Here is a 52,746-nt window from a genome sequence, read left to right on the forward strand (position 1 = left end):
CTTCTCTATTCCAAAATTTTCAAAGAGCTTCGCTTTTCCGTTGTAAAGCTTAACAATTTTTTCCTTTTCAGGGGCAATAGATCTGATGTAAGACCTGATTTGATCATAGATCAATTCATCCTCTACGGTGATTGCATCGAATGATTCGTTGAGCAGGTCTCTAATGATAGAGGAAGCCATGCTCATTTCTCCGATTACCTTGTCGCGGCCTTTGGCTTTGGCCAGTTTTTTCATGCCATCTTCCCAGGTAGTATAAAGGTTTCTCAAGTCTTTGTCAAGTTCTGTGACTGACTGACCTTCTGCTACTGTTCTGATGATTACACCAAAATTGGCTGGCTTGATAGAAGTGATTAAGCGGACCAGTCTTTTTCTCTCGTCCGCACTGCGTATCTTTTTGGATACGTTGACAGTGTCAGAAAAAGGTACTAAGACTATGTATCGACCGGCAATGGAGAGCTCACACGATAATCTTGGGCCCTTGGTAGAGATGGGTTCTTTGACCACCTGCACCAACACCTGATTGTTTTTAGAAAGGACATTGGAAATCTTCCCAAGCTTTTCTATATCAGGCTCTTTCTCAAAACCCTTAAGGTTGAGGTTAGGATAGTTATTGTTGCGTACCAGTTTTGTAAACTTATTGAGGCTGTTGATCTGAGGACCCAAACCCTGATAATGCAGGAATGCATCCTTTTCATAACCTACATCAATGAAAGCTGCATTCAGCCCATTGACAATTTTACGAACAGTACCCAAATAAATATCTCCGACCTTAAACTGGTTTTCTCCACCTTCTGAGTGGATTTCGACCAGGTTTTTATCTTTGAGAAGGGCTATACGACTACCGGTTGGAGCAGAATCAATTAATAATTCTGTGCTCAATCGTGTCTGGTTTTATATGTTAATGAACGTTTACTTTAAAAACTCAAAAAGAAGAAGTGTATTACTTCTTCTTATGTCTGTTTTTTCTAAGTCTCTTCTTACGCTTGTGCGTGGAGATCTTATGTCTTTTTCTTTTCTTACCGCAAGGCATAGTTTTAAAGATTTATAGTGGAACAATTATTTATAGCCTTCCCAGGTAGCTTTCCACACTTGCCAAGACCATTTGGTCTGAGGTCATGTTCTGTACCAGCTGAAACTGCTTTTTGGCTTTATTATTTTGTTTTGTCTCGAAATAACTCACTCCAAGATAAAATTGACCTTGGATATTGTCAGGATGGTAACGTATTAGCTCCTCAAAGCGTTCAGCTGCCCTTTTATATTGACCTGACTGCATGGACAAGACTCCCATATTGTATAGACCATCTTCATTGGTTGGGTCTTCTTCCAACACTTCCCTCAGCATAGTGATACCCTGCATTGGGCTGGAAGAGGAAACATAAGTCATCGCTACTTTAGTTTTCAAGTCTAGCCTTTTTGGATCTTTTTCCAAAACTTTATTGAGATAGGTTCTTGACTTTTCTGCCATCAAAGCTACCTTTTGTTCATCTATGGCAAAGCTGTAAGCTTCGTAGTAAGCAGATCCTGCTTTTTCCCAACTTTCAACTGTTCCGGTTTTGACAGCGGCTTTTTCCAAGAAAAAAGCCGCACTGTCAAATTTTCCCGCTTTGGTATACAAAGATGCTATTTCCTCTGCCAAAGATGCGTATTTTTCCTTATTTTCTGTTTTCTCCAAATCAGAAGACAACATATTTATGCTGTTTCTTTCTTCAAATCCCAAAGGAGCGTCATGGATTTCTTCCACATTATCATTTTGCCTGTTTTCACCTTCGCTGATTACAGCATTTCCTTCATCATTGTCTACAATAAATCTTGGCAGGGAAAATAAAACAATGATACACGCTATCCCAAGGACTGAAACTATGATCTGGGATCTTTTCATAAGGATAAACTGGTCTCAGGATTAATCCTGGGGAGCAAGTTCTTTGATTTTTTTACTGTTCTTGATTTTCTCAACAAACACTTTTGAAGGTTTGAATGCTGGAACAGAATGCTCTTCGATTACACTGGCTGTGTTTTTCGAGATGTTACGGGCGATTTTCGTGGCTCTCTTCTTGTTGATGAAACTTCCGAAACCTCTTACGTAAATGTTATCCCCCTCTGCCATGGAATCTTTTACTACTTTGAAGAATGCCTCAATTGTTTGAGTCACATCGTCTTTCTGAATTCCAGTTTTGTCTGAAATTTTGGTGATTACTTCTGCTTTAGTCACTGTTTGATGAATTTAAATTATTACCTAATAAGCTTAACGACCTATTAACCAACTGTTTTTGGGACTGCAAATTTAAAGGAACCATTTCAATATAAAAACAAAATGTTCAAAATTAGATTGAATTGTTTAACATTGCCTTAATACATTAATAGTTATCAATTTGAATTATAAAGCTTTTGTCCATAGATTATTAGAGTGGTACCCTCATAATAAAAGGGATTTACCTTGGCGAAACACCCAAGACCCATATATCATTTGGTTATCTGAAATTATTTTACAGCAAACAAGAGTCGCCCAAGGGCTCCCCTATTTTGAAAATTTTCTGAAAAATTATCCAAATGTTAATGATTTGGCAAAAGCACCTACTGAAGAGGTCATGCGCCTTTGGCAGGGATTGGGATATTATAGTCGGGCAAGAAACCTTCACCAATGTGCCAAAGATATTATGGAGCGTTATCAAGGTGAATTTCCAAATCATTACGAAGGTTTGTTGGAGTTGAAAGGTGTTGGTAGCTATACCGCTGCGGCAATTGCCTCATTTGCCTATGATGAAAAGGTTGCCGTCGTCGACGGAAATGTTTTCCGGGTTTTAAGCAGGTACTTCGGAATAGCCACAGATATTGCAAGTAGCTCCGGAAAAAAAGAATTTGAAACTCTGGCCAATAAACTCATACCAAAAGAAAACCCGGGGGAATATAATCAAGCCATCATGGAGTTTGGCGCTTTACAATGTGGCCCCAAAAATCCAGATTGTGAAAATTGTCCTTTAAAAACAGGTTGTTTCGCACAAAATAATCAAATGGTCGAAAAATTACCAGTAAAAATCAATAAACTTAAAATCAAAGAAAGGCATTTTAGGTACTCCTATATAATATGTGGCAATGAGTTGATCATTAAAAAAAGAGGAGAAGGTGATATCTGGCAAGATCTATATGATTTTCCCTTAGAAGAATCCGATAAAAAATTCTATTCGGATCCCGAGGATATCCATTTTACCAATGAACTGAAAGATTTTGTGACAAATATTGTCTGTAATTCTGAAAATACATATAAACATATCCTTACCCATCAAAGAATTTTTGCAAACTTTGTAAGGTTCAACATAAATGAAAATTTCCGTCAGGAACTGAAAAATTGGGCTGATAAATATGGCTTTCAATTGATCAGTGAAGAAAATTTTGAAAATCTTGCAAAACCTAAATTGATTTCCAGGTTTTTGAACGATGAAAAATAATCATTAAATTTATAAAGTAACTTTTTGTTAAACCTTTAAACAAACACAATTATGGCCGGAGTAAACAAAGTAATTTTATTGGGCAATTTGGGGGCAGACCCCGAAGTTAAGCATTTGGAAGGGGATAAAGTTGTCGCTAATCTAAGATTGGCAACTACCGAAGCCTACAAAGACAAGACAGGTAACCGTGTCGAAAATACAGAATGGCACGACCTTGAGCTTTGGGATGGTCAGGCAAAGATTGCCGAGCAATATCTTAAGAAGGGAATGCAACTCTATGTCGAAGGCAAAATCAAATCTGATTCTTGGCAGGATGAGCAGGGTAATAATAGGAAGAGAATCAAGATCAGGGTACTCAGCTTTACAATGCTGGGAGGAAAACCTGATGGAAGTTCTCCATCTGGAAATGGTGGTAATTATTCCAATAGCACTTCTTCAAGTTCCGCACCTCAGGAAACAGAAGCATCCGTAGAGGATGATGATTTACCCTTCTGATTCAAATAGTTGAAGATTTGAGCCAGAATTTATTAATTTTGCAATAATCTTGTTAATAAATTAATGGACGACCCATACCCGAGTCTTTTATTGCTGGCTGAAACCATTCCTGTTTCAGCCAGCTATCTCTTGATAAATGCAGTTATTTTTATCCTGTTGTTGATTTCTTCAGGTTTGGTTTCTGGTTCGGAAGTAGCATTTTTTTCATTGAATTCAGATGATATCTCCTCCATGGATGAAAAATCCGATAAAAGAGCAACCAAAGCCATTGAACTGGTAGAGTCACCTAAAAATCTATTAAGTACAGTTCTCATCCTCAACAACATGATCAACATTGGGATTGTAACACTAACCACATTCCTAACATGGAATATATTTGGATCTGGCGCCACAGGTATCGTTATTATTTTGGTTCAAACGATAGGTGTAACTTTTGCCATAGTTTTCTTTGGTGAAATAGTACCAAAGGTTTACGCCACCAAAGCAAAAGTTGAATTTTCATTAATGATGGCTCCTTCTATATATTTCTTTTCTTTCATACTCAAACCCATTACTGTTTTCCTGATGTCTATGAGCAATTTCATAGAAAAAAGAATTGAGAAAAAAGGTTATTCCCTTTCTGTAGATGAACTAAATCAAGCTTTGGAAATCACAGGGGAAGATACTTCGGAAGAAGAGAAAGATATACTTAAAGGAATTGTAAATTTTGGGACCCTATCGGTGAAACAGGTGATGCAATCAAGAATGGATATCACTGCTGTGGAGATTGAAACTGATTTCCATGAACTGATGGATAAAATCAATAAAAGCGGCTATTCAAGGATTCCGGTCTTCAGAGAAACTATTGATAGCATCGAAGGCATACTGTACATCAAAGACCTCTTGCCACATGTAGAAAAAGATGAAGATTTTGAATGGTCAAACCTTATCAGAAAAGGTTTTTTTGTACCCGAAAACAAAAAAGTGGACACATTGCTCAAAGATTTTCAAAAAAAACGCGTCCATATGGCCATTGTGGTGGATGAATATGGTGGCACTTCCGGACTTGTCACTTTGGAGGATCTCATAGAGGAAATCATTGGAGAAATCAATGATGAATTTGACGATGAAGAGGATTTTTACTTTAAAGAACTTGACCCGAACACCTATATATTTGAAGGAAAAATCTCCCTTAATGATTTTAGCAAAAAACTGGATCTTGACCCCCAAATTTTTGATGAGGTCAAAGGGGAAAGTGAATCTCTTGGGGGTCTATTGCTTGAACTTAATTCCAATTTGCCCAAGAATGGTACGAAGATATATTTTGAGTTGTTCGAATTCACGATTTTGGCAGTAGATACCAAAAGAATCAAAAAGATAAAGGTTCATCTAAAATCCGATGACAAAGAGATGGAAGGCCATAACCTAGATTAAATATTTTTAAGTATCCTATAATATTATTCAAATTATACAGAATAATACATGTAAGTACACAATGATGCCAGTAAATGATAATTTAATATACCTCTCGGTAGGAAACTGAAATGTCCAGTACTTCGGACTTCGGACTTCCGACCTGTTTGTTATAGAATATTGGGTTACTCGCAAAGAAGCGGATAACCATAGAATAATATATTTTAGTTAACAAAGACAACATTTCAGGTTGATTTTAATCCTCAAAAGCAATATAATAATTTGAATTTTTTTTAAGTTTTTTGTTCAATACCCTATTTTTTAAAATTAATGTAAAAATTCTGATAAAGGGTTTAATTGAGAACCAGTTTTTTTGCAATCAACATATTTTTATGAGAAATAACTTTAAAAATAAACCAAATTTAATTTTTTGATAAACATAAAATAGTGTTCGATTATATATAAACTATTTATTACAAAGCCACTTTCATTGCATCTATTTTAATAAAAAGAAAATTTTTTGTAATTTTTGCAACTCAAATTAATAAACCTATTAAATCAAATGATGATAAATCAAGGACTTTATCGTGATACTTTCGAACACGATTCCTGTGGGATTGGGGCTGTTGTGAATGTGAAAGGCAATAAAAGTCATGAGACCATCAGCGATGCACTCTTTATGTTGGGCAATATGGAGCATCGAGGAGGCCGTGGCAGCGATCCGAAAACAGGAGATGGGGCAGGAATCCTGATACAGATTCCGCATCCCTTTCTAAAAGAGGTAACCTCAAGAGCTGGATTTCAAATTCCAGAGGAAGGTAGTTATGGCGTTGGAATGACTTTCTTTCCTAAGAACAAACAGCTTTATAAAAAATCAAAAGCGCTTCTTAATAAAATCATAGCTGAATCCGGTTTTAATCTATTGGGGTATAGGGATGTTCCTGTAGACGAAACAGTTCCCGGTTCAGGGGCACTCGATGTCATGCCAAATATTGAAATGGTTTTTGTTAGCCATCAAGATGGATTGAAGGAAATCGAGCTTGAACGAAAACTATATGTACTGAGAAATTATGCTTCCAGGACCCTCAATGGAAATGTGTCTGGTGTAAATTCCTCCTTTTACTTTGCCAGTTTTTCAGCTTTTACCTTAATATATAAGGGACAATTAAGAACTGATCAGGTTTTGCCATTTTATAAAGATTTGCAAAACAATAAAATCACCTCTGGACTCGCCATTGTCCATTCCAGATTTTCTACCAATACCTTTCCCAACTGGAGATTGGCACAGCCATTCAGATACCTTTCACACAACGGTGAAATCAATACTATTAGAGGCAACCTCAATAAAATGAAATCAAAAGAGTCTTTGATGAGGTCAGTTCATTTTTCGGATGAAGAATTGGCGAAATTGATGCCGATTACCAATAAGCATAATTCGGATTCAGCCAATCTCGATGCCATGGTAGAACTGCTGACATTAAGCGGAAGAACTTTACCACATGTAATGATGATGATGGTTCCTGAGGCATGGCAGGACAATCAAATGATGGATAAGGACAGGAAAGCATTCTATAAGTTTCATGCATCATTGATGGAAGCTTGGGATGGGCCTGCCGCTCTATTATTTACAGATGGCAAATCCTTAGGAGCAACTTTGGACAGAAACGGTTTAAGACCGCTTCGCTATTTTATTACAAATGACGACAGATTGATCCTTTCGTCTGAAGCCGGAGCTTTACCTATCCGGGAATCAACTATTACAGAAAAAGGTCGAATAAGTCCTGGTAGGATGTTATTGGCCGATCTAGAAAAGGGAAAAATCTTTTTTGATGATGAAATCAAAGCCTCCATCTGTGACAACAAGCCATATGATAAATGGGTAAGAGAGGAAAGATTAAAACTCCGTCTCATGCCTGATCCAGAAAAGCTGGAAAACCCTTATACAACTGAATCAATAAAGCAGAGACAAACAATATTTGGATACACTTCCGAAGAAATTAAGGTGGTGCTATCTCCAATGGGAGAATCCGGGTATGAAGCAATCGGTTCAATGGGAGCGGATACACCTTTGGCCGTACTGTCCAAGCAAAGCCAGCACATTTCAAATTACTTCAAACAGCTTTTTGCCCAGGTAAGTAATCCACCGATAGATCCTATCAGGGAAAGACTTGTGATGTCTTTATTTACAAGAATTGGGGAAAGTCATAACATTTTGGCGGAAAGTCCCAGACATTCCAGACAGATCCATATTTCCCAACCGGTATTGCTGAACCATGATCTGGAAAAAATAAAAAATCTGGAGGATGAAGGGTATAGGTCTGTGACGCTTTATGCTCATTTCGAAGCAAATCATAAACCCGGAAGTTTGCTTGATTCCCTGAATCTATTATGCAGGGAAGCAGAAGGGGCAATTTATGCCGGGAAAAATGTAATCATTATCTCAGACAGAAAAAGCTCTGAATCAAAAGCCCCGATTCCAACACTCTTGGCAATTGGTGCAGTACATCATCATTTGGTCAATAAAAAATTGAGAACCAGGGCAGGTTTGGTTGTTGAAGCAGGTGATATCCGTGAAACACACCATTTTGCCACAGTTATTGGATATGGTGCATCTGCTATAAATCCTTATTTGGCTTTGGAGTCCCTATTGCACCTCAACGAAAAAGGAGCATTCGGTAAAGAATTGAGTCAAAAACAATTATTCCAAAACTATCAGGCAGCCATAGGTAAAGGCTTGTTGAAGGTATTGTCCAAAATGGGAATCAGTACACTACAGTCTTATCAAGGTGCACAAATTTTCGAAGCCATAGGTTTAGGACCTGAAGTAATTGACAGGTGTTTTAGGGGAACAGTTAGCAGAATCAGCGGAATATCGTTCGATGAACTTGCCGAAGAAGTATTGATCAGGCACCACGCAGCCTACAACACCGAAAGCCCACTTTTGGAGACTGGTGGTGTGTATCAATGGAAAAGAAGAGGGGAGAAACATTTATTCAACCCTGAAACCATCCATTTATTACAAAAATCAACCCGTCTCAATGACTATGGGTTATATAAAAAGTTTGCCCAAAAAATCAATGAGCAGACCAAAGATGCCTTGACATTAAGGGGTTTATTTGAATTCAAAAAAAGAATATCAATTCCATTGGAAGAAGTGGAATCGGTGGAGTCTATTTTGAAAAGATTTGCTACCGGGGCAATGTCCTTTGGATCAATATCTCATGAAGCACATAGTACTTTGGCCATAGCCATGAACCGAATCGGAGCTAAAAGCAATAGTGGTGAAGGTGGTGAAGATGAAATCCGCTTTGAAAGAAAAGAAAATGGTGATTGGGAACGATCCGCCATCAAGCAGGTGGCTTCAGGTAGATTCGGTGTTACAAGTAATTATCTCACCAATGCAGCGGAATTGCAGATCAAAATGGCGCAAGGTGCAAAACCTGGAGAAGGTGGACAGCTTCCGGGGCATAAAGTTGATGATTGGATCGGTAGGGTAAGACATTCTACTCCTGGAGTTGGATTGATTTCTCCGCCTCCACACCATGATATTTATTCCATAGAAGATCTTGCACAGCTTATTTACGATTTAAAAAATGCCAACAGAAAAGCGAGGATCAATGTGAAGTTGGTCTCCCAAGCGGGGGTAGGAACAGTTGCAGCAGGCGTAGCAAAAGCACAATCAGATGTCATTCTTATATCAGGTGCCGATGGAGGTACAGGAGCGTCTCCACTGAGTTCCATTAGGCACGCTGGATTACCCTGGGAACTTGGACTCTCAGAAGCACATCAGACATTGGTCAAAAACAACCTGAGAAGTAGAGTAGTTCTTCAAACAGATGGACAGCTGAGAACGGGTAGGGATATTGCGATCGCAACTTTATTAGGAGCTGAGGAATGGGGCATTTCTACAGGAGCATTGGTAGTGGAAGGCTGTATCATGATGAGAAAATGCCACTTGAACACTTGTCCAGTCGGAATAGCTACCCAAAACCCTGAGCTTAGAAAACTGTTTACCGGAAATCCGGATCATGTAGTCAATTACTTTATGTTCCTCGCCCAAGACCTGAGAGAGATCATGGCTTCACTTGGATTTTACAGCATTGATGAGATGGTGGGACAGAGTGATGTACTTAAGGCAACCGGAAATATGAACCACTGGAAATGGGACAAGGTTGATTTGAGCCCAATATTCCATAAAGTAGAGGTTCCAGACCATGTTGGAATTCATAAACAGATCGATCAGGAATTTGAACTGAAAAAAGTCCTAGACAGGACACTGATTAAAGAAGCAATTCCTGCTTTGGAACAGGCCAATCACGTGAGCGGTAGTTTTAAGATCAAAAATACAGACAGAACAGTTGGTGCAATGCTTTCCAATGAAATCTCAAAAATTTATGGTAGCCCCGGACTTCCTGAGGACACCATTCATTTTAAGTTCAGCGGTTCAGCAGGGCAGACCTTTGGAGGATTTCTCGCCAAAGGTGTCACTTTTGAACTGGAAGGGGAATCAAACGACTATTTCGGGAAGGGTCTTTCAGGTGGAAAATTGATTATTTACCCAAGCAGAAATTCAAATTTTGTTCCACATGACAATATCATCATAGGCAATGTTGCATTTTATGGTGCGACTTCAGGCCAAGCCTTCATTAATGGTAAAGGCGGTGAAAGGTTTTGTGTAAGAAACTCAGGTGTGAAAGCCGTGGTGGAAGGTATTGGAGACCATGGCTGTGAATATATGACAGGAGGACTTGTCATCAACTTGGGTGAAATCGGAAGAAACTTTGCGGCGGGAATGAGCGGGGGAATTGCCTATATCCTGAAAGACTACATCTACTTAATCAATCAAGAAATGGTGGATTTAGATCCTTTGAATGAAGACGATTTTGTCACGATCAAAGACCATTTAAAGGACCACAGAGATTTGACTAATAGCCAATTGGCAGGGGAATATTTGGAAAATTGGGATGAATACCGAGATCGATTTATCAAAGTCATTCCAAGAGATTTCAAAGAAGTATTGAGAAAAAAAGCATTGGAAAATTCAACAACTTTAGTGTAAAATGGGAGCGAAGGAAGGATTTATGTTATTTAAAAGGGAGCTACCTGATACAAGGACTCCGGAAGAAAGAATTGACGACTACAAAGAAATATATAAGCCATTTGAGGGAGAAAAACTCAACCAACAAGCGGCAAGATGTATGGATTGCGGAATACCTTTCTGTCACCAAGGTTGCCCACTTGGTAATATCATCCCGGATTTCAACGATGCAGTCTACAGAAATGAATGGGAAGAGGCTTTCAATATTTTAAGGAGTACCAATAATTTTCCTGAATTTACAGGAAGGATTTGTCCGGCCCCCTGTGAAGCCTCCTGCGTTTTGGGGATCAATAAAGACCCTGTCGCCATTGAACTTATCGAGAAAAATATTGCCGAGAAAGCCTACGAAATGGGCTTTGTTGTACCAAAACCTCCAAAAATAAGAACCGGAAAAACAGTTGCTATTATTGGTTCTGGGCCCGCAGGCTTGGCTGCGGCCGATCAGCTCAATCAGGCCGGTCATGAGGTCACCGTATTTGAGAAAGACCACAAAGTAGGTGGATTGTTACGCTATGGAATCCCGGACTTCAAAATGGAAAAATGGGTGATTGACAGAAGAGTAGCCGTGATGGAAAAAGAGGGGGTCATCTTCAGTACCAATACTGACGTTGGTTTCAATATCAAAGCGGATAATATTCTCAGAAACTTTGATGCAGTGATTTTGGCAACAGGTGCGCAACAACCCCGAGAGCTAAAAATTAAAGGTTCAGATCTTAAAGGAGTCCATTTTGCAATGGATTTTTTGGGGAAACAAAATGAAGTTGTCAGTGGTGATTTAGAAAAAAATCCCATTTCAGCAGAAGGTAAGCATGTAATTGTTATAGGTGGTGGGGATACAGGTTCAGATTGTATTGGAACCTCCAATAGACATGGTGCTTCTTCTATTACCCAATTGGAGTTATTGCCAAAGCCTCCAAAACAAAGAACTATTCTCAACCCTTGGCCAGAATGGCCAATGACATTGAAAACCTCAAGCTCTCATGAAGAAGGAGTGGACAGGGTTTTCTCTATATTGACCAAAGAATTTATAGGCAATGAAAAGGGAGAAGTCACAGGATTGGTTTTAGTTGACCTAGAGTGGAAAGAAGAAAATGGCAGAATGCAGTTTGTCGAAATCCTGGGAACACAAAGAACCTTGGCTTGTGATCTGGCATTTCTGGCGATAGGCTATACCGGTCCCGCTAAAAACGGATTATTGGAAGCTTTTGGGGTTCAGATGTTGGAAAATAGTTTGCCCAAATCCAAAGAATACCAAAGTACCAACAAGAAAGTTTTTCTTGCAGGAGACATGCGCAGGGGCCAATCACTTGTGGTTTGGGCTATTTCCGAAGGCAGAGAAGCCGCTGTACGGGTGGATGAATATCTTCAAGGAACTTCCTTTTTACCAAGAAAAGATGAAGGATATTATGAAGTAGAGGAAGAAATGCTCACTGATTAAAAAAGAAAGCAATAGCCTAAGATAAAGAATAAGCGTGAAAGTAAGTTTAGTTTGTGATTGTTATATTTTTTAGCAATCTAAGTAAAAAAGAGCAAGTCATTGACCTGCTCTTTTTCTTTCACAATTAACCAACCTTTGTCTATGAATTTCTATCTATTTCCTGAAGGACCCTATCCTTTCCCACCGCTGTTAACTCCTTTTCTGTAGTTGGGGGCCCTTCTTTCATTTTGACGGCTACGCATTTGTTCACCTCTTCCTTTATTGGATTCTTTAAGTTCAGACCATTTGACCTTTTGTTCAGGTGTCAGGACTGCTTCGATCGCCTCATTCTGAGCTTTCATGGATTCTTTCATTTCAGATCGTTTGGCCTCCCTTTCCACCTTCATGGCTTCCATTTCTGCGTGCCTTTTTTGGGCATTTTCCAAATTGATCTTGTAAACCTTTTCTTTTTGATTTTCAGTCAGTTCCAATTGTTCAGACATTCGTTCTGTTATTCTTTCAGCCCTTTGTTCTGGGGTAGAATCTTCTCTTTGTTGTCCTCTTTGGGCAAATGCAGAGGCAAATGTCAAAGAGAAAATTGTGGCAATCAATATTATCTTTTTCATGGTATTGTTTTTTTTTGTTTTCAATCATTTTAATCATTCAGCAAATGGATTTGAGCATTTTCCCGGGTATCCTTGTTTTCCTTGCTGTGGTAATGTCGGTTAGACCAAAACTTCAACAGATAGTTTAATGCCTCAATACAATTAAAATGTTAATGAATCTTAAAATAATGATGGCGACTTTAACCAATAATGATTAATTATGGAAATGGAAAAATTTTACTACTTCGGTTATGCCAGTAATATGCATAAAACTACTTTGGATAGTCGCCTTAAATTTAAAGCTGAGAAAATCGCAGTTGGAGTTCTACCACATTTTGGGTTTCGATTCAACTATTTGAATCAAGACGGTTCGGCAAGGGCCAACATTATTGCCAGTCAAAATGAATCAGTATATGGTGTGATTTACGAAATCAGCGGAGAAAACTTTGATCATTTCCTAACTTCAGAACCTGGCTATGATTTTGTCAAAAAAGAAATTTTTATTAAAAACGGCAAAATTGAAGCATACACCTTCCTCTCCACTAAAATAGAAAAAGCAATATTTCCCAAAGAAGATTACTGGAAGACGATTATTCTTGGAGGAAAAGAAAATGGTCTGCCAAATGGCTATTTGGCACAGATCATCAATCGGGTAGGAAAAGTTTAATGGTCAAAATCAATCCTCATAATCTGTTTCTTCAAGCATCCACTGTCTTTTGAATTCTTTGACATATCTAGGTCTGATCAAAAGTCTCAGACTGGGATCAAAAGAGAGATACTTCCAAGACCAGGTAAGTAATACCATAAGTTTGTTTTTGACCCCCAGTATAGCCATCAGGTGTACAAATAACCAGACAAACCAAGCAAAAAATCCATGAAAACTTATAAAAGGTAAATCCACAACCGCCATGGACTTGCCAACAGTTGCCATGGAACCAAGGTCTCTATACCGGAATGGTTTCCACTCCTTATTTTTTAATTCTGCTTTGAAATTTTTTGCAAGATTGGCCGCCTGTTGGATCGCTACTTGAGCAACTTGGGGATGGCCATGAAGGTATTTATCTTCTGTCTGTAAACATTGGTCTCCTAAAACAAAAATCTCCTTTTCAGGTACAAGTCGGTTAAATTCATCTACCAAAAGCCTTCCGTTTGGTGCTCTTTGTTTTTCTTCAACACCCATTAATGAATTGGCTCTTACTCCCGCTGCCCATAATAAGGTTAGGGTGTTAATGGGTTCCCTGTCTTTCAACTTAACCGTAAATCCATCATAATCTTCCACCATGGTATTGAGCATGACTTCTACTCCCAGGTTTTGAAGATATTCAAGAGCTTTATCCCTTGATTTTGGCAGCAATCCACTCAAAAGTGAGCCTCCGGCTTCAATGAGAATTACCCTCATATTCTTAAAACTTAGCTGGGGATAATCTCTTGGAAGGACTTTGTTTCTCAATTCCGCAATCGAGCCTGCAAGTTCTACTCCTGTAGCTCCACCTCCGACAATAACCACATTCATGATGGGTTTTCTCTCCTCTTCATTTTCAAGGTTCACAGCTCTTTCATAATTTGAAATGATTTTATTCCTTATGTAAAGGGCTTCTGAGGTGGATTTCATTGGGGCACAGAATTTTTGAATATTGGTATTGCCAAAGTAATTGGTATTTGCCCCCTGAGATAAAACAAGGTAATCATAAGGAATGGACCCCAAGTTGGTAAACACTTGCTTGTTTTCCTTGTCTACTTCCTTTACAACAGCCATTCTGAACACAATATTGTCAGTCTTGTGAAAAAGTCTTCTCAGAGGGAAAGATACAGCACTTGGAGATAATGCTGCCGTTGCCACTTGGTATAGCAAAGGCTGAAACATGTGGTAGTTATTTTTATCCAAAATAACTATTTGAAAATCAGTATGAGCAAGTTTTTGCGCTAATTTTAACCCAGCAAAGCCTGCTCCCACAATCACAATTCTTTTATAGGCAGGATATGGAATATTGGGTATCACTTGGATTTCAGACGCTACCATTCTAAAAATTGATTTAAAATTAAAACTTCCGTAAATCTATTAATTTTTCAAAGATCTAGGTCTTTTGAGATAGAATTGTTTGCTTTGAAAACAGTTCGTTTTAGGCCATATGAAAAGATTTATTAATTTTACCCACCTTTAATAATGAATAGCAATGGGAAGAGCTTTTGAATTCCGAAAAGAAAGAAAATTTAAGCGGTGGAGCCAAATGTCCAAGGTCTTTACAAGATTGGGCAAAGAAATAGTCATGGCTGTCAAAGCAGGTGGACCTGACCCTTCAAACAACTCCAGACTGAGAACCATTATTCAGAATGCCAAGGGTGCCTCTATGCCAAAAGACAGAATAGAAGCAGCTATAAAAAGAGCCTCCAACAAAGACGAAAAAGACTACGAAGAAATAGTCTATGAAGGATATGGTCCTCATGGCGTACCCATCATTATTGAAACTTCAACAGACAATATCAATAGAACTGTAGCCAATATCAGAAGTTATTTCACCAAATCCGGTGGTTCTTTGGGCACATCCGGTTCTGTAAGCTTTATGTTTGACAAAAAGGCCGTTTTCAGATTTTCTCAAGGAGATTTGGATATGGAAGAACTTGAGCTTGAACTCATAGATAACGGACTGGACGAGATAGCAGAAAATGAAGGTGAAATTTTTGTTTATACCGCCTTTGAAGATTTTGGTAAAATGCAGCATGCTCTTGAAGAAAAACACATTGAAATAATCAATGCTGACTTCCAGTGGTTTCCCGCCACTTCCGTAGAACTTTCCGAAGAGCATGAAGAAGAAATCAATAAATTAATCGAAAAACTTGAGGAGGACGATGATGTCAATCAGGTCTTCACAAACGTAGCATAATTATTTCCAATCAAACCTATTTAAAGATATACATTATCTTTACATGTGTTTATCGTTAACCACATATGATGACTTTTCCCAAGCGAAAGAATATTAAAGACCAAGAGCGTCAGAATTTAGTAATTGTAGGCAGCAGAAATCCCGTAAAAATCAGTTGTACAGAATCAGCATTCCATCAGATGTTTGAAGGTGCTTATTTAGTGGAAGGATTGAATGTTTCGTCGGACATCCAAGCTCAGCCTATTGGAAATGAACAGACATTTAAAGGAGCCATGAACAGGGCCAAAAATTCCAAAGCCATATTTCCGGAAGCAGATTTCTGGGTTGGTATAGAGGGTGGCGTCGAGGATTTCAATGGTGAAATGATGGCATTTGCTTGGGCTGTTGTACTAGACAGAGATGGAAAAATAGGCAAGGCCAAGACTTCTGTTTTTTTTCTGCCTCAGGAAGTGGCAAAATTGGTTCGTAAAGGAATGGAACTTGGGGAAGCCGATGATAAATTTTTTCAAACAGAAAACTCAAAAGAAGGAAATGGGGCAGTTGGGATACTTACCAATGGCATTTTGGATAGAAAAAACTATTATCAGCAAGCTGTTGTTTTAGCTTTGGTTCCATTTGTGAATCCGAATATTTATTAAAAATGTCGGAAGTCCGATGTTGGATGACGACAGACGAGAGATGTGCAACTTTTAACAATTATTTTGGATCTTCAGGTTATTGTGAGGATTCCGAATATAAATATGAATAGTGAAATCACAATGGCAGATAGATTTATTCAATTGGTTACTGTATTAATCTAGCATTACCTTTGTGAAAGATTTAACAAAAATAAGATGTTACAAGAATTAGAGTCAGATACATTACAACAAATAATCATTGATAATGAATTGGTTTTGGTGCAGTATGGTGCCACTTGGTGTGGCAACTGTAGAATCATGAAACCAAAAGTGAAGAGACTTTCGGGAGAATTTGAAAATATAAAATTTTTATATGTTGATGCCGAGAAATTCCCTGAATCAAGAAAATTGGCGCAAGTCACAAACTTACCTACTTTCGCGGCATTCAAAGCGGGAATTTTGGTAAATCAAAATCAAACTAATAAAGAAGAAGTATTAAAATCCTTGATCAATGAGATTGCCGATAATTAAACATGTCCTTGGGTTTATAGAGTCCAAAGATGAAGATTGGGTTCATGAAACTATAGAATTATTGGAAAGTATGACAGAGATACCTACTTTGAAGGATGAAGAACTTGAGGTAATGGGAGAGTTGTTGTCTAATTTATATGGCACTCTTGAAGTCAATCAAATGGTCAAAGGTGGCATGGAGAAAAAAGAAGCAATGAATGCATTCATGAAAAGAGTAACAGGTTCCATTGACAAATCATAAAATAATCGGAGAGTGGTTTATCACCCATCATCCAACCTACCTTTTTTTAAGCCCTTTAATGGGCTTTTTTATTTAAGGTTTTTCAGGAAATTCTCCAATGATATTCTCCAATCCGGATGGGCATCCCAAACAGGCCCGATGTACAATTCATTCCTGACCAAAAATCTAATATAATATTTTACAACAATTCTATTCTGAAGTTCAGGATTTTCAATTGAAAGTCCCATATTTTCAAGCAGATCAGATTCTCTGGCCTCTACCCGCATCAAAACAAACTGTACCCGATCTTTGATCAATTCCGCATCAGTTTTTGGGTCAGTAAGAAATTCTATTTGATGTGGGTACAATTCGGCAAACAACCTTTCCAATCCTTCTTTTTCGGCTTTCTGTTCTGCTAAGATCAATTCCTTGGATTTTCCCAAAAGATCATATCTAAAAGTATTCAAAAATCCAATTTCTCCGGAAGAACCTGAAAGTGGAATCCCTAGCTTAAAGACATCCAAATTTAGTGGATTCCTATTGATAAATCTTGGAGCATTTGAAACGGCGCTCGCAGCTGATGGAAATTCAGGCACCTCTACTACTAGCAGATTTTTTGTTCTTTGTTCTTTTCCCAAATTTGTCAAAGATCCACTTAATTCATCCAACGAATTCCCTGTTAGATTCCAAAGTCCTGAATTGGGAAGAATATTTCTGTTTTTGGTGTAGGGTCCGATATTCAACTCAACACTACCATCAGCTTTTCTGGTAAGGATTACAATATTTGCAATCAACCTTTTGTTGAACATTTCTGCAAATCCAGCTTGTACATCTTCAGAAATAGCAATATCCTCAAGTTCATAATAGGCTACAGGATCGCCTCCCGCCTCTACCAATGCCGGATGGATCTGATCTGCCAAAATAGTCCACGAAATCGCCGGCCTTGCTTGGGGAGCATTGGAAATCAACACCACAGACTTGCCGTCAAGAAATTGATCAGGAAGGGCTGATTGGGCATATAGGATGTTAAAAAAAGCAAAAAGGAACAGCAGCGCAGAAAGATATTTCATGATTGTTACGATACGGGCGATTAATCCTTAGTATTTTTACGAATATACACAACGGCCAATGATTATCCATGAACGGATAAGTAAACAACGGTCAAATTTGAAAACTTATATGAAGAAGAATATCAAATTTCTTGCTACTATATTAATAATGATGCCAATTACCTTATTTGGCCAAAAAATAAATAAAGAGCAATTGTTGAATGATATCCAATACCTTTCTTCTGAAGCGCTTGAAGGAAGAAAGCCACTCTCTGAGGGAAGTTTGAAGGCCCGCTCATTTATTAAAGAAAGATTCGCCTCCCTTAAAATGTCCTCACAATATCCCGATTATACCCAATACTTTGATTTCCAAAATCGCCGGGAAGGAAAAGTGTACGAAAATGCCGCCAATATTGTCGGATTTATTCCAGGATCGGAAACAGACAATTTGATCGTGGTCATGGCACACTACGATCATTTGGGGCGTCAGGGCAATAATATATTTTTTGGTGCTGATGACAATGCATCGGGAACTGCGGCAGTCTTGGCAATTGCTGCTTATTTCTCAGAGAATAGACCATCCCACTCCTTGATGTTTGTGGCCTTGGATGCCGAAGAAATGGGACATCAAGGAGCAAAAGCTTTGGTAGAGGATTTTCCTTTTTCCATAAACCAAGTTGTATTAAATATCAATATGGACATGATCAGCAGAAATGCAGACAATGAAATTTATGCTGTTGGAACTTATCATTCTCCGTCTTTAAAACCATTAATAACAGAAGTATCAACTGGAAGAAACCCCACATTGCTATTTGGTCATGATGAACCATCTACTGGAAGAAATGATTGGACCCGGGCCTCGGACCACGCACAGTTTCATGATAGGGGAATACCTTTCATATATTTTGGAGTAGAAGACCATGATGATTATCATAAACCGTCAGATACTTTTGAAAATATTCAACCTGAATTTTATGCAGATGCTGTCGAATTGATTTTGGACATAATTATTGCGTTGGATAAGGGGTTGATAGAATTGTGAGATAAATATATTCTTTAAGGTACAGCATAATACTGTTCTGCAATTTGAAAGCTATTATCAGAAAATAGATCAAATCTAGTCCTATAATTCAATTCTTTCTTATTTTTTAATTTTTCTTGGTAATATTCAAAAGTTATTTTATTTTCTTGAATTCAATCGATAGAAAAGTAATCAAAGAAGATCACTATCAAAATTTATTCCCCCAACATTATTTTTTTACTTTTCACTAGATTATTGGGAATTTTATTAGACAATTCTAAGATGATAATTTTTGACATATTCTTTTTCTTAAAAAACTTATCCAATTTTATTCTTGATGTAAATAATTGTAAAAAACTCATTTACAGTTAGATATCCACAAAAACACCTATTTTTATAATATTATAACTTGTTGAATATCAATTGTATAAGCCATTTTTTAGAAGGTGTGTGGATAATTGTGGAAATATGTGGATAAATAAGGCTTGTTTTTTACCGCTATTGTTTAAAGCCTGTTTTTCAACATTTTGATAAACGGCATAACAATTTCTACCTTGGATCGTAATTTATTTGACACCTTTTAAGCAGTCAAAAAGTGGCAATATTTTGAAGTAACCTTAGCAAAAATCCAAAATAGATGTAATATCTAACTTAACCTTGTTAAAGAGAAAGGTATTATCTATATGTTAATAAGAAAATTGCAATTTTAACCTAAAAAGTGAAATATTAAATGAAGGTATTGGTTTTCAGTTTGTTGTTGGTTTACTTAAACTCATATTACTACGAAAGGTCTGATCAGGAAAAGAGCGAACCTATTTTTCAAATAATCAGCTATCAGGAGTTTGATGAGATGGTTAAGACGCCCTCAAATAAAATTCGTATTTATAATTTTTGGGCAACTTGGTGTGGCCCATGTGTCAAGGAAATGCCTTATTTTGAAAAAATACAGGCAGATGACTCCTCTATAGAATTGATTTTCATTTCTATGGATGATGGCAGAAAGCCTGAACGGGTTACTTCCTTTATGAAAAAGAAGGGAATCAAAGCACCTGTTTACTTGTTGGATGACGTGGATTACAACAAGTGGATAGATAAAGTTAATTCAACTTGGTCAGGAGCGATACCTGCTACACTTTTCGTAAAATCTGATGGTACAAAATCATTTCATGAAGGAGAGGTGACAGAAAAAGAACTAGAAATAATGATTAATAATTTAAAATAATTTGCCATGAAAAAAATACAAATAGGTGTAATGACCTTTGTTTTGGGTATGAGTCTGATATTTGGAGCTATGGCACAGGATCAAGGGTACAAAATCGGAGATACCGCTTCAGATTTTAAACTGAAAAGTGTGGATGGTTCCTGGGTTTCACTCCCAAATAATACCAAGGGTGCTTTGGTAATTTTCTCTTGTAATACTTGTCCCTATGTAGTAGCCTATGAGGATCGCATGATCGACCTGCATAAGAAATATGCGCCTAAAGGATATCCGGTCATAGCCATCAATGCAAACGACGATAAAGTAAGTCCTGGTGATAGCTTTGATAAAATGAAGGAAAGGTCCAAGTCCAAAAAATTCCCGTTTGCCTATGTGCATGACCAAAGTCAAGAAGTAATAAAAGCCTATGGTGGTTCAAGAACACCACACGTTTACTTGCTTCATAAAGAAGGAAATGATTTTATAGTCAGATATATCGGTGCTATTGACAACAATTACCAAGATCCAACGGGAGTAACTGAAAGATATGTGGAAGAAGCTTTAGATGATGTAATGAATGGAAGAAAAGTGGCTATTGAATTCACTAAGGCAATTGGCTGCACCATTAAGTGGACAAAGAAAGCTGAGTAATTTTTAATTCTGATTTTAAAATAAACAAAGCCTGTTTTTGCTAGAAACAGGCTTTGTTTTTTATTTATGAGGAAACCTTTTTTTTTTAGTTTGAATATTTGACAATAGGACCCTCCCTGTGTACCTTTACCCAGAGTAAACTCTTTTATCATGAAAAAGGTATTTCTATTTACATGCATTGCATTATTGACGTTATCATGTGTAGATGATGCGTTTCTTCCGGATGTTGGGGAAAAATTATTGGCGGTTTACATTGATGATATTAAATACTATGAGTTCGAATACAACACTGATGGGTTATTGCAAGCTGAAAAAAGCAAGTTCCAATATTTTGGATATTCCTATGATAAAAGTAAAGGAGTTATCTCAAAAGAAATTTATTATGATTCAAGAGTTTTTAGTAGTAATAGCCATGTCCTCGAAGAGGCATTCAGCCGTTCAGAATGGGTCAACCCACAGAATACTGATCTGACTGGGATTTTGGTTTTTGAATTTGATGCCAGCAAACGTTTGGTAAAAAGCACGGAATTAAACGGATATTCAGAGTATGAATATGATAATAATGACCGGATCATAATCAGGCGGATTTACCATAACGGCAAACTTGCCGGTACCCGGGAATATGAGTATGACATCCAAGGAAATGTAATCAAAGATAATCATTTCATTCTTTTGGAAAATGGCTCTAAAGTTTTGTCCAGTACTTCTGAATATGAATATGACAACATGAAAAATCCCTACTACAATTTAAAGCCTGATCGATTTCCTGTTGAAAATATCAATCCGAATAACATCACCCGTAAAAAATATACTGTTTCCAGTCACCCTGACGCTGATTCAGACATTCAATATACTTACCAATATAACAGTTTGGGATATCCTACGGAAAAGAATGATGGGGTGACATTTAGCTATTCCAAATAATGAATTCCAAAATCCCAAAAATTAAAATATGAAAAAGGCTGCTTCTTTAAGAAACAGCCTTTTTTATTATACAGCCTTAGCTTTATCCATCTGATTGATGATGTCTTCGTAATCAAGCTTATCCCAATTTTGAGTTATTAAAGGATCAGCCATTACCCTATCCATAATCATTTCTTGTAGTTTACCTTGTGTATAAGCTTCGGAATAGGGAATACTGGAAAAGGTTACCATGGTATACAAGGGAATCCAATCTTTAGGGAATAAGGCATGAAGCTTGGCTTCAATTCTTTTTCGGATCAGAAATTTCGGATCTGCTACTTGATCTCTCATTTCTTCAAAATTCTCCATAGCCAATCTGCAAATGGCATCAGTATCCGGCTTCCTGGCTTTTTGGAATTTTGCAAAAACCAGTTCCCAAGCATTGGTACCAAATTTTCCAATCAGTTCATCTAAGATAAAAACATCTTCAAAACCCGAATTCATACCCTGACCATAAAACGGCACCATGGCATGAGACGCATCCCCAATCAATAGTGCTTTTTTCAGCATCCAAGGATAACACTCAAGATTGATTAATGAGGCTGTTGGGTTACTAAAAAATTGCTCCGTAAGATGGGGCATGATGTCAAAGGCATCATCAAAGTATGTTTTAAATATCCCTTCAACATCATTTTTATCATTGATTTTTTCAAAGCATACTCGTTCCCCGTCAAAAGGAAGAAATAAAGTACAAGTGAATGATTTGTCAGGATTGGGTAAGGCAATCAACATAAAACTACCCCTTGGCCAAATATGAAGTGCATTGGGATCCATCGCAAACTCTCCTTCAGCTGTAGCGGGTATTGTCAGTTCCTTATACCCATGAGAAATATATTCCTGCCTGTAATTGAACCTAACCTGCTTCAGCATGGCATTCCTCAGTGAAGAATACGCTCCATCTGAACCAAGAATGACATTTGATTCCAGTTTTTCGATTTTACCATCAGGTGTTGAAAAAGTAAGGTGATTGTGCCGGAGGTCGACCTCTTCACATTTGTGTTCAAAATTCAGTTTGACTCCCAATGACTCTGCCTCATCTACCAATAGCTGATTAAATCTCCCACGGGAAATTGAATAAATGGCCTGCTCTTCATTTCCGTAAGGGATAAATGTTGTTTTGCCATGTTCATCATGGATTTTCCTCCCGTACATCGGTATTGCTAAGGGAAGGACTTTTTCTCTTAGACCTGCTTTTTCCAAAGCCCTCCAACCTCGGTCACTAAGGGCCATATTAATGGAACGCCCCTCTTCCGAATATTCTCCTTTCCTATTGTCAGTTCTTTTTTCATAAAGGTTAACATCAAGGCCTCTTTTTTTCAAATATATGCTCAACAAGGATCCGATAAGACCGGCGCCAAGTATACTGATTTCATTTTTTTTCATGGTTTGAGAGAAAGTACTCCTTACACTTAAGCGAATTTCTGCAAGGATTGTTCCAGAATTCGGGCAAATTGATAAACATCCAAGTAGCTGTTGTACAAGGGTGTTGGAGCTACTCTGATTACGTTTGGATGGCGCCAATCACCTACAATGCTTTCTTCATAAAGGGCGTCGAATACTCTTTTCCCTCCTTTGTGGACCAACAAAGATAACTGACAACCGCGTTCGTGGGCATTTTTGGGTGTAATTATTTCCAAAACACCGCTATGCCCGCTTATTTGTTCGATCAAAAACTCAAGGTATCCGGTTAAAAGTTTACTCTTTGCTCGGAGGTTTTGGATTCCTGCTTCCTCAAAAATATCCAATGAGGCTTGATGAGCTGCCAAGGCCAACACATTGGAGTTTGCCAATTGCCATCCATCTGCCCCAAACATGGGCTTAAAGCCTTTTTCCATTTTGAATCTCTCACCTTCATCATGTCCCCACCACCCAGCAAACCTCGGCAAGTCCGGACTTTCGGCATGCCTTTCATGAACAAAAACCCCAGATATGTTTCCTGGTCCTGAGTTCATATATTTATAACTGCACCAAGTTGCAAAATCCACTCCCCAATCATGAAGCTTCAAGGGAACATTTCCTGCAGCATGCGCCAAATCGAATCCGACATTAGCACCAGCTTCATGTCCTGCTTTCGTAATCGACTCCATATCAAACACTTGCCCTGTATAATATTGAAGACCTGCCATCATCACCAAAGCCAAGTGATCTTTGTTTTCCTGAATGGTTTTTACGATATCTTCTGTCCTGAGAATATGTTCACCCGCTCTTGGATGAATTTCAATAATTGCTTCTTCCGGGTCCAAGTCGTGAAACTTAATTTGGGTTTCCAGCATGTACATGTCAGAAGGAAAAGCGCCCCCCTCTGTGATTATTTTGAACCTTTCCTTGGAAGGTTGGTAAAATGAAACCATTAAAAAATGGAGATTGGAACTTAGGTTATTCATCGCTACCACTTCGTGTTCATGGGCTCCAACAATAGCTGCCAATGCCGGCTTGGATTTTTTACGGATATGGTACCAGGCATCTTCACCAAAAAAATGGCCATCCACAGCTAGATTCGCCCAATTGTCCAGTTCTTTTTGAATATAAGTTTGGACAGACTTAGGCTGGAGACCCAGAGAATTACCACAGAAATAGATGGCCTGCTTTCCATTGACTTGTGGGAATAAAAACTTATCTGGGAAAGATTTCAAGGGATCTTTTCGATCCATTTCTTTGGCAAATTCTTCTGAATATTTATAAACTGGTTTCTCCATTTTTGAATTGTCAATTGTTCATTTCTTCACCTTATCAAACCAACAAATGGTTGGGATGTTCATTATAGTCAAAACAGTAGATCAAACATAATATCTTTACTAGTGTAAAAAAATTCTTTAGATCTGTGTCTTTGCAGCTCAAATAATTAATTTGCATGAAAATCAATATTTATGTCCAAAGAAATCATCTTTTCTAAAGAAGCACCTGCACCCATTGGTCCATATTCTCAAGCCGTAAAAGCAGGCAATACGCTATATGTTTCAGGTCAAATTCCTTTAGATGCAGAAACAGGAGAGTTGATCAATGAAAATATCACAGAAGAAACTCATGCAGTTATGAAAAACCTGGAGGCTATATTACGGGCAGCAGGTTTTGAATTTGCAGATGTGGTGAAGTGCACCATTTTCATCAGGGACATGGGACAGTTTGGGACCATCAATGAGGCCTATGGTCAATATTTCAAAACAAATCCTCCTGCAAGAGAGACTGTCGAAGTAAGCAGACTTCCCAAAGATGTCAATGTGGAGATATCATGTATTGCAGTGAAGTAGGTTGAATATCTACATATTTTATCGATAAAACTCGAACCTATTCTCAAAACGGCTAAAATTTCAATTTGTCCTCACTTCGGACTTCGGACTTCCATGCAGCACCTAATTGGGTAATTTAAATCTTCATAGATGATTATTTCAACTATTTGACCAACCTTCTGCCCATGTTGTAAAAAATCCAGTAATGAAAAGGCCTGACTAAAATCCAATAGGCTTTTCCTTTCCACCCATTTGGGATAAATTCAACGGTTTGGATCAATTCATCCTGATTAATTTTCCAATGTAGAAAAACAATCCCCGGTAAGCTCATTTCTGCTTTTAGCTTGAGATATTTATTTTTCTTATCCGCTGTTTCTACCCTCCAAAAATCAATCTGATCACCTTTGATAAGCTCAGTCGCATTTCTTCTGCCTTTTCTAAATCCGATTCCACCAGTCAGTCTTTCGAGCCATCCCCTAATCTTCCAAAGATTGGTGGCATAATACCAACCGGAATCACCGCCAATACTCCATAACCTTTCCAACACATTTTCAGGATCACCACCGATCTTAAACCTCATCCTTTCGCTAATTATCTTGGAAGTCATTTTTGTTAATTTAATATTTATGTCACTGAAATAACAATAACAAATCAATTGGGTTAGCCAAATATGCCATTTTTCCCGAATCATAGCGAGGTGCTGGTTTCAACACTCAATAAAAAAGAGATTTTGAAACGGTTGGATTTGGTAACTCAAAACGCAAATTTCTTGGATTACATATCAAAACATGAACACCTATTTAATGGAAATCTAGAAAAAGACGGATTCAGAATTTCATTGGAAATCGAGAGGGCTGATAGCTTCATACCATTGATCAAAGGTGAAATTGAAAGCACTCCATCAGGAAGCATTCTTTTTCTTACTTACAGCCTCTTTCCTGGATCAATATTTTTCTTGGGATTTTGGACTTTGCTGTCGGTCATTTTAGCCTTGATTTTCGCCTTATTAGTTGGAAATCTTTATCTGGCTATGATCACATTAACCTTAGGAATCGGAAATTACTGGTTTGCATGGTCACATTTCAAGCGGAAAATAAAAATTTCACAGGGGATTTTTTTAGATCTCCTTAATAATTAATCCTTTGCTTATGTATTATCCACCATAGGTACTAATTTAGCATACCAAACAAAATAATCAACAAATTAAGCCTATGAACTTTAGAATAGAAAAAGATACTATGGGGCCCGTGGAGGTTCCTGCAAATAAATACTGGGGTGCACAGACACAGAGGTCTATCAATAACTTTAAAATCGGTGGCGAGCGTAACGGCATGCCCATAGAAATCATCAGGGCATTCGCTATTCTGAAAAAATCAGCAGCAATTGCAAATGCCGAGTTGGGTGTATTAACACAGGACAAAGCAGACATTATTGCCAAAGTCTGTGATGAAATCCTTACCGGACAACTTGATGACCAATTCCCTTTGGTGATCTGGCAGACCGGTTCGGGAACCCAATCCAATATGAACTCCAATGAGGTAATTGCCTACAGGGCGCATGTATTATTGGGAGGTTTCTTAGAGGATAAAACGAAAAAGATCCACCCAAATGATGACGTCAACAAAAGCCAATCTTCAAATGATACCTTTCCTACTGCAATGCATATTGCAGCCTACAAAATGGTGATGGAAACCACTATTCCTGGAGTGGAGAAATTAAGGGATACTTTGAAAGCAAAATCCAAAACTTTTATGGAGGTAGTCAAAATAGGTAGAACTCACTTTATGGATGCTACACCATTGACTTTGGGACAAGAATTTTCCGGATACGTCGCGCAGCTTGACCATGGATTAAAAGCCTTGAAAAATACTTTACCTCATCTTTCAGAATTGGCTTTGGGAGGTACTGCGGTAGGGACCGGTCTGAATACACCCAAGGGATATTCAGAATTAGTGGCAAAAAAAATAGCCGAATTCTCGGGTCAACCAATGGTAACAGCACCCAATAAATTTGAGGCTCTGGCGGCACATGATGCAATAGTTGAAACCCATGGTGCCTTAAAACAATTAGCCGTAAGCTTGATGAAAATTGCAAACGACATTCGCATGCTGTCATCAGGTCCCAGGTCAGGTATTGGAGAAATCTTGATCCCTGAAAATGAACCCGGTTCCTCTATCATGCCGGGAAAAGTTAACCCCACCCAAGTAGAAGCCATCACCATGGTAGCTGCGCAAGTAATGGGCAACGATGTGGCGATTTCTATTGGTGGATCAAACGGCCATTTCGAGCTGAATGTCTTTAAACCGATGATGGTGGCCAATTTCCTGCAATCAGCAAGGTTAATCGGAGATGCTTGTGTTTCTTTCAATGACAATTGTGCCGTGGGAATCGAACCTAACAGGCCGTTTATCAAGAGACATCTAGAAAACTCGCTTATGCTTGTTACAGCCTTGAATCCTCATATCGGATATGAAAATGCCGCTGCAATAGCCAAAAAAGCACATAAAGAAGGTACAAGCCTGAGGGAAGCTGCATTGGCATTACAATTATTGACAAACGAACAATTTGACACTTGGGTTAAACCAGAGGATATGACAGGTAGTTTAAAATAAAATCAAATTTTACATCCATGAAAAAGCCCCTTTTAACACTTGCTGCAGCAGCGGCCTTATTTGCTTTTACCGGAAGTCCCAGTGAGGCAATACCTTTTAAATCAAAAGAACCGAAAGTTTTGACGGTGGAAGAAAAAGAAAGACTCTTGGAAATAGAATCCAAAGTTCTTGAAATCAAAGAAATGGATTTTTCAACCCTTTCAAAGGAAGAAAGAAAAGAGTTGAAAGATGAACTCAGAACTCTGGAAAAAGAAGCAAAATCCAGAGGAGAAAGTGGGCTTTATATTTCCACAGGTGCATTGATTGTCATCCTTATTTTGTTGATCATTCTCTTGTAGCTTTTCGCTAAAATCTCAGACCTGAGAGGAAATCAAAACTTCCTTTCAAAGCAAATTCAGGAGTTAAGTCTTTTTTTAAAGTAAAAAGGACTTAACTCTTTTTTTTGACTAGAGCAAAGAAATGGAAATTGCCAATTATCAAGTATCCCTTCTCTTTTCAATAGACAATTTCCATCTTTAAATACAAATTACATTTCCCAAAAAACGATCCATGATTGCCTTCCCAAAAAAACTGGCTTTCCCCCTGTTTTCCCCGATAAAATTTTCATTGTTGGTCCTTCTATTTTTAGGATTGGGAATAGGCTGTAAAGAAACTTCAACAAACGAGGATTCAATCCAGCCTGATGACAGTAGGTTTACACAAAAAGTTGTTGTTGAAGGTTTGGAAGAACCCCTCCAAATTGAATTTGATCGGAGTGGATATGTGTATTGGATTGAGCGTATCGGGAACGTCAAACGGTTCAATGAAAAAACCAATGAGGTCGAAATACTGGGTACATTGGACCTGACTAAAGAAACTGCCCCGGGATTGATAGGGATTGTATTGGACAAGGATTTTGAGAGTAGCCGCCAAATATTCCTCTTTTATTCGGCAGCAGCTGACAAAGGTGATGCCTTGCGTCTTTCCAGATTTGAACTGGGAAAAGATGGTCTTCTAGACATCGCCAATGAAAAAATCATTTTATCATTTCCATGGGAGCAGCCCGACGGACAACACTTTGGTGGAGGAATGACCTGGGATAATGAAGGAAACTTATACCTCAGTATTGGAGCGGATTCACATCCCACCCAATATTCTCCACTCCCATTTAAAAACGAAGGAGGAAGAGGAGAAGATGAAGCAAGAACTGCCGGAAATACCAATGATTTAAGGGGCACAATTATTAAAATAAGGCCTCAGGCTGACGGCACATACAGCATCCCTGAAGGAAATTTATTTGAACAGGGTACACCAAACACTTTACCCGAAATCTATATAATGGGCAATAGGAACCCTTGGCGATTGTCCATTGATTCCAAAACTCAATACTTACATTGGGGAGAAGTGGGACCGGACGCAGGAGTGGACTCAGAAGAATTTGGTCCAATGGGTTATGATGAGTTTAACGTCGCCAAAGGTCCTGGAAATTATGGATGGCCGTATTTTATTGGCTATAACTGGGCATACAACAGCTATGACTACAATACAGGAGTTTTTGGAGCACCCTATAAGCCCGATTCCAGCTACAATGATTCCCCCAACAATACAGGGCTCAAAATGCTTCCACCTGCACAAGAAGCGCTCATCGCTTATCCCTATCAAGTTTCGGAAGAGTGGCCTATATTGGGAAGTGCAGCAAGGTCTGCAGTAGGTGGCCCGATTTTTAGAAAGAATGACTATTCAGAAAATGCTGCACGGGTTTTCCCGGATTATTTTGAAGGCAAGTGGTTTATCACTGATTATGTACGCAACTGGATCATGGTCGTGGAAATGGATCAGGAGCGCTCCAAAGTTATCTCTCTGGAAAGATTTCTTCCAGCAGGACAGTTGACCCACAGCCAGCCTTTGGATATGGATTTCAGTCCCAATGGAGATTTGTATTTGGTTGAATACGGGATAGGTGGACAGGGAAAAATCTCTAGAATCGAATACAATGCTGGAAATAGGGCGCCTATTGCAAAAGCAAGTTCTTCTGCATTGGATGGAAAGGTGCCTCTGGAGTTAAAGCTATCTTCTGAAGGGAGTTTGGATAAGGACGGCGATCCTTTGACATATAATTGGACGATCAAAGGTATTGATGGAAAAATCGTCCGAAACAGCACTGACCAAAATCCAACACTGATTCTTGAAGAACCAGGAAATTATATTGTAAATCTCGAAGTAAAAGATCTCGATGGACTTGCTTCTGAAGATTCATTCCAAATCATAGCTGGGAATAGTCGTCCTGAGGTTAAATTCAAAATTTTAGAAGGGAACCAAAGTTTTTACTTTCCTGACGGGATGATTAAATATGTAGTTTCTGTTGAAGATAAGGAAGATGGAAGTTTGATGGATGGAATGATCAGAAAGGAAGAAGTTTTGGTCACAGCACAATATATTCCTTCAGGAATGGCCTATCCTCAATTGGAGTTGTTGGACCGACAAGATAAACTGAATCCTGACACCAGGCTAAAACACCTCAATGCAAAAGCTTTAGTACAAAAAAGCAATTGTCTTTCCTGCCACCTAGAGGACAGAAAATTAGTTGGCCCTTCTTTTCAGGATATCGCAAAGAGGTACAAGGAAGATTCTAAAGCTTTTGAGATACTGTCTAAAAGTATTGCTGAGGGTGGCTCGGGTAAATGGGGTGATTCACCTATGCCTCCCCAATCCATGCTAAATCCTGCTGAAATTTCTCAGATCATTGATTTTATCCTAGAGATAAATTCTGAAAACAGGGAAAACATCAATCTCGGAACATCAGGCCAATACCAGACTAAAGCCTTTAACAAAAGGGGTAGAGGTAAAAGGTTGGATTCGTATTTCCGAACTACTCTGGAAATGGGCTCTTATGTTTTCTTGGCAAGTTATACCGACAAAGGCTTAAAGGAAAAAGATGGTCTAAACCTAGTTGGCAAGGATTATATCCTACTTAGATATCCGGTTTTGGCTCCAGAGGATGCTGATTTCTTTTCAGAAGAGGGCATTTCGTATACGCCCTCCACCAATGATCCGGGTTTTATATTTACAGGAAAAGGTGGACATATAGGATTTAGAGGGATAGACCTAACAGGAATCACTCAGGTCAAAATCGGTGCCCCAAATCGTTTTTGGCATTGGTCCCATTTTGTAGGAGCAACTATCGAGATCAGATCGGGCAGTCCGGATGGGCAGGTAATTGGGGAGCCCTTTACAATACCTTCTGCGCCCAAAGGAGATAAGGGACCTTTCTTCGGAGAAGCTATGGGACCTCCGGCAATCTTTGATGTTTCAAAATCAGTTGGAGTAAATAATTTATATATCGTGGTAAAGAATTTACAGGCAAAAGAAAGTGACGCCTTGATCATGATGACGGGAATCGAATTTATAAGATAAATATAATGATGACGAGTCTACTTCAATCTTATATTAGAAAAGACCTTTCCCCTTTGTCATTCTTCGAATTTTTTGGGAGAAAATTGATAGGGGTATTTCTTATAATGATTTGTCATATAAATTGCGCACAAAAGAATTATATACAAAAAGAATACGTCTCAATTTTTAACGGGAAAGATTTGGAAGGCTGGCACATCAGCAAAACCAACCATCATGGAACCACGGGAAATTTCTTTGTGGAAGACGGGGCCATTGTTATGAAGCAATTTCCATATGGACAGGGTGGTATTATTCTCACGGATCAAAAATATCAAGATTTTGAGCTATACCTTGAATTCAAGGGACATCCTGGTACCAATGGGGGTGTTTTCCTCCGATCAAGTGAAAGTGGTTCTGCCTATCAATTGGAATTGGCAGGAGATGGGGAGATGGGAACAGGTAATCTTTTTGGTGAAATGTTGAAAACCACTATCAATGCCAACATTCAGAATTTAGAGGAGGTTTGGAAAAAGGGGGATTGGAACAGCTTCCGAATACGCATAACCGGAGAGATACCAAAAGTTTCTTTGTGGATAAATGGAACACATATGTGGGATGCTGATGGGAAAAGAAACGATTTGATTGCGGATGCAAGCGATGGAATGATTGCCCTTCAGCTGCATTGGAGTTCCACATTGCAATCAGTACCGGGAGGGCGTTGTTGTGATTTCTCTTGGAGACCCGATACCTCCCATTCCTATAAAAACATTATGATCAAGGAACTTAAATCAGAATTTTAAAATGAAGGACTTAATTCTATTATTAATAATGGTATTGATGGCTTCTTGTTCTTCTTTTGCCCAACAGATTCCGCCTCCATTACCTAACAGCTTTGATATGGAATTTGTAAGGATTAAACCGGGTAAAATGCTTGTTGGGAAAATTGAAATTGAATGCCCAAGTTTTCCGGATACCAGAGATGTTCCGGATGAAATCAAATGGACGGAAAAGGATTTCAAACTTTGTCAAGAAATGGCAGAAAAGGATTCAAGACCAGGTTTTTGGGTTTATATTTCCCAACCATATTACATTGGAAAATATGAAGTAACGCAAGGGCAATGGCAAGCGATCATGGGTACCAATCCATCAATTTTTAATGAAGACAAAGTAGGTGTTAACACAGATTTACACCCAGTTGACAATGTCACTTGGGAAATGGTGCAGGAGTTATTGGTGAAATTGAATAACCTTGATAACAAATATCAATATCGGTTACCTACCGAATTTGAGTGGGAATATGCTGCAAGAGCGGGAAATGACTCCTTACTTTCTTGGTCCGAAACACGAGAACTAGCCTGGATTCAACAGAATGATAAGGGTACGACTAAGCAAGTAGGCACAAAAAAGCCTAATGAGTGGGGATTATATGACATGCTGGGCAATGTCTGGGAATGGGTTGAAGACTATTACAATAATGATGTTTTTGCTGACCCAACACCGCCAGAAGAGGGTGAAATACATGTATTGAAAGGCGGTAGTTTTACTTCCGATGTCACCAATGCAACCTATCTATTCCATGGTGCTGGTCCGGGAAATGGTTATGATGTGGGATTTAGATTGGTGAGGGTAAACAGATAAATCTTTAAACCTCTTCCGGCAAATCCTTCAAATATTTTTTCACTTTGATCGCCCTTATCAGGATGATTGATATTGGTACCAACCAAATTAATTCATTGAACAGTAAATGAAAAATGGAACGCTTGTTCCAACCCAACTCCGGGATAAATAGGAGTACAAACCATGCTGCCAACACTACTTTTCCGGCAATTCCTACCATGATGAGATAATGCCAACTGATGGGATAAAAGGCACTCAGAAAAATCAAAAAACCAAATACCATACCAACCGTGCCGAAAACCCTTCCACTGATTTCGGGGATTTCTGTAGGATTCATGGTAAGCCACCTCAGAAGATCCCCACCGAAATACCTAAAAAAAGCAGACCACGCAAAAGTGTACATTCCTGTAAGCAAAAGAAGACCACGCATTAGCATGGGGAAGCTTGGCATAATGCTGTTTTTGTCCATGATGTTATTTCTTTATATTCAGGAAATTTAACTTAAACCTTTCAGATAGGTCTTCAACCCAAACACAAAACTACATGATGTCAACTAAAAACAAGTCAAAGCTTGGATTATTTGTCTTAGGCTGCGGTCTCCTAGGTATAGGTTTTATAGCAGGGAAAAAAGCCGGCGAAATAAGTCCTGTTATGATCTCGGGAGCAGAAACATTGATCGGCTTGCAATTCAGTCCAGCTGAAAAAGACAGCATGATCCAAAACCTGACCAACCATCGAAACAGTTTTGAGCGGATGAGGGAGCAAAAACTGGAAAATGCTACTGCACCTGCACTCTATTTCAATCCGCTTCCCAATGGTTTTGTACCGGATCAAAATCAGAAACCCTATGTTTGGGGCTTGCCTAAAGATGTGAAATTACCAACCAAAGACGCTGACATTGCCTTTCTTCCCGTTTCTGACCTTTCGGTATTGATCAAAAATAAAAAAATCAGTTCTGAAAGATTGACGAGGATCTATTTGGATAGGATAAAAAATTATTCCGATACTTTGCAGTGCTTGATCACGCTACTGGAAGTTGAAGCAATAGCTTCCGCAAAAGCCATGGATGCAGAGATTGCTAAAGGGAAATATAGGGGTCTTTTGCATGGAATACCCTATGGCGTCAAAGACTTGTTGGCTGTAAAAGGTACCAAGACCACTTGGGGTGCCATGCCTTACAAAGACCAGGAAATTAATGAAACAGCAACAATAGTAGAAAAACTGCAAGGTGCCGGAGCCGTTTTGGTGGGGAAATTTACGCTTGGGGCCTTGGCCATGGGGGATGTTTGGTACGGTGGAGTAACCAAAAATCCTTGGAACTTGAAACAGGGAGCCAGTGGCTCTTCGGCTGGTTCCGCTTCTGCCGTAAGTGCAGGATTGGTCCCGTTTGCTATTGGAACAGAGACTCTCGGAAGTATCGTCTCCCCATCCACCAGAAATGGGGTGACCGGATTGAGACCTACTTTTGGAAGGGTAAGCCGTCATGGGGCCATGGCTTTGAGTTGGAGTATGGACAAAATCGGACCCATATCCAGATCGGCCTTGGACAATGGAATTGTGCTTTCGGTGATCAATGGCTTGGATGTGAAGGACAAAAGTACCATCGCCGCCGCATTTAATTATGATGCATCCGTAAAGGTACAAGACCTGAAAATAGGATACTTCCCCGAATTGTTTGATGGAGATGGTTTGGAAAATGACCGAAAGGTCTTGGATGACTTGAAAAATTTAGGATTTACTATGAATCCATTGGAATTGAAAACCTCAATTTCTCCTGCCAGCATACGGTTCATTTTGATCGCTGAGGCTGCTGCGGCTTTTGATGACCTCACCCGATCAAGCAGAGATGATCTTTTGGTAGCACAGCATAAGAACGCATGGCCCAATATGTTAAGAGCTGCCAGGTTTATTCCGGCGGTGGAATATATTCAGGCAAACAGACATAGGTCAATTCTCATAGAAGAAATCCATTCACTATTTCAGGAATATGACGTAATCATAAGTCCCTCTTTCGGAGGAAATCAATTGCTCATCACCAACCTAACCGGACATCCAGCATTATGTCTTCCTAATGGATTTACAGAGAATGGAAGCCCAACTTCCATCACCTTCTTGGCAAATCTATTTGATGAGGAAAAACTCATCATGTTGGGAAGGGCATACCAAGAACATACAGATTGGCAGAAAAAGAGACCTCCTATGTTTGATAAATAGAGACAAGATGCGAGAACCGAGAGATGAGAAATTAGAGGTTGACCGATGTTGGATGACCGACGACCGATGTGAAGTAAATTGTAAAAATCAAGGAAAATTTCAATAATATACCAAACACCCCATGAACAAAAATTCTTTCGATGTTGCGGTTATCGGACTAGGTGCTTTGGGATCTTCCACACTTTGGCAGCTAAGCAAATCCGGAAAGCGGATCTTGGGAATTGACCAATTTTCACCACCACACACCATGGGGTCTTCACATGGTGAGACACGGATTACAAGGCTTGCAGTGGGTGAAGGAATGGATTTTGTCCCCATTGTAAAGCGCTCCCATGAGATATGGAAAGACATTGAAGCTATTACCGGTGAAAAAATCATGACAACTACCGGAGGCCTACTTTTTGATTCTGGTGAAAAAAGCTGGTCAAAGCACGGTTCTGAAGGTTTTTTCAAAAGAACAGTTCAGTTTGCAAAAGAAGGAGACATTCCATTTGAGGTTTTTGACAGTCATGAATTAAAAAAACGTTTCTCTGAATTTAATTTGGAAGAATCTGGAATGGCTTATTATGAACCAAGTGCGGGATTCCTAAAACCGGAATTGGCCATTACAACACAAATCAAGTTGGCTGAAGAAAACCAAGCAATAATCAAGACCCACACCAAGGTTCATGGAATCAGACCATTGGAAGGTGGTGGGGTCAAAATCATCACCAATCAGGGACAATTTGAAGCAGTAAGGGCCGTGATAAGTGCAGGAGCTTGGGTCAAGGACTTTTTATTTGAAAGTGAAAAACCACATTTTAAGATTTGTAGACAGATCTTGCATTGGCTCCCTAAAAAGGGAAGTGGTTTTGAATTGGGAAAAACACCGGTGTATATGTGGGGATTTGGAGAAGGGCCGGAAGATTTTGTTTATGGTTTTCCTTCATTGGATGGAAAATCTGTAAAAATGGCATCAGAATCATTTTTGGAGAAAAACCATCCTGATACTCTTTCCCGGGAAGTAAGTCCTGAAGAAGAAGCTCTTTTTATCCAAGAGAAAATTGCAAACCGATTTAACCATTTGGAAAAGAAAGTGCTCCGATCAAAAGTATGTATTTATACAGTTACCCAAGATTCCTATTTTTTGGTGGATGAATTACCCGATTTTCCAGAAGTTTTAGTTGTATCTGCTTGCAGTGGTCATGGGTTCAAACATTCTGCAGCATTGGGAGAAGCTATATCAGCAAAAATTCTGGAAAAAACCCTTTTGTTTTCACTGGATAAATTTAGATGGAGACATTTAAAGAAAATATCAACTAAAAACAATTTAAGATAGTATTTATAATCAATTCAATGATTTTTATCATTGAATATTAAAACTATTATCACTTGAATTAACCCTGAATTACGGTTTTAATTCTGTAATTTCAGGATACCAAAAAAAAAATTCAAATCAGAAAAATTCAATTTTTAACAAAATCAATATATTATGATCTTCAATATCAAAACAGAATTAAAGACTTGGGTAGAAAGTATGGCAAGTCATTTCAATCCTGAAAAAACGCATTGGTGTGATGGGTCTCAGGAAGAATATGATACCCTTTGCCAGCTAATGGTGGAAAAGGGAACATTTATCAAGCTAGACCCTGAAAAACGGCCAAACAGTTTTGCCTGTTTTTCTGATCCAAGTGATGTCGCTAGAGTAGAAGATAAAACTTTTATCTGTAGCAGAAGAAAAGAAGATGCCGGACCGACAAACAATTGGATGAGTCCTTCGGACATGAAAACCATACTTGATGACCTTACTAAGGGAAGTATGAAAGGAAGAACCATGTATGTCATTCCTTTCTGTATGGGTCCACTTGGATCTCCCCTATCCCGATATGGTGTACAGATTACAGACAGTGAGTATGTAGTAGTGAATATGAGGATCATGACCAGAATGGGAAATCAGGCAATACCCTATATTGATGAAAACTTCGTGAAATGTATCCACACATTGGGCGCTCCACTCGAAAAAGGTCAGGAAGATGTCAAATGGCCCTGCAATCCAAATGTAAAGTACATATCCCATTTTCCTGAAGAAAAATTGATCATTTCCTATGGAAGTGGCTATGGTGGAAACGCCCTGTTGGGCAAAAAGTGTTTTGCGCTCCGTATTGCCAGCACGATGGGAAGAGAGGAAGGCTGGTTGGCAGAACACATGCTTATCATGGGCGTGGAGAGCCCGCAAAATGAAAAAAGCTATGTAGCTGCTGCTTTTCCAAGTGCCTGTGGAAAAACCAATTTTGCGATGATGCTTCCACCCGAAGAATTGGAAGGTTGGAAAATAACCACAGTAGGTGATGATATCGCCTGGATTCACAAAGGTAATGATGGTAAATTACACGCGATTAATCCCGAGGCCGGATATTTTGGTGTAGCACCTGGCACCAACTACAATACCAATCCAAGTGCTATGGAAAGTATCAAAGAGAATACCATCTTTACCAATGTAGCCATTACCAAAGACGGTGATGTTTGGTGGGAAGGTATGACCAAAGAAGTTCCCGAAGGCCTTACAGATTGGCATGGTAAGCCTTATGATAAAAACAGCGGAAAACCAGCTGCGCATGCCAATTCCAGATTCACTGCCCCGGCATACCAAAACCCGGTTATAGATCCAGAATGGGACAATCCTGAAGGTGTTCCGATTACAGCCTTTATATTTGGGGGGCGCAGAAGTACAGCGGTACCTTTGGTATATCAAGCTTTCAATTGGAATTTTGGGGTCTATATGGCTGCAACTATGGGATCTGAAATGACGGCAGCTGCTTTTGGGGAAATAGGAAAAGTTCGTAGAGATCCATTTGCAATGCTTCCATTTATGGGTTACCATATGGGAGATTACTTCAATCACTGGCTACAGTTTGGCCGGGATTTGGAAAATGCACCAAGAATATTCGGTGTCAATTGGTTTAGAAAAGACCAAGATGGAAACTTCGTATGGCCGGGATTTGGTGACAATATGCGGGTTTTGAAATGGATCATAGGTCGTTGCAAAGGGAAGATTTCCGCCGTCGAATGCCCAATTGGATGGAGACCAAGATACAAGGATATGGACTGGACTGGACTTGAAAATTTTACCCGAGAAGACTTCAATAATATCATGATCATTGAGACAGAACCATGGAAAGCTGAACTGCTTGGTCATTCGGAACTCTTTGAAAAAGCCTATGATAAAATCCCAAAAGAATTTCTCTTTATGAGGGAGTTATTGCTTTCAGCTCTTTGGAGGTCCCCTGAAAAAGTCGGATTGGCTCCTGAAAGGCACTGAAGTAAAGGATGAGGGAGGAAGGATAAAGGATGAGGGTACTGGGGTAGATTTTAGATCTTAGATCTTAGATTTGGGGCATAGGGAGATGAAGGAGGAGGGATAAGAGAGGAAGGATGGAGATGAGGTGGCGCGTCATTGCGAGGAGCACTTGGGAAACTTTGATATTTTGAATAATCCTTCGTGCGACGTGGCAATCTCTTTAGATGAAGGATGGGGGATGAAGTATGAGGGTGTTTAAGGGTCTTTTTTTTAAAGTTGTGGGTTGAAATTCCAAAAATCAATCCTTTCATAAATTATCTATGGTTCAATTGGGTACGAATACTTACCTTTTGGACAATGCCATGAATAAAACCCATAAAAATGATTAATCCTGTTATGATCACCTCAAGATTCTTTTTATTCGTCCTTTTTGCTTTACTGACCTCCTGTTTTTCAAATTCAAAAGAAAAACAGGAGCAATCAACATCTTCCACTGAAAATTCCACTAAAAAAATATCAATCCAAGAAATCGAACAGGGTATCAAAGCTTATATAGATCGGGAAACAACTCAGAATGATGGTTACTTTTTGATTAATGATTCGGAGCGAAATCTAAAATTAAAGTTGGTAAGGGTTCATACAGAATACCTGTCCAATCTTGGTCCAAACAGACATTTTGCCTGTGTAGATCTCGCAGATGAGAAAGGCGATGTCTATGATGTTGATTTTTTTCTTGAAGGGGAACCGGGAAATATGCTCGTCACAGAAACTTCCCTCCACAAATTAAATGGCAAACCCTTCTATACCTGGAAACAAGTGGTCGACAAAACATGGCGAAGAGTCCCCGTAGAAACTGCCTCAAACGACCTCTTAGGAGTAATTGAAGGAAGGGATGAATTTGAGTTTTCTTATCAGGCAAAAATTCCTGTGATCAAAGACAGCGCTAGAGTTTGGATACCAATTGCCCAATCTGATGATTATCAAGATATAGAAGTAATTTCTATGCAAATCCCTGGAAAACATAAATTCTTGGAAGAGAAAGTTTTCAATAATAAAATCCTATTCATAGAACTAGCTCCAGAACAAAGCAACGAGAAATTAGAAATAAAGTATAGAGTTCAAAGGAAAGAAAAAGGTCCCTATGACGCTGTTCAGCCGATTAATCAAATCTATCTAGAACCAAATTTATTAATGCCTATTGGCGGGCAATTCTCCGAAATAGCCAACGAAGTAATAAAAGGAAAAGAAGATGACAGCAAATTATTACAAGCCAGAGCGCTTTATGATTATATCATTGACAACATGCGCTATATGAAATTTGGAGACTATGGAAGAGGAGATGCTGTGTATGCCTGTGATTCCAAAACCGGAAACTGTACTGAATTTCATTCATTTTTTATCTCCTTGGCAAGATCGATAGGTATTCCTGCAAGGTTTTCCATTGGAGCGTCTATCCCTTCTGACAGAGATGAGGGCGGTATCGATGGCTATCATTGTTGGGCGGAATTCTATGCAGAAGGAAAGTGGTGGCCAATCGACATCAGTGAGGGGAATAAATACACTGCATTGGCAACTTATTATTTTGGCCGTCACCCAGCCAATCGCATAGAATTAAGCCAAGGAAGAGATCTCGAAGTGTCTCCAAGTCCTGCATCTGGTCCTATAAATTTCATTGCTTATCCTCTCATGGAAGTGGGAAAAGAAATTGCCTATCCTTTGACCACATTTTCATTTACCAGAAAAAATTAAGGCTGTGTTACCACAGCCTTTTGATTTCAAGATTAAAGTAAGCAGGATTTAATTCTTCGGATGCTCACTTCCTGTGCTATCAGCTTTCGGGTGCTCATCACCATCAGAAGGATGTTCATCTCCATCATGCGAGTGTTCAACTTGCTCTGTATCCTCTGCTGTTTTTTTGTTACCACAAGATGTCGTTGCAGTTGCAAACAAGAATCCCAATGCGAGAACAAGGATTAGAAATGATTTTAATTTTTTGAATAAGTCCATGATTTTAAAGTTAGATGTAAATAATAAAGGTTGTGGAGACCACAAGGTAATCAATATTATTTTAATTTATACTTATACCATGATTCAACGACCTTACGTTTTGCCAGATTTAAACATCATCTTCATCAAAATCACCCTCTTCAGGAGCCCCCATATCAAACATGGAGCTAAAAAGATCCTTGAATTGTAATCCCGTATCCAATAGTTTTTTGCTAAGTTGACTATATTCTGCAAGCCCATGAAGGGCAAACTCCATGAAGAACTCTTTTTCTTTTTCGGGAAGGTTTTTCAGGGTTCCTGTGACAATATCCTCCAATCCTGGTACCTGATGTAGACTGGATTTATATTCTTTGTCACTTTGGGAGGCCAAAATGTCCAGAGAATTCCCATCACCAAACCATGATAGCGGTAGTACATAAGTATTTGGCTCCTTTTCTTTTTTCTTTTGCTCCGGGGATGGAAAATAGTCAGTAAATAAGGTCCTCACTGCTTTCCCAATTAAAGTATAAGCAACAAGTCCTGCACCTTCCTGTTCTCCTTCATAGACCAATTCTACTTTTCCGGTGATAGCAGGGATAATACCAATCAGGTCTGCAACTCGCACTACGGTATTTTCCTCATTGTTCATATAAATTCTTCTCTCTGCTGCAGAAATCAAATTTTCGTATGCTGAAATCGTCAATCTTGCAGAAATACCACTTTTTTCATCCACATATTCACTCTTCCTTGCTTCCACCGCTATCTGCTCAATCAAATCCTTCATCAATTCCGGTACATGGATTTTTGAAATTGGCTTGCCTTCCAGCCTTGCTTCTTGTTTGGTAATGCGTTTTCCAATTTCAATGTTTTTGGGATAGTGCGTGATGATCTGACTTTCGATTCTGTCTTTGAGGGGAGTTACAATACTACCTCGATTGGTATAATCCTCAGGGTTGGCTGTAAATACAAACTGAATATCCAAAGGCAACCGGAGCTTAAAGCCCCTGATCTGAATATCTCCTTCCTGGAGTATATTGAATAATGCTACCTGAATCCTAGCCTGCAAATCCGGCAATTCATTGATCACAAAAATGGATCTGTGAGACCTTGGAACCAACCCATAATGAATCACGCGCTCGTCATTATAAGAAAGTTTCATTGTGGCAGCCTTGATAGGGTCAACATCGCCGATCAGATCAGCAACAGATACATCAGGTGTAGCCAGTTTTTCGGTATACCTATCATTTCTATGCCACCACGAAATAGGTGTATGGTCTCCTTTAGTCGCAATCATTTCTCTTGAAAATGTAGAAATAGGATTCAAAGGATCGTCATTCAATTCTGACCCTGATACCACAGGAATATACTCATCCAAAAGATGTGTCATCAATCGGGCTATTCTTGTTTTGGCCTGACCTCTTAATCCCAAAAGATTGATATTATGCCTCGAAAGAATGGCCCTTTCGATATCGGGGATGACGGTATCTTCATATCCCCAAATCCCCTCAAATACATTTTCCTTATTCTTGATTTTTTGGATCAGATTTAGTCTCAATTCTTCTTTGATGGGTTTTGACTGATATCCTGATGCTTTTAGTTCTCCAAGGGTAACTATTTTCAATAAGTCTTTTCCTGCTAATTTTTGGTAATCCATGTTTAAAATTTTTTGGTTCTGTTTCGTCTATAATCTTCAAAAATCAAATCCCCCAAACCTTTGAGGCTACTGTAGTATGCGTTTCCGTTATTCACTTTTGTGAATTCCTTTACAAATTCTTTAAGATAAGGGTCGGAAGCAATCATGAATGTGGTGACAGGTATTTTCAGTTTGCGGCATTGGGCCGCTAGTTTGAGGGTCTCGCTAAGAATTTTACTGTCAATGCCAAAAGCGTTTTTATAATACTTGATTCCAACCTTCAGACAAGTAGGTTTTCCATCAGTAATCATAAAAATCTGCTTGTTTTGGTTTTTTCTCCTTCTGAGCAAATCCATGGCAAGTTCCAATCCGGCCACGGTATTGGTGTGATAAGGCCCTACCTGTAAATAAGGCAAATCCTTGATTTCAATCTGCCAGGCATCATTTCCAAACACTATGATATCCAAAGTGTCTTTGGGATACCTGGTTTTGATCAATTCTGCCAAAGCCATCGCAACCTTTTTGGCCGGTGTAATCCTGTCCTCTCCATACAAAATCATGGAATGGGAAATATCAATCATCAAAACTGTGGAAGTCTGTGTCCTGAATTCATTTTCAACTACTTCCAGATCATCTTCGGTCAAAAGATAATCCCCTCCAAATCCGTGATTGACCTGAGCATTTCTGATAGAGTCCGTGAGCGCAATTTGATCCAGATTGTCACCAAAATTATAGGGCCTCCTGTCAGTCCCCTTTTCTTCTCCCTGACCAGAATGTGTTGTCTTATGAAGTCCGCCTTTTCCTTTTTTCAGTTTACCAAATATCTCCTCCAATGCATTTTTCCGGATTGATTGTTCTGCTTTACCTGTGATTTTAAATTCACCTTTTTGGTTTTCTTCCGTAAGATATCCTTTGGTTTTGAGGTCTTCTATGAAATCACCAATTCCATAATTGGGATTGGTCATATTGTATCTCTTGTCTAGGTTGGTCAACCAAGCCAAAGCTTCTGCAACATCTCCTCCGGTCATTGTAACCAATTGCAGGAAAATATTGAGTAAATTATCAAACGCATTTTTCTCCGGATCTTGTGGAGGAACATACTGTGTAAAACGAAAACCTTTCATATCTGCATCATAACAATAAGAGTCCCATTCAGGTTTAATAATTGAAAACAAAATAACAACCAACATGAAAAATTACCTATTTCCCGTCTATTTGGTGACAACTTTTCTGATCATTTATATCACTGCTATTCAAGCAAATTTAAATACCGGATTAATCTTGTTTATGTTTTCAATCTCGCCCATTCCGATTATTTGGATGGTTTATAAGGTACTCACAGCTGACGTAGAGGTAACCAGTACCTTTGATGAAAAATGGTATGAAGATCAATAAACAGGTCCGCGTATTTGGAAGAGTTCAGGGCGTGTTTTTTCGAAAAAGCACCCAACAAAAAGCAGTTACCTTGGGAATTAAGGGTTGGGTTAAAAACGATACCGACGGAACTGTTGTATTAGAAATGGAAGGAGACATCAGGGCAATTCAGGAAATGGAAAATTGGTTAAGAGAAGGACCTCCCATGGCAAAAGTTGAATTCTTGGAAATAACTCAAATGGAAAAAAAAGATTATCAGCAATTTTTGATCTTACATTAATTATTAAAATGCCTCCTAATGGAAATATAGTTTGTTTTTTTGTGGAAAAGGAAAATATCAATCACACTTGCCCTTGACAAAAGTCAACACTCCGCTATTCATCGCAATGCAATCATTGGAATAGGTTTTTCCATCACAGCCACAGACCGGGTCATAAATCATATAACAGGCCGCATCTGTTTTGATTTTTGATGTATCAATACATGCATCTGAGGCTAACTCTTTATTTTCAAGATCATCACATTGGAATGAGAGCATGATCACTGCGAAAATAGTTAATGCGAAAGGAAGTATTTTTTTCATAAGATGTTTTAGCTTTTCCTTAAGACGCAATTTTATGTATCAATGCTACAAAATTTAATATGTTTTTTTTGAAATAATTAAAACATTAAAATTCTTTGTATAAAATTGCATTAATCTGATTTAAATTTTTAATTTTCACATCCTATTTGTTTAAATTTCCCAGATTTCACCCTCTGGCAAAAAAAATTAATTATGGTTATTTTAGGACTAAATTACTATTTCCATGACTCAACAGCATGTATTGTCGTGGACGGACAACTTGTCGCCGCTATTGAAGAAGAGCGTTTGAATAGAGACAAGCACACCAAAAAATTCCCGGAAAAAGCAATCGACCGATGTCTGAAAATGGCCAACTTAACAATTAAAGATATTGACCATATTGCCGTTTCAATTAAACCCACTCATAACTTAGGGAAAAAACTAAGATACGCCATCAGTAACCCAAAAAGCTTAAGACACTTTATCAGTCATGAATTTGTCCATGCTTACAGAAAACAAAAATCCTTTTGGAGATGGTTCAATGATGCATACACATCAAAAAAAGATGGTCCACAAGTCCATTTTATTCCCCATCATTTTGCCCATGCACCGGGATCGTTTTTTGTATCTCCATACAAGGAAGCTGCACTTTTAGGGATAGATGGATCAGGGGAATGGGCCACAGCGATGTTGGGTTTTGGGAAAGACAATGAAATACAAACATTCGGAGAAAGCTTTTTCCCCAATTCTTTAGGGTCTTTCTATGAAGCTGTCACCTCTTTCTGTGGATTTATAACAAACTATGATGAGGGAAAGACGATGGGTTTAGCTCCTATGGGTGATCCAAATGTCTTTAAGAAAGAAGTTGAGAAGATAGTAAGGATTGATAAAAATGGGGGAATCCATATTGACCTGAGTTATTTCAGGTATCAAAACCTAAACTATGGGAAGCATTCCCATCTATCACCAAAATTTATCCAAATTTTCGGAGAACCACGGTCACCGGGAGAACCAATCAAAAAACACCACATGGATGTGGCAGCTGCCTTCCAGAGCGTATTAGAGGACCGGGTACTCGAAATTTGTGAAATTCTTTATCAAAAAACCAAAACCGATTATTTGGTGATTTCCGGTGGAGTTTCACTCAATAGTGTTATGAACGGAAGGATTGTCAGGGAGAGTAAATTTAAAGATATATATGTAATGCCTGCAGCAGGGGATAATGGAACCGCTATTGGGGCGGCTTATTATCTCTACAACGGCATGTCCAAAAAACCGAGAAATTTTGTCCACCTCAATCCGTATGTCGGAACCAGTTATACCAATGAGGAAATAGAAAAAACCTTAAAAGCCTGTAAGCTACATTACCTGTACCACGAAGATATCTGTGAAGAAGCGGCCTCTCTCCTAGAAAATGGAAAAATAATAGGTTGGTTTCAAGGAATAATGGAAATTGGCCCAAGGGCCTTGGGTAGCAGGAGTATCCTTGCCAACCCAGCTTTCCCGGATATGAAGGACAAAATAAATTCCGAAGTCAAGTTTAGAGAGGCATACCGTCCTTTTGCCCCATCGGCTATTGTGGAAGCCAAAGATCAGTTTTTTGACCTAGACGTTGAAGCCCCATTTATGTTAAAAGTCTGTAACGTACTCAAAGATCAGCAACGAATCATTCCTGCTGTAACCCATGTAGATGGAAGTGCAAGATTACAGACAGTTAGAAAAGAACTACATCCGAGATATTATGATGTTATCAAAAAACTTGGAGATAAAACAGGCGTTCCTGTAGTTCTTAATACCAGTTTCAATATTCAGGGCGAACCTGTGGTGGAATCACCGAAAGATGCCATCCGTTGTTTTTTTTCAACAGGTCTTGATGCCCTTGTCATTGGAAATTTTATTATAAAAAAGAAAACTGCGATCAATAACAGTGAAGATTTACAAGAAGAACCCTCAGTCGAATTCAGTCAACACTGAATGATATAAGGAAGTTTTAAATAGATTAAACCCCTCTTTAGGTTTTGTTCCCTATTTTTGTACTATGGGAGAGAAAAAATGTCCACATTGTGGAAATTGGTCCAAGTGGACCACCGACATCAAAGACATCTGCGAGCATTGCGGAAAATCCTTGGGTGGCCGTGATTTGGAATACCATGAAAGCCGTCAAAAAGATATTCAGGCCAACAAAGAACAATGGATTTTTCATATAAAAGATACAGATAATGATCTCATGAAAGGTCTCAAAAAGGCCGGAAACTTCTTTTACACCATTTACATGGCCATTATTACATTTCTTGCTGCGCTTATCGCTGCATTGCCTGGATGATGTCAGTTTTAAAAAATCCCTTTTTTCTGATCCCCTGCCTGATTTTTTGGCTCAATCAATTTTTGGAAAAAGTGATGAAGATTTTTATCAATTATGTCCATGCCTATCTCGATGATTTATTGGCAATGCCTGTAATCTTGGGTATTACTTTGCAGGTATATAGGTGGATACATCCTCTCAAAGAAAAGTTTGTTTTTAGTAAAATACAGGTATTAGTCGGTTGGGCCTATTTTTCCTTTTTGTTTGAATTCTTCTTACCCCGGTGGTCCTCTACCTACACTGCAGATATAATAGATGTTTTGTGTTATGGTTTAGGAGCAATAGCATTTTACAAACTGATTAATATAAACAGGTAACAGAAAATGGAAGTTTTGATTTATCTAGGGCATAATTTTTAACTTTGAATTTATTTATTTCAACATGACCCTTTCCGAACTATTCCAATCTTATTCTTCACAACTTCAGGGATTGTATTCCAGACAGGAATCCGAATCTCTGATTACTTGGCTTTTTGAATCGTATTTGGGGAAAAGTAGAAAAGATATTACAAGTAATTTTGTTTTGGATGCTTTTCCACTTGAACTTGAAAATGCATTCAGTGAACTGCTTGAAGGAAAGCCGATTCAATATGTCACAGGAAAAGCACCATTCTATGGAAGAGAATTATCGGTCAATTCCAATGTATTGATTCCGAGAAATGAAACAGAGGAGCTTGTACATTTGATCATTAAGGAAAACAAAAAATCCGGAATGCGGATTCTGGATATCGGGACAGGTTCGGGATGTATTCCCATTACTTTAGCTTTAGAGATAAAGTACGCCGAAGTTTTTGGTTTGGATATCAGTGATTCAGCCCTTTCAATGGCTTCACAGAATGCATCTTCTCTTGGAGCAAAAGTTATTTTTCAAAAGTGTGATATATTAAATGAGGAAATACCTTTTAATAACTTGGACATCATTGTCAGCAATCCCCCTTATGTGAGAATATCCGAAAAAGAAATGATGCATGACAATGTGTTGAAATATGAACCTCACTTGGCCCTGTTTGTCCAAGATGATGATCCGTTATTATTTTACAGGGTAATTGTCCAAAAGGCAAAAAATGCGCTAAATGCCAATGGAAAACTATATTTTGAAATCAATGAAGCTTTGGGATCTATTACATTGGAACTTTTGACTGATAATGGTTTTAAAAATATCAGGATCCACAAAGACCTGAACAACAGAGATAGAATAGTAAGTGCAGTTTTATAATAGTTTTTTCATTGGGCAAATTCACCAATCCAAAAAACGCTGTTTGATTTAAAAATGGTGAAACCCTCCTCTACCTCTACCATAGTTGCATATTTTATTTCAACTATTTCTGAGGAATCACTTGTTTTCATTTCTATCAAAGTCCCATCAGGGGCATGTAATTGAACAGCACATGCCGGGAACCACTTTTTGAACGCTCCATTTTTCACAGGGAAATACCGGGTAGACCCATCCCAAACCACAATATCCAAAAATTCAAGTTTGGCCTCCAATTCAGTTACTTTTTGATGATCAAAACCAATAATGTTTACTGCGGAATGCTTGGAAGCAACGAGGTATTGCAAGCCCTCACCTAAGAAATCCCCCTCCTTAACTCCCAGAAATTTGACCGGATACTGCTCTTCAAGTAAATGAAAATGCTGCTGCTGAAAATCCATTTCGGCTATAATCAAGTCGATTTTAATTCCCCAAGAAATCACGGTGAATACTTCTTTTTGCGCTACCAAAATCGTCGGTATCCATTCCAATAAAGGCGCAATCACATCAAAGCCTATAACTTCAGTATTTAAAATAATTAAAGCAGGTTCTTGCTGTTCTTTGACAAAATGGTGGGAGGACATGGGGATTGAAGATTGGTGGATTTTAGATTTTAGATTTTTAAATTGAAAAATTTTAAGATTTTAAGATTGGAAAATTACAAAATTTCTGTGATGAAATGGATTTACAAAAATATCCAACTAGTTGTATCTCCCTTAAAGTCTATAATTTAATCTGCCAAGGGTTTAGGCTCCAACTTAAATATCAACCTTAAATGTCAAACCTTTCTTGATTCTTGGTTCTTGACTCTTGGATCTTATTTCTCACTCGCCTTCTCTTAACTTCGGACTTCCAAATTCCAACTTCTTCACTTAAACCTCACTACTTTCCCATGCGATTTGGAAGTCATAGCCTGTGGGATAGCAGCACAGATTTCATTGTAGAGTAGTTCCACCAATCTCTTTTTCAAAAAACTTCTGGTCAACACAATACTTACTTCTCTTATAGGTTCCTCATCACTGAATTTCCTCAGACGTTGCTTTTCTTCCTCATTCAATGAGAACGTAGCCAATTCAGGAAGAAGCGTGATACCGGTATATTGATTGACCATGTTTTTCAGACCTTCCAAAGAACCGCTTTCATAGTGGAAATTATTCCTTTCAAACTTGTTCTGATTGCATAAATTCAATACCTGATCGCGGAAGCAATGGCCCTGTTGAAGCATCCACATGTCATCAGATTCCAGATCCTTAACCGTTAGCTTTTCTTTTTTGAGAAGTTGATGCCCTTTGGATAAGTAAGCAAAGAATTTTTCGTAAAACATAGGTTTTTCTACAATCCCGGGTTCATCCAATGGTGTCACTACCAACCCAAGATCCAGCTCATCATTTTTAAGCTTTCTGAGAATTTCCTCCGTGACAGTTTCCTCCACTTGAAGCTTTACATTTGGATATTTTTCCAAAAACCCTTTGATAAAGCGATGTAAAATATAAGGTGCAAGTGTGGGAATAATACCCAATTTGATCACCCCACTGACATCCCCTTTCAACTGCGACAACAATTCATATATCCCTTTACTTTCGGAAACCACCCTTTTGGCTTGTCCAATTACCTGAACACCGATTTCAGTTGGGATGACAGGCATTTTGGAACGGTCAAAAAGGATGATGTCTAGCTCTTTTTCCAATTTACTGATCTGTGCACTCAGGGTTGGCTGGGTGACAAAACAAGATTCAGCTGCATGGCCAAAATGCCTGTGTTTGTCCACTGCAATAATATATTCGAGCTGTTGAATCGTCATATTTTAAATTTAAAATGACACCTATAATTTCCAAAAATCACTTGATCTCCCAAGGCCCACAAATATAAAAATCTTTTTCTTTTTATTTAGATTTGATTTAAATAATGATTAATTTCGCCCCATTATCAAACCAATATATGTTGAAAAATATCATCAAATCGACTCTAATCGCCTCTTTTGGGGCAATTTTGTTTTCATGCGGTACAGGAAATGAAAAGCAGGAAGAGGTCAATGTCTATACCCATAGACATTATGAAGCAGACCAAAAATTGTTTGATCTGTTCAGTGAAAAAACAGGAATCAAAGTGAATGTAGTGTCAGCTTCTGCGGATGAACTGATACAAAAATTGGAGTTGGAAGGAGCCAATTCACCAGCCGATGTGCTCATCACTGTAGATGCAGGTAGACTCCACAGGGCAGAAGAAAAAGACCTCTTACAATCCGTCAGTTCTGAAACCCTGAGTTTAAATATTCCTCCCAAATTCAGAGACCCCGAAGGATTTTGGTTTGGCTTGACCTACCGTGCTAGGATCATCGCTTACAGCAAAGAAAGGGTAAATCCAGAAGAATTGAGTAGCTATGAGGCGCTGACTGAACCACAATGGAAGGGAAGGGTACTTACCCGGAGTTCAGAAAACATCTATAACCAATCTCTTTTAGCATCAATGATCGCTCATCATGGGAAAGAAGGTGCCGAAAAATGGGCTACAGGATTATTGGAAAATATGGCGAGATCCCCCAAAGGAAGTGACAGAGATCAGGTGAAAGCAGTAGCTTCAGGCGAAGGTGATGTTGCAATCGTCAATACCTATTATATCGGTATCATGCTCAATGATGCCAATGAGGAGGAGAGAAAAGCAGCTGATAAAATTTCCATATTCTTCCCTAATCAATCTGATAGAGGTACACATATCAATATATCGGGTGCTGCAGTGACAAAATACGCCCCGAACAAAGCAAATGCTGTCAAACTGATCGAATTCCTTTCCAACGTGGAAGCACAAGGAGTTTTGGCAAATATTAACTTTGAATATCCCGTTAACCCTAAAGTTGAATTTTCAGACTTATTAAAAAACTGGGGTTCCTTTAAAGCAGATGATCTTAACCTGTCAGTCTTAGGGGACAACAACAATGATGCTGTCATCATATTTGACAAAGTGGGTTGGAAATAAATAACCGTTTTGGATATTTTAAAAAGAAATTACTTTTGGTGGAATAAATGGACTGGCTACTCGCTGCTGATACTGCTGCTGGTAGCCACTCCATTATTTACAATTTTTATAAAACTTTTTGATAGGCCTGGTGGAAGTTGGTACCATATTGTCAATAACTTGCTTTTAGGATATTTCCAAAATACCTTCCTTTTGCTTTTGGGAGTCGCAGTAATGACTTTCCTCCTTGGCGTGAGTACTGCTTGGCTGGTATCCAATTATGAATTCCCTGGAAGACGATATTTTGAATGGCTGTTGATTTTGCCTTTGGGGTTTCCCGGTTATATCATGGCATATACATATGTAGGCTTATTAGGATATACAGGACCCATACAGGTTTTTTTCAGAAATTCTTTTGATATACAGGTCAAAGGCAGCTTGATTGATATCATGAACCTTCCCGGTGCGATTTTTATTTTATCAATTACGCTTTTTCCTTATGTATTTTTAATCACAAGGTCATCTTTTTTACAGCAATCCAAAACTTTGCAGGAAGCTTCATTTCTGTTGGGGGCAAATCGTTTCAAAACTTTCTTTAAAGTCGCCTTACCTATGGCCCGACCAGCTATAGTTGCCGGCATAGCATTAGCTTCTATGGAAGTATTGAACGACTATGGTACTGTCAAATACTTTGGCGTAAATACATTCACTACCGGAATCTTCCGAGCATGGTTTTCCATGGGAGATTCATCGACAGCTATTTATTTAGCAGCAATCTTGATGGTGTTTGTTTTTGTGATTCTATACCTAGAATCCCTACAGCGGGGAAATCGTCAATATTCCTCTGTCAATGGCTTACAAAAACCTACTGCCCGTGTTCACCCAACCTTGGGCAAAAAAGTATTATACTCAGGAATATGTGCCTCTATATTCTCATTAAGTTTTTTGTTTCCATTTCTCCAGCTATTGCAATGGGTCAGCATGACTTATTCAAAGGTGATGAATCAGGACTTCTTTTTATTAATCTATAGAAGTTTTGGGTTGGCGGCAATGAGTGGAATTTTTATTGTTATTCTTTCCATTGTGTTATTGTATGCATTGAGATTGAGTCCATTTAAATGGGTTAAAAATATTTCCAAAATTGCCACCTTGGGTTATGCTATTCCCGGTGCAGTCATTGCTGTGGGTGTGATGATCCCATTTATAGCTTTGGATAAATGGGTTTACGGGACCTTGTTCACCACCCAAGTTGCTGGGCTGTTGTTTTCGGGGACTTTGTTTGCCTTGGTATTTGCCTATATCGTAAGATTTATGGCGGTAGGCTACAATCCTGTAGAAGCAGGTTTTCAAAAAATAGGTATCCATGTCAATGAAGCAAGCCGGCTTCTTGGTGTAAGAAGTACAAGGACATTGTGGAAAATTGACCTTCCATTGATCAAAACAAGTTTGGTGTCAGGCATATTGCTGGTATTTGTAGATGTATTAAAAGAATTACCCTTAACTTTGATTCTTCGTCCGTTTAATTTCCAAACTTTGGCCACCAAGGCCTTTGACATGGCGACAAACGAGATGATTGCTGAATCAGCCAATGCCGCACTGATTATCATTCTTACAGGAATCATTCCTATCATTTTCCTGAACAGATTGATCAAAAAAAGAGAACTTTAGAGAAAGCTTTTATAAACCCGGATGAGGATTTTATCACTCCAACACATCAATAAAAAATATAATCAGGCAGATGAGTTTGCTGTCAATGACGTTTCCTTTGATGTAGAGGAGGGGGAGATTCTTGCCTTGGTCGGAGAAAGTGGGTCCGGGAAGACTACCTTGCTAAGATTGATAGCCGGATTGGAACATCCCGATTCAGGATCTATTTCACTTTTGGGACAGACCATCGTAGAAGGTGTAAAATCTGTCCCTGCACACGAAAGACAGGTTGGGATGGTGTTTCAGGATTATGCGCTTTTCCCCCACCTTACTATCCTTGGAAATGTAAAATTTGGTCTCCAAAAAGCAAAAGGAAATCCAGAACAGATCGCCTTAGAAACACTTAAATTAGTTGGATTAAAAGAAGATTTTTCAAGATATCCACACCAACTATCCGGTGGTCAACAGCAGCGTGTCGCTTTGGCAAGAGCAATTGCTCCAAATCCCAAAATCCTTTTAATGGATGAACCTTTCAGTAATTTGGACGCCATGCTCAAAGATCAGGTAAGGGAAGAAATCCGTCAGATTATCAAAAAAACAGGTATCACGGCAATTTTTGTCACTCATGACACCAAAGATGCCTTATCTACAGCTGACCGTATCGCAATCCTGCACAAAGGATATTTACAGCAGATTGATCTTCCAAAAAATCTCTATGAAAATCCTGTCAACCCATATGTGGCAAATTTTTTTGGTAAACAAAATGAAATCTTGGCAACGCCTACGGAGGAAGGATACTACACATCTTTTGGCTTTATTGCTGATCCTGAAGCAAAAAAATTTACCGGCAAAGTTCTCTTACAATTCCGTCCCGAACATGGTGAGGTAGTACAAAGAGATGGTCAGCAACTGACCGGCAAAATTGTCAAGATTTCCTATTTCGGAAGCCATCAAATGGTAAAGTTGGCTGATGATGAAGGCAAGCGTGTAATCATTCGAACCAATCCCGGCAGGTCTTTTGAAGGATTGGAAAGGGCAAACTTTTACCTGTGGAAATATGAGGTGGAGGAGGCTTTTT

50 protein-coding genes are annotated in these 52,746 nt (G+C 38.7%); 34 read left to right on the plus strand and 16 right to left on the minus strand.

The features are described 5' to 3' along the window. The 3 genes from ACEW8U_RS11995 to ACEW8U_RS12005 form a co-directional block, all read right to left on the minus strand. Positions 1 to 879: ribonuclease E/G (locus ACEW8U_RS11995; protein ID WP_373522283.1), on the minus strand; the 879-nt coding region annotated here is incomplete at its 3' end. A 181-nt stretch (positions 880 to 1,060) separates the two neighbouring features. Further along, entirely contained in the window at positions 1,061 to 1,879 is an 819-nt protein-coding gene (locus ACEW8U_RS12000; RefSeq protein ID WP_373522284.1) for a tetratricopeptide repeat protein, read from the minus strand. Positions 1,880 to 1,900: 21 nt separating this feature from the next. Then, positions 1,901 to 2,209, minus strand: a complete 309-nt coding sequence (locus ACEW8U_RS12005; RefSeq protein WP_373522285.1) for an HU family DNA-binding protein — start codon at positions 2,207 to 2,209, stop codon at positions 1,901 to 1,903. A 160-nt stretch (positions 2,210 to 2,369) separates the two neighbouring features. Between ACEW8U_RS12005 and mutY the strand changes: the two genes are divergently transcribed. From mutY to ACEW8U_RS12030, 5 genes are all read left to right on the plus strand, one after another. Next, complete coding sequence (gene mutY / locus ACEW8U_RS12010; protein ID WP_373522286.1) at positions 2,370 to 3,443, plus strand: A/G-specific adenine glycosylase; 1,074 nt, start codon at positions 2,370 to 2,372, stop codon at positions 3,441 to 3,443. A 51-nt stretch (positions 3,444 to 3,494) separates the two neighbouring features. Next, positions 3,495 to 3,938: a single-stranded DNA-binding protein gene (locus ACEW8U_RS12015; RefSeq protein WP_373522287.1), complete on the plus strand. Its 444-nt coding sequence runs from the start codon at positions 3,495 to 3,497 to the stop codon at positions 3,936 to 3,938. Positions 3,939 to 4,001: 63 nt separating this feature from the next. Further along, a complete protein-coding gene (gene gldE / locus ACEW8U_RS12020; protein ID WP_373522288.1) occupies positions 4,002 to 5,351 on the plus strand; it encodes a gliding motility-associated protein GldE in 1,350 nt (449 codons plus the stop codon). A gap of 547 nt (positions 5,352 to 5,898) precedes the next feature. Next, positions 5,899 to 10,389, plus strand: coding sequence for a glutamate synthase large subunit (gltB, locus tag ACEW8U_RS12025; protein ID WP_373522330.1), 4,491 nt, complete (start codon positions 5,899 to 5,901; stop codon positions 10,387 to 10,389). 1 nt (position 10,390) lies between these two features. Next, entirely contained in the window at positions 10,391 to 11,866 is a 1,476-nt protein-coding gene (locus ACEW8U_RS12030) for a glutamate synthase subunit beta (RefSeq protein WP_373522289.1), read from the plus strand. Positions 11,867 to 12,036: 170 nt separating this feature from the next. Here ACEW8U_RS12030 and ACEW8U_RS12035 read toward each other — a convergent pair whose 3' ends face one another. After that, on the minus strand, positions 12,037 to 12,471 hold the full coding sequence (locus ACEW8U_RS12035) for a Spy/CpxP family protein refolding chaperone (RefSeq protein WP_373522290.1): 435 nt from the start codon (positions 12,469 to 12,471) through the stop codon (positions 12,037 to 12,039). A 199-nt stretch (positions 12,472 to 12,670) separates the two neighbouring features. On the opposite strand from ACEW8U_RS12035, the gene ACEW8U_RS12040 reads away from it, so the two are divergent. Next, positions 12,671 to 13,117 (plus strand): gamma-glutamylcyclotransferase family protein, encoded by a 447-nt coding sequence (locus ACEW8U_RS12040; RefSeq protein WP_373522291.1) that lies wholly within the window; start codon positions 12,671 to 12,673, stop codon positions 13,115 to 13,117. A gap of 9 nt (positions 13,118 to 13,126) precedes the next feature. On the opposite strand, the gene ACEW8U_RS12045 is transcribed toward ACEW8U_RS12040, so the two are convergent. After that, positions 13,127 to 14,470 (minus strand): NAD(P)/FAD-dependent oxidoreductase, encoded by a 1,344-nt coding sequence (locus ACEW8U_RS12045; protein WP_373522292.1) that lies wholly within the window; start codon positions 14,468 to 14,470, stop codon positions 13,127 to 13,129. 154 nt (positions 14,471 to 14,624) lie between these two features. Between ACEW8U_RS12045 and ACEW8U_RS12050 the strand changes: the two genes are divergently transcribed. From ACEW8U_RS12050 to ACEW8U_RS12065, 4 genes are all read left to right on the plus strand, one after another. After that, entirely contained in the window at positions 14,625 to 15,332 is a 708-nt protein-coding gene (locus tag ACEW8U_RS12050) for a YebC/PmpR family DNA-binding transcriptional regulator (RefSeq protein WP_373522293.1), read from the plus strand. 68 nt (positions 15,333 to 15,400) lie between these two features. Next, positions 15,401 to 15,970, plus strand: a complete 570-nt coding sequence (gene yjjX, locus ACEW8U_RS12055) for an inosine/xanthosine triphosphatase (protein WP_373522331.1) — start codon at positions 15,401 to 15,403, stop codon at positions 15,968 to 15,970. 195 nt (positions 15,971 to 16,165) lie between these two features. Continuing rightward, positions 16,166 to 16,480, plus strand: coding sequence for a thioredoxin family protein (locus ACEW8U_RS12060; protein WP_373522294.1), 315 nt, complete (start codon positions 16,166 to 16,168; stop codon positions 16,478 to 16,480). After that, the gene (locus ACEW8U_RS12065) at positions 16,461 to 16,721 is read left to right on the plus strand and encodes a hypothetical protein (protein WP_373522295.1); all 261 of its coding nucleotides are present in this window, start codon (positions 16,461 to 16,463) and stop codon (positions 16,719 to 16,721) included. The genes ACEW8U_RS12060 and ACEW8U_RS12065 overlap by 20 nt, the downstream gene beginning before the upstream one ends. A 68-nt stretch (positions 16,722 to 16,789) precedes the next feature. Here the strand turns inward: ACEW8U_RS12065 and ACEW8U_RS12070 are convergent, their stop codons facing one another. Then, on the minus strand, positions 16,790 to 17,770 hold the full coding sequence (locus tag ACEW8U_RS12070) for an NTPase (RefSeq protein ID WP_373522296.1): 981 nt from the start codon (positions 17,768 to 17,770) through the stop codon (positions 16,790 to 16,792). A 109-nt stretch (positions 17,771 to 17,879) separates the two neighbouring features. On the opposite strand from ACEW8U_RS12070, the gene ACEW8U_RS12075 reads away from it, so the two are divergent. The 4 genes from ACEW8U_RS12075 (at position 17,880) to ACEW8U_RS12090 (ending at position 21,543) form a co-directional block, all read left to right on the plus strand. Beyond that, complete coding sequence (locus tag ACEW8U_RS12075) at positions 17,880 to 18,791, plus strand: M28 family peptidase (RefSeq protein ID WP_373522297.1); 912 nt, start codon at positions 17,880 to 17,882, stop codon at positions 18,789 to 18,791. A gap of 709 nt (positions 18,792 to 19,500) precedes the next feature. Next, positions 19,501 to 19,992 carry a TlpA family protein disulfide reductase gene (locus ACEW8U_RS12080; protein WP_373522298.1) on the plus strand — a complete coding sequence of 164 codons (492 nt, stop codon included), beginning with the start codon at positions 19,501 to 19,503 and terminating at the stop codon, positions 19,990 to 19,992. A gap of 6 nt (positions 19,993 to 19,998) precedes the next feature. Beyond that, positions 19,999 to 20,619, plus strand: a complete 621-nt coding sequence (locus ACEW8U_RS12085) for a thioredoxin family protein (protein ID WP_373522299.1) — start codon at positions 19,999 to 20,001, stop codon at positions 20,617 to 20,619. A 150-nt stretch (positions 20,620 to 20,769) separates the two neighbouring features. Beyond that, positions 20,770 to 21,543 carry a hypothetical protein gene (locus ACEW8U_RS12090; protein WP_373522300.1) on the plus strand — a complete coding sequence of 258 codons (774 nt, stop codon included), beginning with the start codon at positions 20,770 to 20,772 and terminating at the stop codon, positions 21,541 to 21,543. A gap of 66 nt (positions 21,544 to 21,609) precedes the next feature. Here the strand turns inward: ACEW8U_RS12090 and ACEW8U_RS12095 are convergent, their stop codons facing one another. Then, complete coding sequence (locus ACEW8U_RS12095) at positions 21,610 to 22,965, minus strand: FAD-dependent oxidoreductase (protein ID WP_373522301.1); 1,356 nt, start codon at positions 22,963 to 22,965, stop codon at positions 21,610 to 21,612. A gap of 26 nt (positions 22,966 to 22,991) precedes the next feature. Then, positions 22,992 to 24,278 (minus strand): kynureninase, encoded by a 1,287-nt coding sequence (gene kynU / locus ACEW8U_RS12100; RefSeq protein WP_373522302.1) that lies wholly within the window; start codon positions 24,276 to 24,278, stop codon positions 22,992 to 22,994. A 171-nt stretch (positions 24,279 to 24,449) separates the two neighbouring features. Here kynU and ACEW8U_RS12105 point away from each other — a divergent pair, with 171 nt between their 5' ends. After that, positions 24,450 to 24,830 (plus strand): RidA family protein, encoded by a 381-nt coding sequence (locus tag ACEW8U_RS12105; RefSeq protein ID WP_373522303.1) that lies wholly within the window; start codon positions 24,450 to 24,452, stop codon positions 24,828 to 24,830. Between the two features lie 142 nt (positions 24,831 to 24,972). Here ACEW8U_RS12105 and ACEW8U_RS12110 read toward each other — a convergent pair whose 3' ends face one another. After that, entirely contained in the window at positions 24,973 to 25,416 is a 444-nt protein-coding gene (locus tag ACEW8U_RS12110) for a DUF2867 domain-containing protein (RefSeq protein ID WP_373522304.1), read from the minus strand. A 162-nt stretch (positions 25,417 to 25,578) separates the two neighbouring features. Here ACEW8U_RS12110 and ACEW8U_RS12115 point away from each other — a divergent pair, with 162 nt between their 5' ends. From ACEW8U_RS12115 to ACEW8U_RS12140, 6 genes are all read left to right on the plus strand, one after another. Further along, positions 25,579 to 25,947 carry a hypothetical protein gene (locus tag ACEW8U_RS12115; RefSeq protein WP_373522305.1) on the plus strand — a complete coding sequence of 123 codons (369 nt, stop codon included), beginning with the start codon at positions 25,579 to 25,581 and terminating at the stop codon, positions 25,945 to 25,947. 73 nt (positions 25,948 to 26,020) lie between these two features. After that, positions 26,021 to 27,421 carry a class II fumarate hydratase gene (fumC, locus tag ACEW8U_RS12120; protein ID WP_373522306.1) on the plus strand — a complete coding sequence of 467 codons (1,401 nt, stop codon included), beginning with the start codon at positions 26,021 to 26,023 and terminating at the stop codon, positions 27,419 to 27,421. 17 nt (positions 27,422 to 27,438) lie between these two features. Continuing rightward, positions 27,439 to 27,759 (plus strand): hypothetical protein, encoded by a 321-nt coding sequence (locus tag ACEW8U_RS12125; protein WP_373522307.1) that lies wholly within the window; start codon positions 27,439 to 27,441, stop codon positions 27,757 to 27,759. Between the two features lie 211 nt (positions 27,760 to 27,970). Further along, entirely contained in the window at positions 27,971 to 30,814 is a 2,844-nt protein-coding gene (locus tag ACEW8U_RS12130) for a PQQ-dependent sugar dehydrogenase (RefSeq protein ID WP_373522308.1), read from the plus strand. A 104-nt stretch (positions 30,815 to 30,918) separates the two neighbouring features. After that, on the plus strand, positions 30,919 to 31,593 hold the full coding sequence (locus ACEW8U_RS12135) for a DUF1080 domain-containing protein (RefSeq protein ID WP_373522309.1): 675 nt from the start codon (positions 30,919 to 30,921) through the stop codon (positions 31,591 to 31,593). Position 31,594: 1 nt separating this feature from the next. Further along, positions 31,595 to 32,431 (plus strand): formylglycine-generating enzyme family protein, encoded by an 837-nt coding sequence (locus tag ACEW8U_RS12140; protein WP_373522310.1) that lies wholly within the window; start codon positions 31,595 to 31,597, stop codon positions 32,429 to 32,431. A 4-nt stretch (positions 32,432 to 32,435) separates the two neighbouring features. Here ACEW8U_RS12140 and ACEW8U_RS12145 read toward each other — a convergent pair whose 3' ends face one another. Then, the gene (locus ACEW8U_RS12145; RefSeq protein ID WP_373522311.1) at positions 32,436 to 32,879 is read right to left on the minus strand and encodes a hypothetical protein; all 444 of its coding nucleotides are present in this window, start codon (positions 32,877 to 32,879) and stop codon (positions 32,436 to 32,438) included. Positions 32,880 to 32,953: 74 nt separating this feature from the next. On the opposite strand from ACEW8U_RS12145, the gene ACEW8U_RS12150 reads away from it, so the two are divergent. The 4 genes from ACEW8U_RS12150 to ACEW8U_RS12165 all read left to right on the plus strand — a co-directional run bounded on the left by ACEW8U_RS12150 (position 32,954) and on the right by ACEW8U_RS12165 (position 39,650). Beyond that, complete coding sequence (locus ACEW8U_RS12150) at positions 32,954 to 34,624, plus strand: amidase (protein WP_373522312.1); 1,671 nt, start codon at positions 32,954 to 32,956, stop codon at positions 34,622 to 34,624. 121 nt (positions 34,625 to 34,745) lie between these two features. Further along, on the plus strand, positions 34,746 to 35,942 hold the full coding sequence (solA, locus tag ACEW8U_RS12155; protein WP_373522313.1) for an N-methyl-L-tryptophan oxidase: 1,197 nt from the start codon (positions 34,746 to 34,748) through the stop codon (positions 35,940 to 35,942). Between the two features lie 153 nt (positions 35,943 to 36,095). After that, positions 36,096 to 37,922, plus strand: a complete 1,827-nt coding sequence (locus ACEW8U_RS12160) for a phosphoenolpyruvate carboxykinase (GTP) (RefSeq protein ID WP_373522314.1) — start codon at positions 36,096 to 36,098, stop codon at positions 37,920 to 37,922. A gap of 360 nt (positions 37,923 to 38,282) precedes the next feature. After that, a complete protein-coding gene (locus tag ACEW8U_RS12165) occupies positions 38,283 to 39,650 on the plus strand; it encodes a transglutaminase-like domain-containing protein (RefSeq protein WP_373522315.1) in 1,368 nt (455 codons plus the stop codon). Positions 39,651 to 39,698: 48 nt separating this feature from the next. On the opposite strand, the gene ACEW8U_RS12170 is transcribed toward ACEW8U_RS12165, so the two are convergent. The 3 genes from ACEW8U_RS12170 to ACEW8U_RS12180 form a co-directional block, all read right to left on the minus strand. Continuing rightward, the gene (locus tag ACEW8U_RS12170) at positions 39,699 to 39,908 is read right to left on the minus strand and encodes a hypothetical protein (RefSeq protein ID WP_373522316.1); all 210 of its coding nucleotides are present in this window, start codon (positions 39,906 to 39,908) and stop codon (positions 39,699 to 39,701) included. A 109-nt stretch (positions 39,909 to 40,017) separates the two neighbouring features. Then, on the minus strand, positions 40,018 to 41,541 hold the full coding sequence (locus tag ACEW8U_RS12175) for a magnesium chelatase (protein WP_373522317.1): 1,524 nt from the start codon (positions 41,539 to 41,541) through the stop codon (positions 40,018 to 40,020). 2 nt (positions 41,542 to 41,543) lie between these two features. Beyond that, the gene (locus ACEW8U_RS12180; protein ID WP_373522318.1) at positions 41,544 to 42,644 is read right to left on the minus strand and encodes a VWA domain-containing protein; all 1,101 of its coding nucleotides are present in this window, start codon (positions 42,642 to 42,644) and stop codon (positions 41,544 to 41,546) included. Between the two features lie 64 nt (positions 42,645 to 42,708). On the opposite strand from ACEW8U_RS12180, the gene ACEW8U_RS12185 reads away from it, so the two are divergent. Together ACEW8U_RS12185 and ACEW8U_RS12190 are read left to right on the plus strand one after the other, a co-directional pair. Then, the gene (locus tag ACEW8U_RS12185; RefSeq protein ID WP_373522319.1) at positions 42,709 to 42,915 is read left to right on the plus strand and encodes a hypothetical protein; all 207 of its coding nucleotides are present in this window, start codon (positions 42,709 to 42,711) and stop codon (positions 42,913 to 42,915) included. Then, a complete protein-coding gene (locus ACEW8U_RS12190) occupies positions 42,902 to 43,174 on the plus strand; it encodes an acylphosphatase (protein WP_373522320.1) in 273 nt (90 codons plus the stop codon). The genes ACEW8U_RS12185 and ACEW8U_RS12190 overlap by 14 nt, the downstream gene beginning before the upstream one ends. A gap of 57 nt (positions 43,175 to 43,231) precedes the next feature. On the opposite strand, the gene ACEW8U_RS12195 is transcribed toward ACEW8U_RS12190, so the two are convergent. Further along, the gene (locus ACEW8U_RS12195; RefSeq protein WP_373522321.1) at positions 43,232 to 43,477 is read right to left on the minus strand and encodes a Kazal-type serine protease inhibitor family protein; all 246 of its coding nucleotides are present in this window, start codon (positions 43,475 to 43,477) and stop codon (positions 43,232 to 43,234) included. A 192-nt stretch (positions 43,478 to 43,669) separates the two neighbouring features. Here ACEW8U_RS12195 and ACEW8U_RS12200 point away from each other — a divergent pair, with 192 nt between their 5' ends. The 4 genes from ACEW8U_RS12200 (at position 43,670) to prmC (ending at position 47,033) form a co-directional block, all read left to right on the plus strand. Next, positions 43,670 to 45,430, plus strand: a complete 1,761-nt coding sequence (locus ACEW8U_RS12200; RefSeq protein ID WP_373522322.1) for a carbamoyltransferase — start codon at positions 43,670 to 43,672, stop codon at positions 45,428 to 45,430. Positions 45,431 to 45,494: 64 nt separating this feature from the next. Beyond that, positions 45,495 to 45,779 (plus strand): hypothetical protein, encoded by a 285-nt coding sequence (locus ACEW8U_RS12205; protein WP_373522323.1) that lies wholly within the window; start codon positions 45,495 to 45,497, stop codon positions 45,777 to 45,779. Between the two features lie 74 nt (positions 45,780 to 45,853). Beyond that, positions 45,854 to 46,135, plus strand: coding sequence for a magnesium citrate secondary transporter (locus tag ACEW8U_RS12210; RefSeq protein WP_373522332.1), 282 nt, complete (start codon positions 45,854 to 45,856; stop codon positions 46,133 to 46,135). A gap of 64 nt (positions 46,136 to 46,199) precedes the next feature. Further along, the gene (gene prmC, locus ACEW8U_RS12215; protein ID WP_373522324.1) at positions 46,200 to 47,033 is read left to right on the plus strand and encodes a peptide chain release factor N(5)-glutamine methyltransferase; all 834 of its coding nucleotides are present in this window, start codon (positions 46,200 to 46,202) and stop codon (positions 47,031 to 47,033) included. Between the two features lie 8 nt (positions 47,034 to 47,041). Here the strand turns inward: prmC and ACEW8U_RS12220 are convergent, their stop codons facing one another. Then, positions 47,042 to 47,653 carry a thiamine pyrophosphokinase gene (locus ACEW8U_RS12220; protein WP_373522325.1) on the minus strand — a complete coding sequence of 204 codons (612 nt, stop codon included), beginning with the start codon at positions 47,651 to 47,653 and terminating at the stop codon, positions 47,042 to 47,044. 284 nt (positions 47,654 to 47,937) lie between these two features. Continuing rightward, positions 47,938 to 48,870: a hydrogen peroxide-inducible genes activator gene (locus ACEW8U_RS12225; protein ID WP_373522326.1), complete on the minus strand. Its 933-nt coding sequence runs from the start codon at positions 48,868 to 48,870 to the stop codon at positions 47,938 to 47,940. A 104-nt stretch (positions 48,871 to 48,974) separates the two neighbouring features. Here ACEW8U_RS12225 and ACEW8U_RS12230 point away from each other — a divergent pair, with 104 nt between their 5' ends. From ACEW8U_RS12230 to ACEW8U_RS12240, 3 genes are all read left to right on the plus strand, one after another. Then, positions 48,975 to 50,042 (plus strand): Fe(3+) ABC transporter substrate-binding protein, encoded by a 1,068-nt coding sequence (locus ACEW8U_RS12230; RefSeq protein ID WP_373522327.1) that lies wholly within the window; start codon positions 48,975 to 48,977, stop codon positions 50,040 to 50,042. Between the two features lie 9 nt (positions 50,043 to 50,051). Beyond that, positions 50,052 to 51,689, plus strand: coding sequence for an ABC transporter permease (locus ACEW8U_RS12235; protein ID WP_373522328.1), 1,638 nt, complete (start codon positions 50,052 to 50,054; stop codon positions 51,687 to 51,689). Between the two features lie 21 nt (positions 51,690 to 51,710). Further along, positions 51,711 to 52,746, plus strand: a 1,036-nt coding sequence (locus ACEW8U_RS12240; protein ID WP_373522329.1) for an ABC transporter ATP-binding protein, incomplete at its 3' end; no start/stop codon positions are given.

This window comes from Aquiflexum sp. (assembly GCF_041751335.1).
Classification (GTDB): Bacteria; Bacteroidota; Bacteroidia; order Cytophagales; family Cyclobacteriaceae; genus Aquiflexum.

Bases quoted from the DNA above. Each gene is read 5' to 3' on its own strand.
- ACEW8U_RS12080 (WP_373522298.1), top strand. From the start codon at position 19,501: ATGAAGGTATTGGTTTTCAGTTTGTTGTTGGTTTACTTAAACTCATAT.
- ACEW8U_RS12085 (WP_373522299.1), top strand. From the start codon at position 19,999: ATGAAAAAAATACAAATAGGTGTAATGACCTTTGTTTTGGGTATGAGT.
- prmC (WP_373522324.1), top strand. From the start codon at position 46,200: ATGACCCTTTCCGAACTATTCCAATCTTATTCTTCACAACTTCAGGGA.
- ACEW8U_RS12205 (WP_373522323.1), top strand. From the start codon at position 45,495: ATGGGAGAGAAAAAATGTCCACATTGTGGAAATTGGTCCAAGTGGACC.
- solA (WP_373522313.1), top strand. From the start codon at position 34,746: ATGAACAAAAATTCTTTCGATGTTGCGGTTATCGGACTAGGTGCTTTG.
- ACEW8U_RS12095 (WP_373522301.1), bottom strand. From the start codon at position 22,965: ATGAAAAAAAATGAAATCAGTATACTTGGCGCCGGTCTTATCGGATCC.
- ACEW8U_RS12200 (WP_373522322.1), top strand. From the start codon at position 43,670: ATGGTTATTTTAGGACTAAATTACTATTTCCATGACTCAACAGCATGT.
- ACEW8U_RS12225 (WP_373522326.1), bottom strand. From the start codon at position 48,870: ATGACGATTCAACAGCTCGAATATATTATTGCAGTGGACAAACACAGG.
- ACEW8U_RS12040 (WP_373522291.1), top strand. From the start codon at position 12,671: ATGGAAATGGAAAAATTTTACTACTTCGGTTATGCCAGTAATATGCAT.
- ACEW8U_RS12175 (WP_373522317.1), bottom strand. From the start codon at position 41,541: ATGGATTACCAAAAATTAGCAGGAAAAGACTTATTGAAAATAGTTACC.
- gldE (WP_373522288.1), top strand. From the start codon at position 4,002: ATGGACGACCCATACCCGAGTCTTTTATTGCTGGCTGAAACCATTCCT.
- ACEW8U_RS12135 (WP_373522309.1), top strand. From the start codon at position 30,919: ATGATTTGTCATATAAATTGCGCACAAAAGAATTATATACAAAAAGAA.
- ACEW8U_RS12000 (WP_373522284.1), bottom strand. From the start codon at position 1,879: ATGAAAAGATCCCAGATCATAGTTTCAGTCCTTGGGATAGCGTGTATC.
- kynU (WP_373522302.1), bottom strand. From the start codon at position 24,278: ATGGAGAAACCAGTTTATAAATATTCAGAAGAATTTGCCAAAGAAATG.
- ACEW8U_RS12220 (WP_373522325.1), bottom strand. From the start codon at position 47,653: ATGTCCTCCCACCATTTTGTCAAAGAACAGCAAGAACCTGCTTTAATT.
- ACEW8U_RS12170 (WP_373522316.1), bottom strand. From the start codon at position 39,908: ATGGACTTATTCAAAAAATTAAAATCATTTCTAATCCTTGTTCTCGCA.
- ACEW8U_RS12030 (WP_373522289.1), top strand. From the start codon at position 10,391: ATGGGAGCGAAGGAAGGATTTATGTTATTTAAAAGGGAGCTACCTGAT.
- ACEW8U_RS12125 (WP_373522307.1), top strand. From the start codon at position 27,439: ATGAAAAAGCCCCTTTTAACACTTGCTGCAGCAGCGGCCTTATTTGCT.
- ACEW8U_RS12050 (WP_373522293.1), top strand. From the start codon at position 14,625: ATGGGAAGAGCTTTTGAATTCCGAAAAGAAAGAAAATTTAAGCGGTGG.
- ACEW8U_RS12090 (WP_373522300.1), top strand. From the start codon at position 20,770: ATGAAAAAGGTATTTCTATTTACATGCATTGCATTATTGACGTTATCA.
- ACEW8U_RS12015 (WP_373522287.1), top strand. From the start codon at position 3,495: ATGGCCGGAGTAAACAAAGTAATTTTATTGGGCAATTTGGGGGCAGAC.
- ACEW8U_RS12160 (WP_373522314.1), top strand. From the start codon at position 36,096: ATGATCTTCAATATCAAAACAGAATTAAAGACTTGGGTAGAAAGTATG.
- fumC (WP_373522306.1), top strand. From the start codon at position 26,021: ATGAACTTTAGAATAGAAAAAGATACTATGGGGCCCGTGGAGGTTCCT.
- ACEW8U_RS12230 (WP_373522327.1), top strand. From the start codon at position 48,975: ATGATTAATTTCGCCCCATTATCAAACCAATATATGTTGAAAAATATC.
- ACEW8U_RS12065 (WP_373522295.1), top strand. From the start codon at position 16,461: ATGAGATTGCCGATAATTAAACATGTCCTTGGGTTTATAGAGTCCAAA.
- ACEW8U_RS12060 (WP_373522294.1), top strand. From the start codon at position 16,166: ATGTTACAAGAATTAGAGTCAGATACATTACAACAAATAATCATTGAT.
- ACEW8U_RS12150 (WP_373522312.1), top strand. From the start codon at position 32,954: ATGATGTCAACTAAAAACAAGTCAAAGCTTGGATTATTTGTCTTAGGC.
- ACEW8U_RS12210 (WP_373522332.1), top strand. From the start codon at position 45,854: ATGAAGATTTTTATCAATTATGTCCATGCCTATCTCGATGATTTATTG.
- ACEW8U_RS12190 (WP_373522320.1), top strand. From the start codon at position 42,902: ATGAAGATCAATAAACAGGTCCGCGTATTTGGAAGAGTTCAGGGCGTG.
- ACEW8U_RS12165 (WP_373522315.1), top strand. From the start codon at position 38,283: ATGATTAATCCTGTTATGATCACCTCAAGATTCTTTTTATTCGTCCTT.
- ACEW8U_RS12110 (WP_373522304.1), bottom strand. From the start codon at position 25,416: ATGACTTCCAAGATAATTAGCGAAAGGATGAGGTTTAAGATCGGTGGT.
- ACEW8U_RS12140 (WP_373522310.1), top strand. From the start codon at position 31,595: ATGAAGGACTTAATTCTATTATTAATAATGGTATTGATGGCTTCTTGT.
- yjjX (WP_373522331.1), top strand. From the start codon at position 15,401: ATGACTTTTCCCAAGCGAAAGAATATTAAAGACCAAGAGCGTCAGAAT.
- ACEW8U_RS12075 (WP_373522297.1), top strand. From the start codon at position 17,880: ATGAAGAAGAATATCAAATTTCTTGCTACTATATTAATAATGATGCCA.
- ACEW8U_RS12180 (WP_373522318.1), bottom strand. From the start codon at position 42,644: ATGAAAGGTTTTCGTTTTACACAGTATGTTCCTCCACAAGATCCGGAG.
- ACEW8U_RS12035 (WP_373522290.1), bottom strand. From the start codon at position 12,471: ATGAAAAAGATAATATTGATTGCCACAATTTTCTCTTTGACATTTGCC.
- ACEW8U_RS12130 (WP_373522308.1), top strand. From the start codon at position 27,971: ATGATTGCCTTCCCAAAAAAACTGGCTTTCCCCCTGTTTTCCCCGATA.
- ACEW8U_RS12045 (WP_373522292.1), bottom strand. From the start codon at position 14,470: ATGGTAGCGTCTGAAATCCAAGTGATACCCAATATTCCATATCCTGCC.
- ACEW8U_RS12185 (WP_373522319.1), top strand. From the start codon at position 42,709: ATGAAAAATTACCTATTTCCCGTCTATTTGGTGACAACTTTTCTGATC.
- ACEW8U_RS12145 (WP_373522311.1), bottom strand. From the start codon at position 32,879: ATGGACAAAAACAGCATTATGCCAAGCTTCCCCATGCTAATGCGTGGT.
- ACEW8U_RS12105 (WP_373522303.1), top strand. From the start codon at position 24,450: ATGTCCAAAGAAATCATCTTTTCTAAAGAAGCACCTGCACCCATTGGT.
- ACEW8U_RS12070 (WP_373522296.1), bottom strand. From the start codon at position 17,770: ATGAAATATCTTTCTGCGCTGCTGTTCCTTTTTGCTTTTTTTAACATC.
- ACEW8U_RS12195 (WP_373522321.1), bottom strand. From the start codon at position 43,477: ATGAAAAAAATACTTCCTTTCGCATTAACTATTTTCGCAGTGATCATG.